Genomic DNA, 57,671 nt, shown 5'->3' with positions numbered 1-57,671 from the left:
CTAGGCTTACCCGCGAAATCTCTAAAAATCGGTATTATGGATGAAGAACGCCGTACATCTGTAAACTTGAAAAACTGTATTGCTGCAGCAAAAGACCGTACTATCTTTATTAACACTGGTTTCATGGACCGTACGGGTGATGAAATCCATACTTCTATGGAAGCTGCACCAGTTGTTCGTAAAGAAGCGGTTAAAACACAAAAATGGATTGCCGCTTATGAAAACCGTAACGTTGCAATTGGCTTGAAATGTGGTTTACAAGGTAAAGCTCAAATTGGTAAAGGCATGTGGCCAAAACCAGATAGCATGAAAGATATGTTAGCAACTAAAGCTGCTCATCCAAATGCTGGTGCTTCATGTGCTTGGGTTCCATCACCAACTGGTGCTGTACTTCATGCGATGCATTACCATCAAGTAAATGTAAAAGCGCGTCAAGATCAGTTAAAAGCTGAAGAAATGTTGTCATTAGATGACTTGTTAACTCCTCCATTTGCACCAGAAACAAACTGGTCAGCAGAAGAGATCAACAATGAACTTGAAAATAACTGCCAAGGTATTTTAGGTTACGTTGTTCGTTGGGTTGACTTAGGCGTGGGTTGTTCTAAAGTTCCTGATATCAACAACGTAGGTTTAATGGAAGACCGTGCAACATTACGTATTTCTTCTCAACACGTTGCGAACTGGTTACGTCACGGTATTGTAACTCGTGAACAAGTTGAAGAAGTGCTTAAACGCATGGCAAAAATTGTTGATGAGCAAAATGCGAATGACCCATTGTATAAACCAATGGCAGCTAACTTTGAAACGAATATTGCTTTCCAAGCGGCTTCTGAGCTTATCTTTAAAGGTTGTGAACAGCCTTCTGGTTATACCGAGCCTTTACTTCATGCTGCTCGCTTAAAATTAAAAGGTTATACAGGTGACTAATTTTAACCTGTTTTGAAAAAAGCCTCTTCGGGGGCTTTTTTATTTTCGGTATATTTTGTGCTTATAGAAAGGGAATTTATAGCTAAAAGGTTTTGAGATTGATTAATTTAAAAGATATTAATCGTGAAAATTGGATTTTATGTGCAAAGTTGTCATTGCATGAATCTCAAAAAGATTATGTTGCATCAAATGTATATTCTATTGCTGAGTCTAAAGTAGAAGAACACTATTGCCCAAGAGTGATCTGTTTTAATGATGAGGTGGTTGGGTTCTTAATGTATTGTGTGGAAATTGATCCCCCTGATGAGACATTATTTTGGTTGTTTCGATTTATGATTAGCAAAGATCATCAAGCTAAAGGTTATGGTACCACAGCGTTGCAAATGGCAATTGATGAAATATTTACTAAAGGGGCGAAACGTATACGAACGATGTATAAGTCATCCAATTATGTAGCTGGAAAACTTTATAAAAAAATGGGTTTTATAGAAACTGGAGAATATGATGAATGTGACGATATTATTTTAGAGTTGAATATTTCGCTTCAAAAAAAACGCTAACTGAAAATTCAAGTTAGCGCAGGAGTTAATAGAGTTAAATAGATTAAAAGTAATATTAGTTACTGCTTACAATTCCAATTTTAGTGACACCTAAACGCTGTGCTGTAGCCATCACCATCGCTACATTTTTATATTCAGCCATTTGGTCTGGTTTGAGTTTGATTTGGTCTTGATCTTTTTTGGCAACAACACCTTGAAATAAAGTCTCTAGTGCTTTGCGATCAGAAACTTGTTGGTTATTCCAAAATACTTTGCCTGTTGCATCAATTCTCACATCAATCACTTCGGGTGGCTTTTCATTTGTTGGTGGCGGTGTGCCATTTGGCAGATTAATATTAATCGCGTTGTTGGGTGCAGGTATGGTAATAATAAACATAATGATGAGTACCAACATGACATCAATAAGCGGTGTCATGTTAACTTCCAACATCACATCGTCATCATTATTTGAACCAACATTCATACCCATAAGATTCTCCTTAAAATAGTTATGGGGAGGCTGGAGGGGTAGTAACAAAGGCAATTTTGCCAATACCAGCTTGTTTGGTCGTACTAATGACCTGATCTATCGCTTCAAAATGGGTAAGCTGATCTCCTCGAATATGTACCTCTGGCTGTGGTCTTTTTTGCGCCACAGCCTGTAATTTCGCTAGTAAAATTTCTTTATTTGGTACATAACTTTCATTCCAGAAAATATCTCCTTTCTTATTGACTGAGAGTTGAATATTTTCAGGCGTAGTTGCGTACGGCGTATTCTTTTCTTCTGGTAGTTTCACAGGTACTGTATGTGTAACTACTGGAATGGTAATTAGGAAAATAATAAGTAAAACCAACATGACGTCCACCAGAGGAGTCGTGTTAATTGTTCCAATCATTTCGTCTTCATCTTCAGAACCAACACTCATACCCATAATGTTTGCTCCTGATTATTTAATGCTGCGGTTAACTGAATTATTAGTATTAATTTCTCCGCTTAATAAAACTGCATGTAAATCTGAACCAAATGAACGAACGTTTTCCATCACTGCTTTATTGCGACGAGTCAACCAGTTATAACCAAGCACCGCTGGTACTGCGACTGCTAGACCAATAGCTGTCATAATCAGTGCTTCACCAACTGGGCCTGCAACTTTATCAATAGATGCCTGTCCTGAAATCCCGATAGCTGTTAACGCGTGATAGATTCCCCATACTGTTCCGAATAGACCTACGAAAGGGGCTGTAGATCCAACCGTTGCTAAAAAGGCTAAACCTCCACTTAAGTGGTTTTGTACTTTTTCAATTGAACGTTGTATTGAAATGCTTACCCAAGTATTGAAGTCAATGCGTTCAAGTAACGAACCGCCGTGTGACTTAGTTGAGTTAATTCCTTTTTCTGCAATAAATCGATAAGCGCTACTTTGTTCTAAACCTTCAGCAGCATTATCAAGAGAAGTAGCTTCCCAGAAATGTCTTTCAGCTTCTTTCCCTTGTCGTTTGACTTTTCCTTGTTGTAATAGTTTAGAAACGATGATGTACCATGTACCGATAGACATAAGTACTAATATGAATAGGGTTGATTTTGCAACTAAATCACCTTCACGCCAAAGTGCTTCTAAACCATAAGGGTTTTTAATGGTTTCACTCGTTGCAGGCTTTGGCGGTGGAGTCGGTGTGCTTGAGTTTGAGGTTGCTTCAGTCGTTGCGGTTGCAACAGGAGTATTGCTCGTTTCTTCTGCAAAAGCTGTACTTAATGGGAGCAGTGAGCAAGCTGCGATTAGGCTTGCAGAAGCGAAACGTACTAGCGGTTGAGTTGATTTTTTCATCATATTTTCTCCAATATTTTTAATTTCTGATTAATTCAATTTGTTCATTCAATTAAGAAAGGATATTCAATTTCATACCAGTCCTGCTGAGGCACACCATCTTTCATTGCTGGTTTGAATGTGCATAGGCTGTAAGCTTTAGTTGCTGCCTTATCTAGAATCCTACTGCCACTCGATTTCTTTATCTTTGCTTCTATAACTTTGCCATTCGTATCAACTAAAACTCGAATGCGGACAGTGCCTTGTTCACCACTCATTTCTGCTTCACGTGGATACTCTGGTTTTTCACAACCTGCGGAACCCTCTGAAACACCACGAGTTACACCAGCTGGTTTAGGTGCTGGAGCAGCTGCAGTTGGAGCAGGTGCCGCAACTGGACTTGGTGATGGTGCACTAGGTGCAGCCGGTGCTGCTGGAGCAGGAGTCGCAACTTTAGTTGGTTGAGCTATTGGAGTGTTTTTTTGCACAGGAGTCACAACTTTCTCAACCTGTTTAGGAGGCTCTGGAACCTTGGCAACTTTTTCCACCATTTTTGGCGGTTCAGGTGGTTTTTCCTTAGGTTTCGGCTCCTCCGGTTTTGGTGGTGGAGGTGGTTTAATATCTTGAATAATTTGTAATTCCACAGGTTTTTCTGCTGGTTTTTGAATATTGTTTGCTAAACCTGACATCAGAATATAGGCAACAAGAAGATGCAGAAAAATTACTGCAGCAATACCAATAAGGCGTTTGGCAGATTTATTTTCTATGTCTGTAAAAGTCATGCCCATAGTTACTCCTGAAACTGTAGACAAACAATTTTTGAAATGACTGTTTGGCTAAGAATGAGTATTTGTTCTGCAAACTAACTTTTGAGTGTTATATTTGCAGAACAACCATTTAGAACTTATATGTACCTCGTACAAAGTAAGTGCGTCCTAAAGGATCTGCGTAACGTGGGTCATATCCCATTTGGAAGTTATCAATTACATTAGAAGCAGGTGGATCTTCATCAAAAATATTCTTAATACCTGCTGTTAACTCTAGGTTTTTAAAGCCTTTGTAAGTGCCAGAAATATTGTAAGTTGTGTAATCACTTACTCTATGGTTTTGATCATTTGAGTTTTGATCTTGATAACCGCGTGAGAAGTTTTGTTGTAGGTTTAAAGCCCAATTTTCGTAGTTCCAATTCACATTGGCGGTATGTTTCCAGCGAAGAATAATTGATTGATAATCTAAGCCAGTATATGAGCCTGCAACACCTATCCATTCACCATCTGGTTCTGCTTGATATTTGTAGTCTGTGATATATGTGCCATCAATATTGAAACCAAATCGACCTGTAGCTGTCATTGGGGAAACCCAACTTAAGCCCACATCAAAACCAGATGTTTTAATGCCACCTAAATTTTGTTGTGTAGTAATAATATAATTTAGTGAGCCATCAGCATTACGTACAAATTTGTCTGCATATTTCACAGGGTCATTAAAAATAGCAGCTTCAGATAGAGTAGCAATTTGCTTGTCCACTTCTATATTGAAGTAATCGAGAGTAAAGGCTAAATTTTTAACAGGTTCAAAGACTAAGCCTGCTGTAAAAGATTTAGACTCTTCAGGATCAAGACTCTTGTTTCCACCATTTTGGCGTTTAAACTGCATATTACAGTCGCGTTCTTTTTTACCTCCAGGTTGTATAACACCTCCAGGGCAAAGTGCTGGGTCATTATATGTTGCACCAGTATTCGTTACTGAGTTTGGCCCATTCACCTCCCAAAGTGTAGGTGCTCTGAAACCTGTACTATAAGTGGTACGGAACATCAGTTGTTTAATTGGTTCCCAACGAAGTGCGAATTTTGGATTAAAGGTATCACCAAAATCATTGTAGTCATCATAACGAGCAGCAATTTGAGCTTCTAAATTTTTGTGCAGTGGAATATGAAATTCGGTAAATACCGATTTGATATTACGATCACCCTTATTTTCTGGTTCATCTGGATCATTACCAGTACTAGGAGCAAGTCGAGCAACATCAGCAATTACTTTTGAAGTCCAATCTTCATAACGATAGCTCGCTCCAACTGCGAACCCAACATCACCCGCTGGCAATTTGAAAATAGGGCGACTAGCAGTGAAATCAACCGTGGTTGTATCTAAGTTGGCTTTTAAATATTTTCCTTCAACACCTAGTTGGTCCCATACACCTGCATCTTCAGCATTCTGAGGGCCGAATGGATTTAAGGAGCCATTGTTTAAAGCTTCTTGAGTTTTGTCATAGTTTAAATAGCCACTCAAGATAGCATCAGAAGCACTACTATGCGCATAAGTCACACCTGAATTGATATCCCAACCATGTGTTTCACCTTCAATGCCAGCAAATATTCGATGCGATTGGTTAATACTATTACTGATACGATTACCAGCTTGTGAGCGTAAGTAAAGATCGATAGGGCCCGATGTGCCAGCAAGAGCAGGAGTTATGCCATTTCCTGGATAGTATTTACTGCTAGGATCTAATGTTAAATCAAAAAATACATCTGGCGCGACCGAGGTGGTAACCTCATTTCTTGCATATAAATATTCTGCAATCGCATTAAAATCATCATTGAGTTTAAAAGTTGCTCGACCCATTACAGAGATATCTTCTGTTTTTGGAACAATTCCAATCACAGCTTGGCTGTTATATCTGCACGTTTCTCCATCAGTACTAGCGACTAAAGGATCATTACCACAACCAGTACTCGCATAGGGATTACCTAGACCAGGAACATTAGCAGGGAATGTACCACTACTGGTTCTATTGACACCTAATTCAGGTAATATGCCCCCGCGGCGACTGACCTTACGGTCTTGGGCCATAACATCATCACCTTTTCGATAATCTATAACCCCAAAAACGTTATAGCCATTTTCATCTAGGTCACCAAAACCACCGAAAATACTATAATCTTGTTGCTCACCACCTTTTTCTTCTGGTTTTTGATATCCAGCAGTTAAGTTGAGGCCAGTAAACTGTTTTTTAGTAATGAAGTTAATAACACCGCCAATTGCATCTGTGCCATAAATGGATGAAGCACCATCACGTAAAACTTCAATACGGTCTAACATAGCGAGTGGAATAATATTTAAATTGGTTACTCCGCTATCGTAAGCATTGGCAGCTAATCTACGCCCATTTAGTAAAATAAGTGTCTTGTTTGCCCCCAAGGCTCTCAAGTTTGCTGCCGAGCCAACAGTTTTACTTGTACCGACATTATTTGCAGTCACGAAGTTTGATTGGTTTGCACTAATCTTGGCTAAAGCTTCTTCAGTTGATGTTACGCCTTGTTTTAAAATTTCATCAACTTTCACAACTGTAATTGGAGAAGCACTTTGTGCTGCAACACCTTTGATTGAAGAACCTGTAACGGCAACTTTTACGACTTTTGCAGGTTTATCATCATTGCTTGATTGTTCTGTTTCTGCTGCTTGTGCCATGGTAAGACACATCATGCTTAAACTAAGGGTACTTAATTTAAGTATTGTCTTGCCGATCTTGGGGGTTACCTGAGATCGAACATTGTATTTTTTTTTCATCGTGGATTTGATCCCTTTTTGTTGTAGTTAGCGATATTGCTGGAAAGTTTTTAAGCAAAGCAAGTGCCAACTATATATTTTTCTTTTTTTAGTTTATGCAAAATATTGATAAATATTGATTTTATTATGGTTGCGAACAGTGCTTTTGTTTTTTTATAGGGATAAAAAGTTTTCCATTTGGTAATTTTTTCAATGGTGGCTAAAAGTTCCAAATAAATTTGTATAAAAAATATACATTGCTAGATTCTTCACATGCTTAATACAGAAAAATGTGCTGTTTTAGAACTTTCTTGTATGTAATGTTATACTATTTTTAATAATTATTTATTTCTAATATTTTTAATAATATTAGTATATTAAGTTGAAATTAGTAATTTTGTATGCATGCTTTTTTGTGATTCATAATGATACATTTGTGTGTTTTTATTGTGCATTTAAGGTGTTCAATGATTAACTTATGCAAATATAATATTTGGCAAAAAGTGACTTTTATTTATATAGTTCAAATGAATTTAAGTACCTAATAAAAATATGAATTTCTAATAATCTCAAATATTTTATGATGATTGCCAATAGATGGCATGAAATTCGCTTTATATTCAGTAGTTACAAACACTGGGTGCTTAAGTTTATTTTTTCCATTTGATCAAATAAAAATGATGATAAAGGAAAGTAAATTACAAATCCCAAATAGGCCTATCTGCTGAAAAAGAACTTTTCTTATGCAGATTTAGATGTTACTCAAAAGGTTAATGTCTTTTAAAAAAATTAGTTATGTGGATATGAACTTGAAATTAAAATTTTTTAAGCTCGCCGTTTTAAGTTTGGCTATTACATCAGTTCCATGTGCCTACGCAATTACGCCAGCACAACCCAACAAGATTTTGCATGTTGCCTATGAAGCACCAGATGATGGTTTTGACATGGTTAAAACCAACAATTTTTATAGCGCAAGTATTGCAGAAGCTATTTTTGAACCTCTACTCAAATACGATTATTTGGCACGTCCAGTACAACTGGTTCCTTATACGGCTGAAAGCATGCCTAAGGTTGAACAAGACGGTAAAGTTTATATATTTAAAATTAAGCCAGGTATTTATTTTACAGATGATCCCGCATTTAAAGGTAAACGCCGCGAGTTGGTAGCTGAAGACTATGTCTATGCAATTAAACGTATTTTAGACCCTAAAAACAGAGCGCCTTCCGTTTCTTTTCTGGATGGAAAATTGGTGGGTGCCGATGCAGTGATAGCTCAAGCAAAAAAAACAGGAAAATTTGATTATGCTGCGCCAATTGCAGGGCTTAAAGCACTAGATCGCTATACTCTACAATTTACTTTAACTCGCCAAGACTTTAATTTTCCTTATATCCTTGCCTATATTACATTTAGCGGCGTTGCCAAAGAGGTTGTTGATTATTATGGTGACCGTATTGGTATGCACCCTGTAGGTACCGGACCTTACATGCTAAGTAAATATGTTCCAAGAAGTAAGGTCGAGTTGGTTGCCAACCCTGATTATCGTGGTTTTGTCTGGAACTTTAAGTCCACAGGAACCCCTTGGGATAACCAACTTGTTAAGGAAATGTCTGGAAAGAAAATGCCACAAATTGGCAAGGTGGTGGTTAGTATTATTGAAGAGCAACAGTCACGATGGTTAGCTTTCCAGTCTGGTCAATTAGATTTTGATAGACTTACAGCAGATGCAGTTCCGCAAGCTTTAGATGGCAATCAACTTAAAGCTTCTTTTCAGAAAAGAGGCATTAAACATTTCCCATATAAAGAACCTGAAATTACTTATACCATGATGAATATGCGAGACCCTGTCATTGGTGGTTTTAGTCCTGAAAAAATAGCGCTTCGTCGAGCAATTACTTTAGCTTATGATCAAAAAGAAAGCATAAAACAGGCATATAAAGGTCAGGCTGTCAGAGCGGAAATGTTTATACCTGAAGGTGTAAATGGATATAACCCGAAATATAAAAGTAGTGTTGGGTACAATCCAGTTCTAGCAAATAAATTACTTGATTATTATGGTTATAAAAAAGGGGCTGATGGCTATAGGACCTTACCAAATGGCAAGCCTTTAGTTTTAAAAATTAACAATGAGAATAGCTCAGCATCCGTTATTCATGCTGAACTTTGGAAAAAAAATCTAGATGCGATAGGCATTCGTGCTGATTTTAAAGTAAGTAATTTTGCAGATAACTTAAAAGCCGCAACTCAATGTAAATATATGATGTGGAGTGGGGCATGGATTGCTGACTATCCCGAAGGAGATAATTTTGCACAATTACTATATGGACCAAATGCTGGGCAAGGGAACCATGCGTGTTATCAGTCTAAAACATATGATGTTCTTTACACTCAGGCCATTCATTTACCACCGCAACAACGTCTACCATATTATGAAAAGCTTAATCGCCAGATAGAAGCTGATAATCCTTGGATTATTCATGTAACTCGAATTCGTAATTGGTTGATACGCCCACAAGTTCAGGGTTTTAAACCTCACCCTATGATGAATACAAACTGGCAATATCTTGATATTACCCCTATTAAAAAATAATTTTAGATAAAGATCATCATGACTGAAAATTTAAAACAAAAGCTCAAGCACTGTAGTGTAGGTCTATTATTTGTCAGTATGGCATTAACGGGTAACACGACTATTTTTGCAAAAAGCCCAGCCGATCCAAATAAAGTTCTCCATTATACGTTTCCGACAGCTGAAACAGGTTTCGACCCAGCGTATATCCATGACTTATATTCGGCACATGTAACCACGTCGATATTTGAAACTTTATATACCTACGATTATTTAGCAAGGCCAGCAAAGCTTATTCCCCAAATTGCAACCGCTATGCCAGAAGTGAGTGCAGATGGCCTGACTTATACTATTCACATTAAAAAAGGTATTTATTTTACGCCAGACCCTGTTTTTAAAGGTAAACCTAGAGAGTTAACGGCTTACGATTATGCATACTCTTTTAAGCGTTTATTGGACCCAAATTTACGTTCGCCAAATAGCTGGTTGTTGGAGAACAAAATTGAAGGTATGGATGCTTTAGTACAATCAGCCAGTAAAACAGGAAAGTTTAACTACGATCAAAGTGTGAGCGGTTTACAAACACCTGATAAGTACACCTTGGTTATTCGGTTAGTGAAGCCTGATTATAACTTTCCTTTATTACTAGCACATGACCCTACAGGGGCTGTATCACGAGAAGTTATCGAAAAATATAAAGATAAATCTGGCTTTGTTATGGGGCATCCAGTAGGCACAGGACCTTATATGCTCAGTAAGTGGGTGCCTGCTTCGCGTATTGTTTTAAAAGCGAATCCTGATTATCGCGGTTTTACTTGGAACTTTGTAGCCAGTAGTGCTGAGGACCAAGCAATTGTAAAACGCCTCAAAGGTAAGCAAATGCCTCAAATCGGCACAATTGATATTCAGGTAATGGAAGAAAACCAGTCACGATGGTTGGCATTCCAGCGTGGTGAAGTTGATATTATTCAACTTGAAGGGCAATTAGTCTCGAAAGCGATTAAAGACGGTAAATTAAGTCCTGAGCTTGCAAAAGAGGGTGTGCATTTATCTCGTATTGTTGATCCGGAAATTAGTTATAACTATTGGAATCTTAAAAATCCCGTTGTTGGAGGGATGAGTAAAGAAAAAATTGCTTTACGCCGTGCAATTGCAATGTCGCGCTCAATAGATCAAGAAATTAAATTAGTACGTAATAGTGATGCTGAGCGTCTACATTTTCCAGTTCCACCAGGTGTAGTAGGGGCTGAACCTCAATATAGAAGCAGTACCCCATATTCGGTCAAAGCAGCAAATTTATTATTAGATAAATATAACTATAAAAAAGATGCATCAGGTTGGCGTACACAACCAAATGGTAAGCCCCTTGTTATTGAATATATGGCGCGCAATGACAGTATTGGTCAGCAAAGCGCTGAGCTTTGGAAAAAGAACTTTGACAGTTTGAATATTCGTATGGTTTACAAACCAATGCTCTTTTCAGATCTCATTCGGGCGCAAAAACAGTGTGATGGAATGTTTGGTTCCTCTGCATGGATTGCCGATTATCCAGATGGCGATAATTTTATGCAGAATTTTTATGGCCCGAACACTCATATGACCAACTGGTCTTGCGGTTCAATACCTGAGTTTGACCAGTTATATCGTCAGTCTCAACAGGTTAAGCCAGGCCCAGAACGAGACGTGATTTATCGAAAAATGACACGTTTGTTAGAAGTGTATATGCCAGTGCAAGTGTTGTATGCACGTTATAGAAATATGTTGGCTCAACCACGAATCATTGGATATAAGAAGCATCCGATTTTACATGCGGAATGGATGTACTTCGATATTGATACAAATACGAAATCTAATCATTAAATGAAAAAAATTGGAGATACGATGAAAAATAACACACTGAAAATAACTAGTTTATGTATGTTGACGATAGGTATAAGTCAGTTTGCATCGGCAGAGACGACACGTGCGACGTTACCATTACTTAAAGCAGAGCAACTTCCCACATGGTGCGATTCTAATTTAAAAAAAATCCAGCAAGAGATTTCAAATTTCGAAAAAACACCTGTTAAAATCGATGCTATCGCCGCTCCGATATTAGCAAAGTGGGACAAAATTTTTGCTCATCTTGAAGATTTTTCAGGACCTGTCGGTTTATATAGTAATGTAGACCCAGACGCAAAATTACGTAAAGCAGCAGAAGACTGCGAAATCAAAATTAATCAGTTACATACCGATATATTTCAAAACTCAAAATTATATAACGTAATTAAAAATACAAAAGCGACTGATCCTATTGATAAAAAATACCGTCAGGATATTTTGGATCAGTTTGAAGACACGGGGGTTCAATTAGAACCAGCAAAACGTGCAAGAATGAAAGCCATTCTGGATGAATTGACTAAACTCGAACAAGAATATAGCCGTAATATTCGTGATAACCCTGAAAAACTTGAATTTACGCCTGAAGAGATGAAAGGTCTGCCGGAAAGTTATATTTCAGGGTTAAAGAAAAATGGCAAAGGTAACTATCTATTAGGTTTTGAGTATCCTGAATATCGTCCATTTATGGAACTGGCAGATAATGATGATGCCCGAAAAAGATATCAAATCGCCTTTACACGACGTGGTACTGAACAAAACTTAAAATTACTCAAACAAGCAATAGATTTGCGTTATGAACTGGCGCAGTTATTTGGAAAAGCAAGTTATGCAGATTGGGCGTTAAAGGATCGTATGGCAAAAACGCCCGAAGCTGTAAATCAGTTTTTGGCAGAAGTACAAAAAACGGTGGCCCCACTTGAGCGCAAAGAAGTAGAAGAGCTCCGTGCATTTAAAGCACAAACTTTAAAAACACCATTAGATAAAACCGAGATAACACGTTGGAGTGAAGCTTACTGGAGTGAGAAACTGCGTAAGAGCAAATATCAAATTGATCAGGAAAAGCTTCGTGATTATTTCCCGACTTTAGCGGCACAAAAATGGTTATTTGCTATTTCATCTGACCTTTATGGCATTGATTTTAAACCTGTCAAAGTAAAAGCATGGCAGAGCGAAGTTGAATATTACGATGTAGTCGATAAAAAGACAGGAAAGCTTCTCGGTGCTCTATATATGGATAAATTTCCTCGCGAAGGGAAATATGGTCATGCCGCCGTTTGGGGAGTATATGGTGGCAGCACTTTAACCAACCGATTGCCAGTTTCAGTACTAGTCACGAACTTTAACCGTAAAGGTTTAAATAGTGACGAGCTAGAAACTTTTGTTCATGAATTTGGTCATGCCTTACATGGCATTTTATCTAATACCCGTTATGCAAGTCAGTCTGGAACTTCTGTAGAGCGTGATTTCGTAGAAGCACCATCTCAAATGTATGAAGAGTGGGCACGCCGTAAGGAAACTTTGTCTAAAGTAGCTGATTATTGCGATCCAGCATGTCCACGAGTTGATGATGAATTAATTGCCCGTTTAAAAGCAGTACATAACTATGGGCGCGGTTTACGTTATGCACGTCAGACACTTTATGCACAGTACGATATGGCACTTCATACGGCTGATGCCTTAAAAGTAAAACCTTTAGAAACTTGGCAAAAAATGGAAGCAGCTACGGCCTTGGGATATGTACCAACAACAGAATTTCCTGGACAGTTTGGACACTTAATGGGTGGTTATCAAGCAGGTTACTACGGTTATATGTGGTCTGAGGTTTTAGCTTTAGACATGCTTTCTGCTTATGGTGACAACCTTAATAACCCACAAGTCGGGCAACGTTACCGTCAGACGATTTTATCCCAAGGTAGCCAAAAACCGGCAGCTGAGTTGGTTAAAGATTTCCTTGGTCGTGATCCTGACAATAAAGCATTCTTTAATGAAATTACCGGACAACGGGTTAAATAAGGAATTATCACTATGCTGGCATATGTTATTCGGCGGTTATGGCAGATGATTCCAACCATGTTGGGAGTAGTACTGTTTATCTTTATTCTTTTTAACTGGGTAGGTGGAGATCCAGCCTATATTCTGGCAGGTAAGATGTCTAATCCTGAGCAGATTGAAAACATTCGTAAACAGCTAGGGGTAGACCAACCTTATTACGTTCAGCTCTGGATTTTTATTAAGCAGATTCTCACTTTTGACTATGGTGCAAGTTGGAGTACGGGGGAACCGGTTTCACAAATTATTTTAACCCGCTTGGGGCCTTCACTAACGCTTTTAATTCCACTCACTATTTTACAAACCGTTATCTCAATTGGCTTGGCATTGGCTGTATCGGCTGTACGTGGCTCTTTAACAGATCGTATGGTCATGATGTTATGTACCATTGGCATGTCGATTAGTATCTTGGTTTATATTATTGTTTTTCAATATGTTCTGGCTTATCAGTTAAGTTGGTTCCCAGTACAGGGCTGGAGCGATAATTTTACCGATAATTTATTTAAGTTCGCCTTACTTCCAATTTTAATTATGTTGGTGGTGAGTATTGCACCTACTTTACGTTTATACCGTAGTTTTGTGCTTGATGAGATTAACCAAGATTATGTTAGAACGGCACGGGCTAAAGGTGTAGGTGAAAGCCGAATTTTAGGTGTACATGTTTTACGGAATGCCTCAATTCCTATTATTACCGATGTGATGGCGACTTTGCCTGCGTTGCTTATAGGTGCATTTTTAATTGAACGTTTTTTTGGTATTCCTGGTATTGGTCGAGAAGTAATTATCGCAGTTGAGCGAAGTGATTTTCCTGTGATTAAAGCAATTACAGTCTACATTGCAGCTGCAACCATGATTTTTAATTTGATTGCCGATTTGGTCTACAAAGTGGTTGATCCACGTGTACAGTTGAAGTAGGTGGGTTATGCTAAGTGTTCTATCAAAAAGAAAATTACAAACCCAGACAGCGCCTGCTTCAGCGGGTTTATGGCGCCTTGCAATGCGCCGTCTTCGGGCTGACAAAATTGCAATCGCATCACTCATTGTTGTGCTGTTCTATCTGGTCGTATTACTACTATCATTTACGGGAGTGATTGCATCAGACTGGAATAAAGAAGTTGCTGTCAGTTATGCACCTCCTACATTTATAGGTGCAGATAAAACAAATGAAGCTTTGCAAAAGACAGCTACTGTAGATGAAGAGTTACCGGAAAATCCAGTCGATCCTTTAAAAGATGTCATTCACCAACTCAAGGCTGAAATTAAACAAGAAAAGAGCTCTGGAAGTGCAATTGATTATTATGGTGTAGTTGACCCGCTAGCTGATGATATGAAAGCAATTGATCAGCAATTAGGTGGACACTTACTCGATCAGCAAAGTGAACTAAAAAGTACTCTTATATTTGGGGCCGACAAATGGGGGCAAGATGTTCTTAAAAAAACCATTAAAGGTGCTGAAACTTCAATTATTGTAGGGCTAGTTTCTGCATTACTCGCAGTGACCTTAGGCACACTGCTAGGGGCGATTTCAGGGTACTTTGGTGGTTGGGTAGATGACATCCTTAACTGGTTCTATAACATTTTTACTTCCATTCCATATTTATTATTAGTACTTGCGATAGCTGCCGTACTGCAACAAAAGGGCATTTTATCTATTGTTCTAATTTTAGGTTTAACGGGTTGGACTGGTGTTTACCGTTTAATTCGTGCGGAGTATATGAAACATACCTCACGTGAATATGTTTTAGCGGCCAAGGCAATTGGTGTTGGACATTTTCGCCGTATGTTTATTCATATTTTTCCTAATGTCAGCCATATTGCTTTGGTTCAAATGTCAATTTTGGTGGTTTCTTTTATTAAATCTGAAGTTATTTTGAGTTTCTTAGGCTTCGGTGTGCCAGTAGGCGTAGTGTCTTGGGGCAGTATGTTAAATGAAGCACAAAGTGAACTTCTTTTAGGAAAATGGTGGCAGCTTGTCGCAGCCTCTGTCGCAATGGCTGTTTTGGTTACGGCATTTTCAATGTTTACTGATGCACTGCGTGATGCATTAGATCCAAAATTAAAATAAGAGGAAAACCTAATGTCAGAACAACAAAAAAATGTCCCATTACTCCACATTGAAAACTTACGTGTAAGCTTTAAAGGTGAAGACAAGCAGTATATCGAAACTGTTAAAGGAATCTCCTTTGATATTCCAGCAAATACCACTGTCGCTTTAGTTGGTGAGTCGGGTAGTGGCAAGTCAGTTACTTCTTTGGCAACTATGGGCTTACTACCTGTAGGCCAAAGTAAAATTGATGAAAAAAGTAAGATTGTTTTTGAAGGTCAAGACTTACTCAGCTTATCCCGTAAAGATATGCGAAAAATCTGTGGTAAAGATATTGCCATGATTTTTCAGGAACCGATGTCATCATTAAATCCCGTTTTTACGGTAGGTAATCAAATCGCAGAAGTGTTGTGTTTACACATGGGTATGAGTCGTAAACAGGCCCGTCAACGTGTTTTAGAGTTACTCAAAGAGGTCGGGATACCTTCACCAGAAATGAAAATTGATGCTTATCCTAACCAGCTGTCTGGTGGTCAACAACAACGTGTCATGATTGCAATGGCGATTGCTTGTGAACCTAAGTTACTGATAGCCGATGAACCGACTACGGCACTCGATGTCACCATTCAAAAACAAATTATTGATCTGCTTGAATCGTTGCGTCAGCGTCGTCAAATGTCGATGCTCTTTATTACGCATGATTTGGCCTTGGTGGGTGAAATTGCAGATCAAGTGATTGTCATGCGTCATGGTGAAATTAGAGAGCAGGGACTTGCAGAACAAGTTCTAGAGCAACCTAAAGATGTATATACCCGAGCATTGCTATATTGTCGTCCTCAAATGTCACAGCGACCTTATCGTTTGCCTGTGACCAGCGATTTTATGCGTCAAGAAGACAATATATTGGTAGAGCAAAGTTTTGATGTTTCAGAAATTCCACAGCGTAAACGTGGTTTAAATGGCGATGAGCAAATCGTCTTAGAAGTAAAGGATTTGAAAAAAAGCTTTTATAGCCGTAAAGGGTTATTTGGCAAGGAAGAATTTCAAGCAGTAAAAGGTGTTTCTTTCAAACTGGCAAAAGGGAAAACGCTTGGTTTAGTGGGAGAGTCTGGCTCAGGCAAAACTACTGTGGGCTTGTTACTTATGCGTTTACACGAAGCAACCGGTGGTGAAGCCTTAATTGAAGGTAAAGATATTCTTTCATTAACTGAAAAAGAGTTTGCTAAATATCAGCGGAAGATTCAGATCATCTTTCAGAACCCATATGCTTCGCTTAACCCACGCTTTACCATCGGGCAGATTTTATTAGAGCCTATGCAAATTCATAACATTGGTAAAGATGATGCGGAGCGTAAACAAATTGCACTTGGGTTACTTGAACGAGTTAATTTACCTGAACAAGCTTACTATCGTTATCCACATGAGTTCTCTGGTGGGCAACGCCAACGTATTGCTATTGCACGTTGTTTAACGCTAAAGCCTGAAATTTTAATTTGTGATGAGTCTGTTTCGGCACTTGATGTTTCAGTTCAGGCACAAGTACTTAACTTATTACAGGACTTACAAGATGAGTTTGGACTAAGTTATATCTTTATTTCACATGATTTATCGGTTGTGAAATATATCTCGGATCAAGTCATGGTCATGAATCATGGGGAGGTTGTTGAAATTGCCAATTCGGATGAGCTCTATGCACATCCTCAACATGACTACACTAAGCGATTATTGCAGGCGATTCCACAAGGCATTCAACACGTTTCATAAGCGTAAAGTTATGTCGTTAAGGGCACTTTCGAGTGCCTTTTCATTTGGTTTATGTGGTAAATGCTTATAAAATAAGAGAAGTAAAAGTATAGTGTTTTATTCTTGCTATGTGTGCCAACTTTAAACCTTTAACGCTTGCCCAATTACAGCAACTTCAGTTGCCTGTGGTCGGCTTTAGCTATGCCGATGAGGTTTATCCTGCTGGCACAACGCCGCTATTATTCAAATCACCGCAAGGTCTTGAATGGCGTGAAGTCATGTTTGGATTAGTTCCCAAATGGGCGGAAGATACAAACATAGCAAAACATACTTATAATGCGCGTCACGAAACAATTTTCCAAAAACCGAGTTTTCAAGAAGCAGCACGTAAATCTAAGTTCGGCGTAATTCCCGTGACGGAGTTTTATGAAAGTAAATATATAAATGATAAACCTGAGCGATGGGCTGTACGCCGTAAAGATGGAGAGGCATTTTTCATTGCAGCAATCTATGAAATTTGCAAAATGAATGAAACCATTGTTCGTTCTGCAAGTATGTTAACCATGGACGCGATTGACCATCCTATGATGAAAGACTTTCACGAACCGGGCGATGTCAAAAGATCAGTCATTGTGATTCCACATGACCGTTTAGATGAATGGTTAAGTTTAGAAACACCAGATATTTCGAGTTTTGTTGAAGGTTTTCCTGTTGAGGAGTTTGAATGTTTACATGTTCCCAAAGAGAAAATTATAAAACCAACACCTCAATTAAGTATATTTGAATAGCAATAGTGGGGCTAGGTTATTGGCTTAATTGTTAAGTCAACAACCCTTTATACTTAGTCAATATTCTTACTTAAAGTTTGTACCTGATCATCATGTGCTAGATAAGCCAATTCAATTGGTGAAATTACAAAAGTTGAGTTATCTGAGGTTTGTTTAAATACAAAGCCATATTCAAACGATTGAGTATTTTTACTTGGTAACCAAAATAAATAAGGGCAACCTGTATAGCTACCGTCCCAACCCATTTCTTTAGCCAAAGCTAAAGCGGTATCTGACTTAGCAATAATTTCTTTAAGTGATTCTTTGTCTCTTTGAGACACATCACCATCATCGTCTGCAAATGTTTGTAAAAACTCGTTTAATGGGGTTAAGTCTTCCCAGTTATTTTCAATTGTTGAGAAATGATATCCATATAGCATCATATTTTAGTCTTCCGTTTTGTTATTGTACTATTGAACATAACAAGAAATGCTTGAAAATGAAATGTTTGAATTTATGTTAAGTTGTTTATTTTTCATAAGTTAGAATAGAATTTATATACAAAAATTAATGTTATTTTCTTTTGAATATAAGTACTTTACTGATTCAAAATTTAAAGCAAAGCTTATGAAAAAATTGTAATGATTCAATTAAAAAGAATGTATTTTTAAGGATACTAGACTCTTGTTGAATACTGAATTTGTCATAATTCACTTATAATGAAAAGGAAAGTAAATAGAGCTTATTTATGTTTATAACAACAACTCGTCCCAATGATGCCTTAATTGAACAGCTGCTACCAATCTTGGAAGAGGCTAGTCAGATTTTATTACAAGAATATCAAAACTATTCAGCAGGATATGAGTTTAATATTCAAGAAAAACATGATGATTCACCTGTAACTCAGGCAGATTTAAAGGTAAATCAATTTTTATTAAAACATCTTGCAGAAATTACACCAGAGTTACCTGTCTTATCAGAAGAAAGTGACTATAGCGCTCGCCATGACTGGTTTTCTTGCTGGATGTTAGATCCGCTTGATGGTACCAAAGAGTTCATACATGAGCGGGATGAGTTCACGATAAACTTGAGTTTGATTGAAGGGCGTGAAACTATCTTCTCTGTAATCGTTGTACCTTGTGAACAGGTTGTTTATTTGGGTTATTTAAAAGAGTTGCCTTTTAAATATAGCTTTAGCCAACAACAATGGTACCAATATCAAAAAGAGCCGTATTCAACACAAGCACCTGTACAAATTGGTTTAAGCCACAGTAGTAAAAATCCGAAATATCATAAATTTATTGAACCGATTGAAAAAAACCGTACCGTGATTCGACGTGAAGCGGGTAGTGCTTATAAGTTTTGCATGATGTTAGAAGGTGAGATTGATATTTACCCTAGATTTCATCCTACCTCTGAATGGGATACCAGCTCAGGTCAGGGATTATTAGAGAGTATAGGTGGGGGGGTACTCACCTTAAAAGGTAAACCCTTTGAATATAACCAGCGTGATACTGTATTAAACGGGGGCTTTATCGCATTTCGTGATCAGGAAAGCAAAAAAATAGCATTTGAAGCTTTGGCTCAATCGGGTGTTTTGGATTGAGAGTTATGCCAGACATGTTATAGTGACAAAGTATTGAAAAAAGATGACACGATAAAATGGCACTCGATTTATTGCCTAAAAGCATGTTTGAAGCAATTGATTTATTGCCAGATGCTTCAACCCCTGTAACCCTTTTTACACGGCACTCGCTGAGAGAGTTGGTCGATGGGCAAGGCTTGGCAGGATACGATTTGCAACTTACTCCTCAAGGGCGTGAGCTAGCACAAGCATGGGGAAGCTATTTAATTAAAAATACGGACCGTGTGATTCAACACTGTATATCTAGTCCAATCCAACGTTGTGTAGATACTGCGGCGCTTATGATTGAAGGTGCAGATGGGGTAAGCCCTGAGCCGAATACACATACAATTGAAATTGTTGAACAAGGCTTACTAGTAGAACCTGGGAGCTTTGTACTCGATATTCAACAGGCTGCTCCTTATTTTCGTAAACAAGGGGCTTTGGGTTTTATTAATAGTTTTGTGAATAACGCATTACCTGGTATGAAACATCCCATTACGGGTGTTTTAGACGTGTTGGAGCTAATTTATCAGACTCATCCTAAAACGAAAAGTGGGTTAAGTTTAGCTGTTAGTCATGACACAATCATTGCTGCGATTGTTGCTGTAATTTCGGGTAATAATCAGATACAAAAGGCAGATTGGCCTGCAATGATGGAAGGTTTGTTTGTATGGTTTGAAGGGGATGAATTTCCCAACTGTAAATTAAAGTGGATTTGGAGAGGAAAGGCTTATGAGTTGGACGTATCAAAATTTCATAATGAACAGTAAAAGCAAAAAATATAGATAATAAAAAAAGCCCTATTGGGCTTTTTTTATATGCTTCAAATTAGTTAGCTAACGCTTTAACTTGAGCATTTAAACGGCTCTTATGACGAGCAGCTTTATTTTTGTGGATGATGCCTTTATCAGCCATGCGGTCGATTACAGGAACAGCTTTTTTGTAAGCTTCTGTAGCAACTGCATAATCACCACCAGCGATTGCACTTAAAGTACGTTTGATGTAAGTACGAACCATAGAACGCAAGCTTGCGTTGTGTTTACGCGCTGTAACGTTTTGACGCGCACGTTTTTTAGCTTGAGCAGAGTTTGCCACTCTTGCACTCCTTGAAAATAAGTTGGTCTGGGCGGGCTGTGGTCAATCCAGTAAACTGGTGTAACCATCACCAGCCCGTAAACAAGTGCCATATTGTGATGAATCAACACCGTGAAGTCAAGCCTTGCGAGCATTTTAAGCGGTTTTAGGGGCTGCTAAAAGCGTAAGAAAAGGTTAAATTTGAAACAAACTTAAAGAAGGTTGGATAAAAAATGACTATAAGCAAGAAAAAAGCAATTGTAGTAGGTGCTACAGGACTTGTTGGTTTAGCTCTTGTAGAACAGCTTGAGCAAACACCAGAATTTGAAGCAATTACGGTAGTAGTAAGAAAAGAATCGCAACTATTTAATACATATAAAAAAGTTACTCAACTAGTCATAGAGGATTTTTTATTACTTAATGACGAAGACGTAAATGATCATACTCATGCATTTAGCTGCTTAGGTACAACTCTAAAAATAGCAGGTTCAAAGCAAGCCTTTTATGCTGTTGACTATGAAATAAATGCTCATTTTGCCGACTTGATCCAAGATAAATATATTCATTTCTTAATTGTGAGTGCGCTTGGAGCAAATGCTAAGTCACCAGTTTTTTACAATAAAGTAAAAGGACAACTCGAAGACTATATTCAAAGTTTAGATATTGAAAAATTATCGATTTTCCAACCATCTTTATTAATTGGTAAACGTAGCGATGTGCGTTTTATTGAAGATTTAGGACAAAGCCTATTTAAATTCATTGAAAATAAATGGCATAAACCATTCAAATATAAACCCGTTACTGCTGAGCAATTGGCTCATACCATGGTCGTAGCGGCGCTAGCGCAAATTGAAGCATTTAAGCGATATGATAATCTGAGCATACAGCAAACTCGATAAGGGAGAATAAAAGTGTCTACAGTACCATTTGTGACATGTGATTTATTGGATGATAACCCAGAAAAAGATTTACAAGTGGTCATACCCTCAATGGATGGTAAGTTCTTTAAAAGTTATGGTGCGCGTCAAACCTTTGGTGGACAAGTTGTAACTGTAAAGTGCTTTGAAGATAACTCACGTGTAAAAGAGTTATTGGCAACGGATGGTACAGGGAAGGTGTTGGTTGTGGATGGTGGTGCTTCAATGCGCTGTGCACTTATGGGAGATATGATTGCTGAGTCGGCAGTTAAAAATAACTGGAATGGCGTGATTATTTACGGCTGTGTACGAGATGTTGATGCACTTGCAACTCTGGATTTAGGTGTACATGCATTGGCAGCAATTCCACAAAAAAGTAATCGTAAGGGCATTGGTGAAGTAGATCTTCCTTTGTATTTTGGTGGAGTCACAATTCAATCTGGAGATTTCATTTATGCAGATAACAATGGAATTGTGATTGCTAAGGAAAAATTAGTTTAGCTCCACAATATAAAGGAACATGACATGGTGAATCATCAAATTAAAGTGCTGCAAGCAGTAGCATCTGCAATTGCTGAGGGTGGTAGAGGGGTTACAGGTACAGCATTTCCTAATCAACCTGTTAAAGCATTAAAACTCTATGAATTTGAGGGTTCACCATTTTGTCGTCGTGTTCGTGAAGTGATTACACTTTTGAATTTGGATGTTGAAATTTATCCGTGCCCTAAAGGAGGAACAAAGTATCGTTCAGTTGTAAAACAAATAGGCGGTAAATTACAGTTTCCTTTTTTTATTGATGAAAATACAGGCGATAAGCTATACGAATCACAAGATATTATTCATCACTTATTTAAACATTATGGAAAGACAGGACAAACACCTCAGAAATTTTCAAATTATCCAAAAATGCCATATCTGGCATTTGCAGGAACGTTATTGAATGGTGCACGTGGAGTCTGGATTAATAAAAAAATAGTAAATAGAGTTGCACCTGAGCAAAAACTTGAACTATGGAGTTTTGAAGCAAGCCCATATTCGAGAGTAGTAAGAGGTTTGTTATGTGAACTTGAAATTCCTTATATTTTGCATAATGTTGCAAAAGAAAGATGGCAAGATATGGGACCTGCTATTCTTCGCTTAAAACCGGGTAAATATGTACCTTTAAAAGATGGGAAAAGAGAAAAGTTGTTGCCGATTATGCAAGGTAAAATGCAAGTACCTTATCTGGTTGACCCAAATACAGGGGTTAAAATGTTTGAATCTGCTCAAATTGTAAAATATTTAAAACAACAATATGGTAGTTAAGATAAATTAAAAAAACTTAAAAGAGATTGGAGAAATTCAGTCTCTTTCAAGACATAAAAAGAATAAGAAATCGTACGATAAAAAAATGAGTATGCTAAATTACTACCGTAAATTGTGAAAAATAAGGCCTGTTTTTATGGAATGTATGAGAATTCAGCCAGTAACAAGTCATCCTGGAGAAAATGCATTATTTATTGTATTGGGGTTAGCTCAAGGTGATTCTGTTGTAGAAAAAGTAAAAGATTTTGCTGCTAATTTTTCAGCGTTAACTCGAAGTTTGTCTAATCGTTATCCAGAAAGTAAATTTAATGCCACATTCGGTTTTAGCTCAAATGCATGGGATGTTTTATTTCCAGAGCAAGCAAAGCCTCAAGAATTAGAAACATTCCAAGAAATAAAAGGCCCAAAGTACACAGCTGTTTCAACACCTGGTGATTTATTCTTTCATATTCGTGCTGATCGACAAGCTCTCTGCTATGAATTGGGAAGCATAATCAATGAACAGTTGGGTAAAGTGACTTATCCAATCGATGAAGTACATGGTTTCCGTTATTTCGATGGTCGAGCGATTATTGGCTTTGTAGATGGGACAGAAAACCCTGAACCTGTCATTGCTGCGCAGTGGGCGCTAGTGGGTAGTGAAGATCCTGAGTTTATCGGGGGAAGTTATGCATTTATTCAAAAATATACTCATGACATGGAAAAATGGCGTGCTTTAAGCGATGCAGAACAAGAAAAAGTGATTGGACGCAAGAAGTTTAATGATGTTGAACTCGGTGATGATGAAAAGCCTTTAACCGCCCATAATGTGGTAAGTAAAGCGCATGATGCAGAGGGCAATGAACTAAAAATTATGCGTGCCAATATGCCTTTCTCGAATCCTTCAAAAAATGAATACGGTACTTTTTTTATTGGTTATTCTCGTAAATTTAGTACAACACGCCAAATGCTTGAAAATATGTTCCTAGGAAATGAACAAGGTCATCTTGACCGTTTACTTGACTTTAGTACTGCGCAAACAGGTACTTTATTTTTTGTACCGACTGTAGATTTCCTAGATGATTTGGGTGACGAATAGTCGCTAGAAATTAATTAAGCATAAGTGATGGAGGCGAATAAGTTGCCTCCATTATTTACATTGAAACTAATATGATGTGATGAAATGTTTAAAAAGTTAAACCAGCTTTTTCAAGGCTCGAAAGAGTCACCAGAGCAAATATATTTACAAGAGAATCAACTTAGTTTTGATTCTGAGCGTGGACCCGTAATTAAAAATATTGTCATTAACGAAAAATGGTCAGAGCATCTTGAATATTTTTCAAATCGTAAATTACAGAACTTTGATGATTTACGTAAGTTATTTCAAATTACGCCACAAATTAATGAAAAAATCGACTTAGAGATTGCAAATCAGCGCTATGTTGAAAGATTGGGTAATACTCAAGAAAAGTTACTTGAACTTAAAGCAATCATACAAATATTGAACCAATATTATGTGATGTTTCTACGTGATAAATAAGTTCAAACATTTGTTTAAGAACTATAAAAAAGTATCGTAAAGTAGTAGCTTGATTTCAGAAAAATAACTCAATTCAATAAAAACATCATGCTACTATTAACCTCATATCTTTTTAGCTCATAAAAGCCATATACATGTTTCAACAAGAAATCTCTCAATTGAATTTGCAACAGCTCAAGGCCGGTGAAAAGCGTTGGGTGGGGTCATTATTAGGTTCATCAGCCGCTTTATTGCTTAAAGAAATTGCGACTCAGCATTCTTCTTTATTAGTTTTAGTCGCTCGAAATAACCAGCATGTTGCACAATTAGAAAGTGAACTTGAGTTTTATGGAATAAAACCGACAATTTTCCCTGATTGGGAAATTTTGCCTTATGATCGGTTATCTCCGCATCAGGATATTGTCTCGGAGCGTCTTGCGATTTTATCGAATATGCCGCATCAAGGCGTATTACTCATCTCAGCAAGTACTTTGGCTCAACGCGTTGCACCTTATTCATGGGTTTTAGGTAAACACTTTGATATAAAAGTGGGACAAAAATTTGATTTAGAACAGCAAAAATTAAGATTGGTTCAGGCTGGCTACCACTTAGTAGATACAGTATATGATCATGGGGAATTTGCGGTACGTGGCAGTATTATGGATATTTTTGCATCTGGGCAAGAAGCTCCTATCCGTATAGACCTATTTGATGATGAAATTGATTCTTTAAAATTCTTTGATCCTGAAACCCAAAGAACAACTACAACGCTAAAAAGTTTTACAGTTTTACCTGCTAAGGAATTTCCATTAAAAGAAGCACGGTCAGTTTTTAGAGATCGTTATTCTGAGTTTTTCCCGACAGCAAACCCTAAGAAAAATCCAATTTATCAAGATGTTTTAGATGGTATAGCATCTCCAGGAATTGAGTTTTATTTACCTTTATTTTTTGATAAAGAACAAATGCAATCGCAAAGTATGTTTACAACGTACTTACCAAAGAATTGTATTGTAATTACAACTAATGATGTTGATATCGATTTAACAAACTTCTGGAAAGAAGTTATGCGTCGTTATGAAGATCGACGCCATAATATTGATCAACCTATTCTTGCTCCTGAAGAGTTATTTATTTCTCCAAATCATTTGTTGAGTGCTTTAAATCAGTTTCCACGAATGCTTGTGAGTGCGGAAACGGTTGAAGAAAAAGCTGGTGCACTTAACCTTAAAACTGAACAACCTCCTAAATTACCAGTCGATCCCAAAAAAGAAAAACCATTTACCGCTGTAAAAAAATATATTGATGATGCAAACCATCCTGTTCTATTAGTTGCGGAAAGTGCAGGACGTCGAGAAAGTTTAAAAGATGCATTGCGTTCAAGTTTGGGGGAAATTCCGAATGTAGAGAATTTTGAGCAATTCAAAACCAGTCAATTTGCAATTGCGATTACCAATGCACCTTTAGACCGTGGCTTACTTATAACTGATCAATTAACAGTTATTTCAGAAAATCAGCTTTATGAACACCGAGTTGTACAGCGTCGTCGTAAGCGACAACAGGAAGTTTCTGAAGAATTTCTGATTCGAAGCTTAACTGAGCTTAGTATTGGTGCTCCTGTTGTGCATATTGATCATGGCGTGGGGCGTTATGCTGGCTTAATTACACTTGCTATCGAAGGGCAAGACTATGAGTTCTTGCAACTCGATTATGCTGAAGATGCTAAAGTTTATGTCCCAGTAACAAACTTGCATCTGATTAGCCGTTATAGTGGTGGTGATCCAGATTTAGCACCATTACATAAAATTGGTACAGATGCTTGGAGTAAGGCAAAACGTAAGGCTTTAGAACAAATTCATGATGTTGCAGCCGAACTTTTACATATACAGGCACGTCGTCAATCAAAACCTGGCTTTGCTTTTGAATTAGATCAATCGCTTTATATGCAATTTGCAAGCGGCTTTGCGTACGAAGAAACGCTTGATCAGGCCAATGCAATTGAAGCCACACTGTACGATATGCAACAAGCAAAACCAATGGATAGATTGGTGTGTGGCGATGTAGGTTTTGGTAAAACTGAAGTTGCCATGCGTGCAGCGTTTGTTGCAGTACAAAATGGTAAACAAGTTGCAGTTTTAGTTCCTACTACATTGCTCGCTCAACAGCACTATGAGTCTTTTAAAGACCGTTTTGCTGATTGGCCTGTCCGTATAGAAGTATTATCACGATTTGGCTCAAACAAAACTCATGTGAAAAATATTGAAGACTTGGCTGATGGTAAAGTCGATATTGTGGTAGGTACACATAAGCTATTACAAGAAAATGTTCAGTTTAAAGATTTGGGTCTAATGGTTGTAGACGAAGAACATCGCTTTGGTGTACGCGATAAAGAGCGAATTAAAGCTTTACGTGCCGATGTTGATATGTTGACTCTTACAGCAACACCAATTCCTCGTACGCTTAATATGGCTTTCTCTGGTATGCGTGATTTGTCAATTATTGCAACTCCGCCTGCACGTCGTTTAGCAGTGAAAACCTTCGTACAAGAGCATACAGATGCCTCGATTAAAGAAGCAGTTTTGCGTGAGTTATTACGTGGTGGACAAGTTTACTTCTTGCATAATGAAGTAGATACCATTGAACGAGCTGCTGAAAATATCCGTGTTCTTGTACCTGAAGCACGCGTAGCTGTGGCACATGGACAAATGCGTGAACGTGAGCTTGAGCAAGTCATGCAGCAGTTCTATCACAAAGAATATAATGTACTGGTATGTTCAACTATTATTGAAACGGGTATTGATGTTCCAAATGCCAATACAATCATAATTGAACGTGCAGATAAGCTTGGTTTAGCGCAATTACACCAACTACGTGGCCGCGTAGGTCGTTCACATCATCAGGCTTATGCTTATTTATTGATACCTTCAATCAAACACTTGAAAGGTGATGCTGAAAAACGCCTTGATGCAATTCAACGAGCTTCTACATTGGGTGCAGGTTTCATGCTTGCTACTGAAGATTTAGAAATTCGTGGTGCTGGTGAGTTATTGGGTGAGCAACAAAGTGGTTCAATGCAAGCGATAGGATATAGCTTGTATATGGAAATGCTTGAGAAAGCGACCAAAGCAATTCAACAAGGTAAAACGCCGAATTTTGATGCACCATTGTCGTTAACTGCTGAAATTAATTTACATATTCCTGCGCTTATCCCGGATGATTACTTAGGCGATGTTCATCAAAGATTATTATTCTATAAGCGTATTAGTAGTACCGATACTCAGGAAAAATTAGATAATATTCGAATGGAACTGATAGACCGTTTTGGTGTTCCTCCACAGTCGGTTAAGCATTTGTTTAGTGTGCATCAGATTCGCTTAAAAGCAGAACATTTAGGTATTACAAAAATTGATATTAATACTCAGGGGGGACATGTTGAATTCTCACCAGATACCCCAGTTCAAGCCATTAGTATTATTCAATTGATGCAAAAGAATCCGACCTATTATCGTATGGAAGGTGGTCAACGTTTAAAGGTAATGGTTCAGCTCGAAGAGTATGAAAAACGGATTCAATTTATCAATGATCTACTACAAAAATTGATGAGTGAACTACATGTCTGAGATATGTTTTTTTATAAACGATAACTGAGTAAGACATTTGTATTGCTACAATTGAAAGTTATGCACTATTTATACCTTGAGATATGAATAAGTGCATAAAATCATTATTATTTGTAAGCAAACAGGCTACTAATAATATTCACATCAAAACTGATGTGATAGTATTAGCCATTATTGTTTATTGTCATTTATAAAAGATATGTTTAGTTTGCATCCACAACTTGCTCAAGATACTTTTTTTGTAGGCGATTTTCCGCTTTCAACATGTCGTTTAATGAATGATATGCAATTTCCTTGGTTGATTTTAGTACCACGTGTACCAGGAATCACGGAATTATACGAATTGAGCCAAGCTGACCAAGAACAGTTTTTACGTGAATCAAGCTGGTTATCTAGCCAGTTAGCTCGTGTTTTTCGTGCTGACAAAATGAATGTTGCAGCTCTAGGTAATATGGTACCTCAATTACATTTCCATCATGTTGTCCGCTATCAAAATGACGTAGCTTGGCCTAAACCAGTGTGGGGTACACCAGCAGTGCCATACACAAGTGATGTTTTAGCTCATATGCGTCAGACCCTTATGCTTGCTTTACGTGGTCAAGGTGATATGCCTTTTGATTGGCGCATGGATTAAATCAATGTAATGCCACATCTCAGTGTGGCTACATTGAAATGTGGAGGATAGGGTGCAATTAGAGAGGTTTATAGATCGAGAACCTAAACAGTTTGCATATTTTCATCGTTTGATGGGATATTCAATTCTGTCATTGATTTTAGTGATCTATGCTTTCACCTCACCAAATACTAATTATCAAATCTATATTCCTCCTTTTTTTCTTTTTTTACTTTTTATCAGTTCTAAATTAGAACATTGGTTACAGTATCAATTTGATAAGAAAACACAAAAAAGTGTTTTTTTTGCGATAGACACGATTGTGGTGGCAGTTACTCTTGCAGGAGTACACCTTAATCTTGTTCCAACATTTATTGCAGTTTTTGCTTTATTTTACTCAGCTATTAATAGTCGTATTTCGTTTGCAGTGATTTGCTTAACGAGCTTACTTGGTGCGATTATTTTTTATTTAAGTACTTTTTTCCTATTCGGTTTCCATCCATATTTTGAAGCTACGAGCCAAGAACTTACAGTAATTACTTTGCTTGGTCTGGTTATGTTTATAACCATTGGAAATTACTACCAACATCGCTGGGTCAAAAAAATTAGTCAGCAACGTCAGCATTATTATGACCAAATGACACGTTATATTGCTTTTGCTAATCAGTTAAGCCGCTATGCGCCATTACAGCTATGGCAATCTATTATGCGCGGTGAGGCTGAGGCAAAAATTGAATATAAACGTAAGAAAATGACAGTATTCTTTTCTGATATTCAGGGTTTTACGGAGTTATCCGAAACCTTAATTCCAGATGATTTGGCTTTTTTGCTTAATGACTATTTAAGTCATATGACTGAAATTGCGAAGCAATACGAGGCGACTGTTGATAAATTTATGGGAGATGCGATTCTCATATTTTTTGGAGATCCGAACTCACAAGGTGTTGAGCAAGATGCCAAATCATGTGTAGAAATGGCAATTGCTATGCGTCAGCAAATGAAGTTGTTGCGCGAACGCTGGAAGAAAATGGGATATTCAGCCTTACATATCCGTATGGGGATTAGTACGGGTTATTGCCACGTTGGGAACTACGGGGCAACACATCGTATGGCTTATACGATTGTGGGTCGTGATGTAAATTTGGCGGCACGTTTACAATATGCTGCTGAAATCGATGAGATACTCATTTCTGATGATACTTATCAACTTATTAAAAGTGATTTTCTATGTGCACCTAAAACACCTATTTATTTAAAAGGTATTCAAGGTGCAGTAAAAACATGGCAAGTCATGGAAAAATATACAGGTAACAAGTCAGATCATCAGCAATGGTTTGATTATGAGTATAAAGGTTTTCATTTAGTCCTGAACTTAGAAGAAGTACAGAACTACGAATATCCAGAGTTGGTTGAAGTGCTTGAAAAAATGATTCAACGCATTAAAGTTCAACAAACTTTGATTAATACTCAAGGTGTTGCTCAGCTTAAACTTGAAGACGAAGTTAAGCAGATAAATATCGATCAAAAGCAAAACCAAATATAAATTTTATTAATAAAAAAAGCTGCCGAAGCAGCTTTTTCACTATTATATTTTAATGATTTTCTGATGCATGATTAATTGTGTATTTCGGAATCTCGATTTCAAGATCTTCATCTACGATTTTAACTTGGCATGAAAGACGAGAGTCTGGCTCTAAGCCCCAAGCACGGTCTAAAAGATCGGCTTCAACATCATTCATTTCTTCTAAGCTATCAAAACCTTTGCGAACAATTACATGGCAAGTTGTACATGCGCATGACATGTCACAAGCGTGTTCGATTTTGATACCTTTGTTGAGCAGGCTCTGGCAAAGATTTGCATTTTGTTCAACCTCAAATTCTGCGCCTTCGGGACAAATCTGAGCATGAGGAAGTACTTTAATACGTGGCATATTGATCACCTATACCTTTTAGTTTGATTTTGACCAATCGTCGAGTTTTGTGCCTTTTAAGGCATGGTCAATATGTCGATTCATTCGTAGTGCTGCAAACGCATCACTATGTACTTTAAGCTGTTGAACTGCTTGCTCAATCGCTTGGATATCGCTGCCTTCAAGCTGAGCTTTCAAGGATTCTTTTGCAGAGTTAAGAGCTTCACGCTGGTTTTCATCAAGTAAATCTGCATCTACTTTTAATGCTTGCTCTAGAGCCTCAAGTTCACGTTCTGCTTCAACTTTGGTTTCCTTTAAGTGACGAAGATTTTTGTCTTCTTCGGCATGTTGAAAACCTTCAATTAATAAGCGTTCCGTATCTGCTTCAGATAAACCATAAGATGGTTTAATATCAATATAGGCTTGTACACCAGAAGTTGTTTCACGAGCAGAAACAGTGAGTAAACCATCTGCATCAACTTGGAAAGTGACTTCAATACGAGCTTGGCCTGCTGTCATTGGTGGAATACCATGAAGCACAAATCTGCCTAATGAGCGGCAATGTTCAACTAAATCACGCTCACCCTGAACTACATGAATTAACATGGCAGTTTGGCCGTCTTGATAAGTTGTAAACTCTTGACGACGGGCTACAGGAATAGCGGTATTACGAGAAATTAGGCGTTCAACTAAACCACCCATTGTTTCTAACCCAAGAGAAAGAGGCGTTACATCTAAAAGAAGTGAACCATCTTGACTATTGCCGATTAACTGATTTGCCGTAATCGAGGCACCAATAGCCACAACTTCATCCGGGTTGATTGTACAAAGAGGCTCTTGATTAAAAACGTCACGGACCGCTTTTTGAACCGCATAAGAGCGGGTAGAACCACCTACCAAAACAACATTTTGAATGTCAGTTAACTCAAGCTTGGCATCACGTAGTACACGCTTACAAACACTAATGGTTTTATCTAGAGCCACTTGAATAATGCTTTCAAATGTAGGGCGATCTAGTGTAAGAGTTGTATCAATCAGCTTTAATTCAACTGAATCTTGATTAGATAATTGTTCTTTAGCTTGACGCGCTGCGACTATAAATACGGCATAGTCTTCGTTACTTAATACATCAATATTAAGCTGTTTTTTTGCCCATTTCACAATTAGACGGTCTAAGTCATCACCACCTAGAGCTGTGTGACCACCAGTCGCTAGGACTTCAAATACGCCTTGTGAAAAACGCAAGATTGATACATCAAAAGTACCACCGCCTAAATCGTAAATTACATAGTTACGGTCGGTCTCTAAGTTACTTTCTTGATCCAATCCATAAGCAACTGCGGCAGCTGTAGGTTCATTTAATAAACGTAATACATTTAAACCAGCAAGTTGAGCAGCATCACGAGTTGCTTGGCGTTGAGCTTCATCAAAGTAAGCAGGAACTGTAATCACAGCACCATTAACAGGATTTTGTAGACTGTCTTCAGCACGATCTTTTAATTGTTTTAAAATTTCAGCTGAAATTTCTACAGGTGTTTTACGTCCAGCACGAGTTTCAAAAGCAGGCATCTCGTTTTCTGAGCCTACTAATTCATATGGATGCTGAAACTTAATATCTGCTTTTGAGCGACCCATAAATCGTTTAACAGATACAATCGTATTTTTTGGATCTGCAATGATAAATGGCTTAGCTTCTTCACCATAATGAGTTGTATTGTCCCCATAATGAACGATAGAAGGAAGTAATCTTCTATTTTGAACATCATTGAGTACTTTAGGTTTGCCTGATAACACTGTCGCAACTAGTGAGTGTGTTGTTCCTAGGTCAATACCAATCGCAATGCGATGTTGGTGTGGGGCACTGGATTGACCCGGTTCAGCAATTTGCAAAAGTGCCATGAGTTAAATCCCTTGAAAATAAAGTAGAAAAAGCAAAATTAAAAATCATCGTCTAAATCAAAGTTGTCTTCTTCATCTAACAGTTGATCTTCTGCTTTATCAATATCGTTCAAAACACGTTGAAAGAAACGTAACTTACGTACGGTATCACGTGCTTCAGCCCAATCTTCTTCACTGTAATCAATTTTGAATTCACGAACCAGGCCATCAATCCATTGTTGTACTTCTAGCTTTAAAGTACGTAAATGTTCAGTTGTTGTCGCTTCGTCAAGTTGTTCACGAAGTTCTAAAGCAGATTGTAGAAATTCAAAATCACTAATAGATTGATCAAGATGATGATCTTGCTTCTTAAGAGCTAAAAGATAAGCAGCACGACTATCTACTTGTGATAGTGTTTTAAAAGCTTGATTGATTTCACTTGATTTGATCAATGCTTGATCTTTATCTGAGGCTTTATCTGGATGATATTGTTGCTGCAAACTCAAGAAATTTGATTTTAAGCTTGCCAAATCGATATCGAGTGCCACAGGTAAATTGAACAACTCAAAATGATTCATTAGAAATGGGATCCGCGTTAATTAAATACATTAAAACAGTGCTTGATAGACACTGTTTTAATGAGAAAAAGGAAAGGAGAGGATTAAACAGTGAAAGATTCACCACAACCACATTCACCCTTTTTATTAGGATTGTTAAATTCGAACCCTTCATTAAGGCCATTTTTAACATAGTCCATTTCTAAGCCTTCTAAATAAACTAGGCTTTTCGGATCTACAAAAACCTTAACGCCGAACTGTTCGAAAGTTTGATCATGTTCATCGATTTCATCTACAAACTCGAGAACATAAGCCAACCCAGAACAACCAGAAGTTTTCACACCAACGCGAATGCCTTCACCCTTACCTCGGTTTTTAAGGTAATTGCTAATATGAGTCGCAGCATTTTCAGTTAAATGAATCATGAAAACTCCAACGTTTATAATGGTAACAAATTAAGCTTTTGACTTTTTACTACGATAATCTTCAATCGCAGCTTTAATCGCATCTTCAGCTAAAACAGAGCAGTGAACTTTTACTGGTGGAAGAGCTAACTCAGTCGCAATATCAATATTTTTGATTGCTTGAGCTTCATCAAGAGTTTTGCCTTTTAACCATTCAGTTACAAGAGAACTTGATGCAATTGCAGAACCACAACCGTAAGTTTTAAAGCGTGCTTCTTCGATTACGCCACTGTCATTTACTTGGATCTGTAAACGCATCACGTCGCCACATGCAGGTGCACCCACCATACCTGTACCAACATTTTCAGAGTTTTTGTCTAAAACACCAACATTACGTGGATTTTCGTAATGATCAATTACCTTTTCGCTATAAGCCATTTCGCTTCTCCAAACCTCGGGGTCAGCCTAATATTAATATGAGGGTTAAAACACTAATTTCAATAATTAGTGTTCTGCCCATTCAACTGTAGAAAGATCGATACCTTCTTTGTACATATCCCAAAGCGGAGAAAGTTCACGTAATTTCTCAACAGCGGCTTTGGTAATTGTAAGCACGTGGTCAATGTCTTCTTCAGTCGTGTATTTACCAAAACTAAAGCGAATTGAGCTGTGTGCAAGCTCATCAGATAAACCTAATGCGCGAAGAACATATGAAGGCTCTAAAGTTGCAGAAGTACAAGCTGAACCACTTGATACGGCAGCATCTTTAAGCGACATCATTAAAGATTCACCTTCAACAAAGTTAAAGCTGACATTTAAATAGTTTGCAACGTTTTGAGTTGGATGACCATTTAAGAACACTTGTTCAAGATCTTGTAAACCGTTCCAAAGTTTGTCACGAAGTTTACGAAGACGCTCTTGTTCAGCATGCATTGTTTTGCCTGCGATTTCAAAAGCCTCACCCATACCTACGATTTGGTGAGTAGCCAAAGTACCAGAACGCATACCGCGCTCATGACCACCACCATGAATTTGTGCTTTTAAGCGAACACGTGGGCTACGACGTACATATAATGCGCCAATACCTTTTGGACCATAAATTTTATGAGCAGAGAAACTCATAAGGTCAATTTTCATAGTAGATAAGTCGATATCAACTTTACCAGCTGCTTGTGCTGCATCTACATGGAAAAATGTTTTGTTGGCACGTGTTAATTCACCAATCGCCGCTACATCTGTAACTGTACCAATTTCATTGTTTACCATCATAAGAGAAACAAGAATAGTATCTGGGCGAAGGGCAGCCTTAACCATATCAGGAGTAATTAAACCTGTTTGTGGCTGTGGCTCTAGATAAGTAATTTCAAAACCTTGTTCTTCTAATTCACGACAAGGATCTAGAACAGCTTTGTGTTCAATTTTACTTGTAATGATATGTTTGCCTTTAGAAGCGTAGAATTGAGCTACACCTTTAAGAGCAAGGTTATCTGATTCGGTTGCACCAGAAGTCCAAACGATTTCACGTGGGTCAGCTTTAATTAAATTTGCGACTTGCTCACGTGCATATTCAACTTTTTCTTCTGCTTGCCAGCCATAAGCGTGGGAACGAGATGCAGCATTACCAAAGGTACCGTCGAAAGTTAAACACTCCATCATACGTTCTGCAACTTGCGGATCTACTGGAGTGGTTGCTGCGTAATCAAGATAAATTGGACGTTTCATATCAAATACCTGTACCCGATAAAAGAGCTGAATCTATGCCAGTCACATTTTGGCGTAGTGCAACAGTTTGAACGTTGTCTCGGCTAATGAGGTCGGCAAGAGTGATTTTGGCTAAATAGTCGGCAATATGATGAGAGAGTTCTTGCCATAAATCGTGAGTCAGACACATTGCACCATTTTGGCAGTTACCTTTATGGTCGCAACGCGTTGCATCAACAGTTTCATTTACGGCTTCAATGATTTCTAACACAGTAATTTCATCAGCGTTTCGAGCCAAATGGTAACCACCATTTGCACCGCGAACACTAGAAACTAACCCATGACGCTTAAGTTTAGCGAACAACTGCTCTAAGTAAGCAACTGAAATAGATTGACGTGCGGCAATTTCGGCGAGCGTGATCGTTTGTTCAGTTGGCTGCAAAGCTAAATCAAGTAGAGCAGTCACTGCGTAGCGACCGCGAGTTGTAAGGCGCATGATTCGATACACATGTTAAGACTAGATAATAGGATTTTATGAATCCCGACTAAAATAGTCAAGTTTTTTTATTTTTAATTCAAGTGTAGGATCAAGATAGAAAAAAATGAATTATGCTGCCCATAAATTATATATCAAATAAGCAAAAAATATTAGGCTAATTATACCAAAGCACAAGTTAATATTGCGTTGGCGTTGCTGTAAACGTGCAATTCGATTCTGATATTGTTTAATTTCTACATTTAATGAATTGATCTCTGAACGTTGTTGATCGATTTTTTCAAGTAATGGGGCAATTCTTTTGCGTGAAGCAAGTGTCTCAGCTTCGTCATCTGGCGTGTTGAACCATTGTTTCCAGTCTGCTAGAAGTTTAGGTAATGTGAGATGTGAAATTAAATCGATGAGTTCTTTTTTAGTTTCTGAATCTCCATCAATTCGCATGTTGTTTAAACTGCGTTGATTTGAGAAAGCGAAAATCTTGATAAGATCGATAAGTGTACTATTTATTTCTAAGTCAATACGACGGTCATATGAGTGAATATCAAATAGCAAGCCTTTTTCAGTAAATTGCACATAGAAGTCGAAAAATGGCAAATAGCTATTAATGCGGATTGTGATTTTATTAGCGATAAACTTTTTCGCTTGCAAGCGAAGAACACCATCGTGGGTGAGAATAAATGAGAAAAAAGTTTCTAAAATAATTAGAACAATATTCAGCAACAGACGTGGATGTTTTTGTCTTTGTTGCGTTTCACTCATAAAAGTTTATCCTTAAATATTAGAGATTAATTGAGGGAATGAGACATCCTATCTCAAACTTAGCATAATGTCCTGTTAAATATATTTACATGACATGATTGTTTTGTAGAACAGTTTCATAAATGTATCAAGTCTTGACTTTGATATTATAAGAATATTTTGTGGTTAAATAAGACTTCGTCTGTCTCATCCGATCAGGAGCTTAGATCAATGGATAATGCAAATATAGAAACACAAGTAGAAGAGCAAGGAGAAAAAAATAAATTAAAATCAAAAAGTTCTAGGAAGTCTGCATTAGATTTTAGAAAGTATACTAAACAGATCTGGTTAGCAGGTCTAGGTGCTTTTTCTCGTGCTGAAGAAGAAGGCAATAAACTATTTGACTCGCTAGTCAAAGTAGGTGAAGAGCTTGAGTCCAAAACAGGTGACTTAGCAGATACAACTGTTGGTAAAGTAACCGAAAAAGCCAAAGAGTCTGTTTCTGACACCAAAGACAAAGTTGAAAAAATCTTAGATACCAGTGTGAATCATTCTTTAAATAGAATTGGCTTAGTTACTCCTAAGGACTTACAGCACATAGAACAACTCTTGGTTCAACTGCATATAAAGGTTGATGCTTTAATTGAAGAAAATCAAAAATTGAAGGCAAAATTGAATGAAAAGTAAAAAAATGTAGGGATTTAGCAAATATATAACAGTTTTTTAGCATTTATTTTTGCTAAAAGCTCTGCTCTAGTATTGCGTTTTCCCCCAAAGCATTGCTATAAAGGCGTCATGGCCTTTTAAACTATAGCCTTGGACCTTAAACAAACGATATTAAGAGGATGTTTTATTCATGAATAAATCAGAATTAATCGATGCAATTGCTGAAAAAGGGGGAGTATCTAAGACTGATGCAGGCAAGGCACTCGATGCGACAATTGCGTCTATTACTGAAGCACTAAAAAAAGGTGACACAGTAACTTTAGTTGGTTTCGGTACTTTCAGTGTTAAAGAACGTGCTGCACGTACTGGCCGTAACCCTAAAACTGGTGAAGAGCTTCAAATTAAAGCAACAAAAGTACCTAGCTTTAAAGCTGGTAAAGGTCTTAAAGATTCAGTTGCTTAATCTTTTAAGATGATTAAACGCGCCAATATAGGCGCGTTTTTTATTAAAAATCTGAATTGACCAATATTGCTCATTCATTCATTGTGGTTTTTCAGTTAAAATTCTCCTCGAAATAAAATATTGGAATACTTATGGAATCTTTTCGTACAGTCATTAAGGGTTGGCTAGGCAAAGTCCTTTTAATTTTGTTTTTGACCCCTTTAGCGCTTGTAGGTATTAATGGATATTTTAATAGGGGAAACAAGGCAGATGTCGCAAAAACTGTCAATGGACAGGACATATCAAAAAAAGACCTTGAAACTTTAACGCAAAGGTATAAAGAACAATATTTAGCTGCTGTAAAGGGTGATGAAAGTTTACTTAATTTACCGGTAATTCAAGCGAAAGCACTTGATATATTGGTATCTCGTAATTTACTTATTCAGCAAGCTGAAAAACTCGGTATCTCTTTAAGTGATGCTCAAATCGAGCAAATGTTGGCTCAACAGCCAAGTTTGCAAGAAAATGGCCAGTTTTCACAAAAATTATATGAAAATTATTTGCGCTCGATTGGTATGACAAGCCAAGCTTTAATTGCGAGCTTGCGTCAAGATCACGCTTTAAAAATGTTGACTTCAACTTTCTCAGATTATTCTTTAGTAAGTAAAGTTGATTTAATGCAAATTGCGAATTTGCAAACAGAACAACGTACATTACATTTGGCTAGTATCAAGTTAGACAGTTATAAAACTGGCTTAACTGTATCGAATCAAGAAGCTACTGACTATTACAACAAACATCAGAATGAGTTTAAACAGCCTGCTTCAGTTGATGTGGATTATGTTGTTTTATCTCCATCTTTAATGGCGAAGCCTGCACCAGCAACAGATGCTGAGCTTAAGCAAGCCTATGCGAAGTTTGTAGAAACTCAGCAAAAAGATGCTAAACGTGTTGTTAAACATATTCTTATTACGACTGATGGTCGTGATGATGCAGCAGCCCAAAAGCTTGCTAAAGATGTATACGCAAAGATCCAAGGTGGTCTTTCATTTGCTCAAGCAGCAGCCCAGTTTTCAGAAGATCCAACTTCGAAAGCGAAAGGCGGCTTAGTTGAAGCATATGCACCTGGTATTTTCTCTGATGCATTTGATAAAACTGTTTTAAGTTTGAAAAATGGTCAAGTTTCACAGCCAGTAAAAACACAATATGGTTACCACATTATTGAAGCAGAAACCCCAGCGACTCAAATTCCTTCATTTGATGCTGAGAAGGCACGCTTAACTGCAGAAGTTGAAAAGAATAAAGTTGCTACTGTTTATTCAGATACCGTTAATAGTTTGAATGAAACGATTGTTGGTAATGATTCTTTAGATGCAGTTGTACAACAAGTAAAAGGTACAAAAATTGAATCTTTAAATGGTGTAACTTTAGCTACTCAAAACCCGCAGTTAAGTGATCCAAACGTAAAAATTAAGTTGTTTAACGATGATGTGAAAAATGGTGATCGTAATGCTTCATCAAATATTCAATTAGCGAATGGCGATACAGTTTGGATTAAAGTACGTGACTATCATGCTGCTGGTGTTAAACCAATTGCTCAAGCGATGAATGAAGCGAAAGCTAAAGTAATTGATGAAAAAGCACGTAAAGCGGCTCAAGCAAAAATTGCTACAATGTTGACTGAATTCAAAACTCAGCCAGCTGAACAGGTTGTTGCAAAAAATAAGGTACCTTTTGAATCTGCAGGTGTATTTGCTCGCTCACAAGGTTTGAAACGTGCAATTGAGCGTGCAGCATTTAGTGTTCCTACGCCAAAACCTGGTATGTGGTCTGTTACAACAGCAAACTTGCCAAATGAGTTAGTCGTTGTTGCTGTATCTAATGTAAATTCAGCTGCAGTAAATGCTATGCCAGCCGACCAGTTAAAGCAATTACAGCAGCTTTATCGCCAGTCTCGTGGGCAGCAAATCCTTGAAGATTACAGCGAATACTTAAAGTCACACGCTAAAATCAAATAAAACTTATGTAATAAAAAAAGCGCTTCGGCGCTTTTTTTATTACTGATCTAGACTACTCCCAATATAGTTTTGTCTATATTGTTTAGGCGATAAATCAAATACTCTTTTAAATGCCTGACTAAACGCTGTTTCTGAAGAATAACCGACTTTATTTGAAATTTGTTGAATTGATAAATTGCTTGTACGAAGATATTGGCTCGCTAAACGAAAGCGATAATGCTGTAAATATGTAAGAGGAGGTTCACCAATAATACTATTAAAAAGATTGGCAAACTTAGATCGTGACATGCAACATTGTTCAGCTAATGATTCGACAGTCCAGCTTGCTTCAGGTTGACTATGAATTGCTGATAGAGCATTACTCAACTCAGGGTGAGTTAAGGCACCTAACCAGTTTTGCTGATCTGACATTTGTTGAATATGATCACGAATACATTCAATTAAAAGAATACTCACTAAATGATCGATAATCTTGTCATGCCCAGGTTGAATTTTTTGTGTTTCGACTGCTAAAAAATAAAGTCCTATTTGCAACCATTCAGGAGGAGTGGTTTTGTTCTCTCGTTGAATATGCATGATAGGTGGTAATGTATTAATAAGTGGTCCTGCCATATGCGTATCAACTTGACAGCGTAAACAGAGCAGTAATGTATTTTCAGATGCTGCTGAACCGAGCTCAATCGGGTCTTGTCGATGTCCGTTAAATAACGGAGTAATATCGACAGGATCTACAAGTTTACTTGCAGTCGCTTTTGAGTCTGTAGCATGGTGAGCTTTTCCAGAGGGAATTAAAATAATATCTCCAGCCTTAGCTGTTATTTTTTCTGAAGCATTTATTTGAATATATACAGAACCGGTTAAAACGATATAAGCAAGTAAAGCAGATTGATCTTGTGTTTTAAAAGCCCATTCATTTTGTGCTTTGATATAGATATATTCTGACTTATTTAAGTGGATATCATCAAAAAATTTACTTAGTGCATCCATATTTACGCGATCAATCATTATTTTAATAAAATTATAGTGAGCTGTAAGAATAGATCAACATGTGTTTTTAGGACAAAAAAGTGGAAGAAAATGCCAAAGACTTTGAAATAGGTTTTTTGGACGGTTACAACTGTTAAGCAAATGGTATTTCTTTAACTATATAGATATATAGAAAAAGGAAATATGACTATGAATGCACCAGTAAATGTTCAGCAAGAACTTATGCCAGTGCCAGCGTCTATGCGTGAGATAGATCGTAAGCGCTATTTATGGATGATTAGTCCGGCTTTACCTGTAATTGGTTTAGGTATTTTAGCTGGTTACCATTTTGGTCCACGCCCATTAAAGAAAGTATTTGCTTTAGGTGGTCCACTTTTATTACATGTTGTGATTCCTGCAATTGATACGATTATTGGTAAAGATGCACGTAATCCAACTGATGAAGAAATTAAACTTCTAGAAAAAGATCCGTATTATTCACGTTTGGTGAAGAGCTTTATCCCATTACAATATGCAGCAAACGTTTATGCATGTTATTTAACAAGCCGTAAAACTACTTCTTTTATAGATAAAATTTTACTTGGTATTTCAATGGGTGCAATCAATGGTATTGCGATTAATACTGCTCATGAACTAAGCCATAAACATGATCGTATTGACCATATTTTATCTCATCTTGCTTTGGTGCCTACAGGTTACAACCATTTCCGTATTGAGCATCCATATGGCCATCATAAGCGTGCGGCAACGCCTGAAGACCCTGCATCTTCACGTATGGGTGAAACATTCTATGAATTCTGGCCGCGTACAGTTATTGGTTCTTTCAAGTCAGCAATTGAAATTGAGAAAAACCGATTAAAACGTAAAGGTAAAGAGTTTTGGTCACTCGATAATGAATTACTGCAAGGCTGGGGTATGACTGCTGCTTTTCATAGTTCGATGATTGGACTTTTTGGTAAAGGTACGATTCCGTATTTAGCGACGCAAGCATTTTACGGTATTAGCTTATTTGAAATTATTAACTATATTGAGCATTATGGTTTGCTACGCCAGAAAAAAGAAAATGGTCAGTATGAACGCACAATGCCAGAGCATAGCTGGAATAATAACAACGTAGTGACAAACTTGTTCTTATATCAGTTACAGCGTCACTCAGATCACCATGCTTATCCGACTCGTCCATTTCAAGCGCTTCGCCATTTTGATGAAGCACCTGAGTTACCAAGTGGTTATGCAAGTATGTTGCTACCAGCATTAATTCCTTCACTGTGGTTTAAAATGATGGACAAGCGTGTATTTGATCACTACAAAGGTGATTTAAATAAAGCAAATATTTCACCAAAACGTCGTGCAAAAATCTTTAAAAAATTCGGTGTAGTTGATAAGTCATTAGAAGTTACGCCAGTTAAATAAATAAATAAATAAAAATATATTCCTGAAATACCAAACCCTCTAATCATGTGATTAGAGGGTTTTTATTTTGTAGATAGAGTAGTACTAAGCAGCAAGGAAGTTAAAACTCCCTTACAACGTTCTTATTTTAATTCGCTTGACGATTTACCAAGCTCACGTCGAGCAATAATAAGCTGTTGAATTTGTTGAGTTCCTTCAAAAATATCAAGAATTTTTGAATCACGTGCCCATTTCTCAAGTAATTCATCTTCGTTATAGCCAACACTTGCTGCTAACTCGACACACTTCAAAGTAATTTCATTACCTACACGGCCTGCTTTTGCCTTGGCGATGGAAGCTTCTTTTGAGTTTGGTTTCTTGTTGTCAGCCATCCATGTTGCTTTCAACATGAGTAACCGTGCTGCTTCCCATTCGGCCTCCATACGGTAAATTTGTGCCGCAAGATTGGATGTTTGCAAATATGGCGTTGAGTAATTTGGGTCCAACTGATCTTTAAAAATTTCTTTAATACGTTCTAATGAAGCTTTAGCACAGCCAATGGCCATAGCAGCGACTAACGGGCGTGTATTATCAAAAGTTTCCATTACACCTGCGAAACCTTTAGCCACATCGACTTCGGCATTACCTAAAAGATTTTCGGCTGGCACACGGCAGTCAGTAAAACTAATAACTGCCGTATCAGAAGCTTTAATTCCCAATTTATGTTCAAGGCGCTCCACCTTCATTCCAGGCGTGCCTTTAGGCACTACAAATGATTTGATGGCTGCACGTCCAAGTTTTCGGTCGAGTGTAGCCCAGACAACCACAGAGTCTGCACGTTCACCAGAGGTTACGAAAATCTTTTCACCATTTAAAATGTAGTCATTACCATCTTTAGTTGCTGTAGTACGGATAGCAGCAGAGTCTGAACCACAGCCGGGTTCAGTAATCGCCATTGCAGCCCAAGTACCTTTAAAACGTTCTAATTGCTCATCATTTGCAACCGCTGCGATGGCAGAATTTCCTAAACCTTGGCGTGGCATACTGAGTAATAGCCCAGTATCGCCATAACACATTTCAATGATACCTAGTGCTGTCGACATGTTGGTGCCGTTACGGACACCTTCATTATTTGTTTCACCTCGTTTGCTTGCACCAGCTGCACCTGCATTAATTCCTTCGCCACCTTCGTTCATACCGTCGATGAGTGAGGCAAGCATATCAAGCTCTTTGGGATAAGCATGTTCTGCTTTATCGTATTTACGGGAAATAGGGCGTAATACATTGATCGCAACATCATGTGCTTGATCAATCATCATTTTGAATTTTTTTGGATTTTGTAAATTCATGGAAATGTCCTCAGATTGATCTTAAGCATGTAAGCCAGAATGTAAAATTGCGGTCGCACGTAAATCACGGTACCAACGTTCAACTGGGTGTTCTTTTGTGAAGCCATGACCACCCAAAATTTGTACGCCATCTGTTCCTATTTTCATGGATTTTTCTGCGCAAAGAAGACGAGCTAAATATGCTTCACGATGGAAAGATTTACCTGCTTCAGCAAGACTTGCTGCATTTAAAATCAGCATACGCATAGCATCAATCTCAATTGCCATGTCTGCAATCATGAATGCGACACTTTGACGATGTGAAATTGGTTCTCCGAAAGCAGTTCGCTCATTGGCATATTTAATACAACAGGCTTTTACAGCTTCACATGTACCTACAGCCATTGCACACCACATCAAGTTGCCCAAATCTACAAAGGCTGTGTAATCAAAATCTGTTGTGCCTAGTCGTAGAGCAGGTGTGTGGCTAAATTTTAAAGTAGCTGTCTCTGTTGCTTTGAGGCCCATTGCCGGAGTGTTCTTAATAGAAATAGTGTCACCCACTTGCACTACAAATACATCTGGCTTGCCATTAAAGTCAGCACTCACCAATAACACATCAGCCAAATCACCTAAAATGACTAAGGTTTTTTCACCATCAATGTAAAATTGATCATTTTCAAGAGAAGCTTTTGTTTTTAAAACATAAGGGTTGAATGCTGGAGTTGCTTCTTGTACTGCAAAGGTTGCTGTAATGTCTGAGTCTTCAGCAAAACATGGCAGATACATTGACTGAACCTCGGCAGATCCCCAACGTGTGATTGCATTAATAACGCTAAAGGTACTGAGTAATCCTGCTGTAAGACTAAAATCACCTTCAGCTAGTTTTTCAGCGATGAGTAAGTTGCTTACAATATTTTGTTCAGCAGCAACGCCACCTAGTGCTTCTGGTAGGGCGTAATAATTTAGCCCTAAATCTTCAACATATTGCCAAAGGTTTTCTGGAAATTGTGCTGCTTGATCGGCATCATGAGCTAATGCTAGTAAAACTTCTTTAGCAAATTGAGACATTGCTTCAGAAGTCATTTGTTGTTCTTCAGTTAGGCTTAAATCAAATAGGTTTTTCTTTTGCTGAGGTAGTCGTTGTTGTGGAATTTGTTTAGGTTTAAATGCTTTTTGAGTTTGGCTTAATGCTCTAAAGCCAGCTTTTGAACCTTGATAAAGAGACTTTTCAAGAAATTTACGTAGTTTGAGTTGATCAAGTACATCGCTTCCAGCTAATTTTGTGATCAGCGATAAACCCAACCCTTGGGCTTTATTGATCATATTTGTCATGATTATGGTGTCCTAACACATTGTTATTGGTTTATGCTGACACGCAGTATAAGAAAAAACTATGTCGTTACTGACATTCAAAAAAAGAGTAGATAAATGGTAAAAATAAAATAGACTTGATTTTATGTTTTTGATTTTATAAATAAAAATTAGTTCTTAAAAATAATAATTTTGTTTGCATTGACTAGAATGACATTGAGCCATTCTAGTCGTGATCAAATTAAGCAAAGTTACGAATCATACGACGTACATTTGTTTTGGCATCAATTACAGTCATGAATGTATATGCACCAATAAACTTACGGCTAATAAACATAAACTCTTTTGGAGGGACAGAGAAATATCGGGATGCCATTGATTTACTTGCCTGCTGCATAACACGACTATGTAACTGGCTTTTTTTCCAGTCATAACGTTCATGTTCATCCATCAGGCCGGCTGGCATATCTGGATTATTTGCAGGTGTGCTGAATGCTTCTGTCGCAAGTAAAAATACATCTGCCATGCCAGGTTTAATACTTTCAGGCATTGCATCGAAAAACTCATATCCAGTCATTGCTTGGACCATCGCATGTTTATCATGCTGATAACCCGCTTGTATGAGATTACGTGCAACTGAGAGTAAGTGTTCATCGAACTGACGAATCGCGCCGAAGTCTAATAGTACGATTTTGTCCTGAACATCTTGGCCATTACCTAAACGAACTAGGTAGTTACCAAAGTTAGGGTCAGTTTGCATTTCACCCCACTCAAAAATCTCACGAACTGCAATCTCTAATGACGCTTCACCAAGTTGATTACGGCGTTCTTGTGGAAGAGAAAGCATAACAGGACTATTAATAGGTACGCCGCGTTCAAACGTCATACATAAGACTTGATCTGTGCAGTAATCATCTACAATTGTAGGGACAATATAGCGCTCATCATCTTTTAAGCGCTCACCAAAGCGGCGAGTGGTTGCTGCTTCTACATCATAATTGACTTCACGATGCATCATTTCACGTACTTCATCAAACCACTGATCAAACTCACGTGTCTGAGGAACCATACGTGTAAGCTTAAGCATGTTTTTAAATAGACTCATGTCTGAGTCAATTGCACTCGCTACACCAGGGTATTGAATTTTTAAAACTAACTCTAATCCATCTGATTTGCGGATTGCGCGATGAACTTGTGCAAGAGACGCTGTACCAATAGGTTCATGATCAATGGTTAAATCGTTTAACTTAGAACCAAGTTGTTCTTGTAAATGTGGCTTAATCGCAGGCCAGTCTAAAGCAACCGTTTGGTTGTTTAAGGTATTTAACGCCTGAGTAATTTCTTCTGGTAAAAAATGTTCACCATAAAGAGCCATCATTTGGCCAATCTTAACAATAGAACCTTTAAGTTTGCCAATTTCAGAAACAAGATAATTAGCTTGTTCGCTCATTGCCTTTTTACGCTTCTTCTCTTTTTCTTCTTCACTAGAAAAAAGGGTAGAGGCACTTGCAGTAGCCCAACGTGTTCCTGCCAGTAAAGAAGCTTTCGCGATTGATAAGCGTCGATCCATGGAAGAAGTTTTTAAACTCTTAAGCTTATCGTTCTGATTTGACATGAAAATAGAATCCTATGCGCATCATGCAGCCAAACGCTGGTGATCTAAAATTGTAACGAATATTACATGTTTTGAACGTATTAAAATAGTTCCCTCAGACTGAATGGTGAGTTGAAAGTATCATTTTATATCTTAATTTTCTAAAATAGCCTAAGCAATATAATAAAAATTAAAATACAATTTCTCCAGAAAGAGGAACTAGATTAAAAAGCCATTAAATATTAATCATTAACTTACATTTTAAACTGAATTTTTAATTCAGCTTTTTGCATTAAGTGGATACGATTAGCTTGAATATGTTGAATAACCATTTGCTTGACAGAATCATGCATAAAACCAAGAGCATGGGCCTTTACAATAACGATGCTCGGTAGTGTATAGAAAAAATACTTAACATCCTCAAAAGTGGCATTATTAAAAATACCTTGTTCGATTAAGGTCTGCTGTAAAAATTGCTTTTCATTTAATACATGATCTGAAGATTCATCCCAAAAACGGTGACGCATTGCCATCAGATTATTGTGTTTGTAACTCATAAATTTGCCAGTTCAGACTTTAAATCTCAATTAAATATATTGGAGTCATCTACTCAATATCAAGTTCAGATTGTTTTTTGTTCAGTGTCTGTTTGATTTTTCATGTAAATGACGTAAATAGCCTAAGCAAATTTTAAACTTTTCTCTAAAATAAATATAATCAATCCCATTTCATTAAAATCTAAAATCCTATGACACCTGCATGTAGACTGTTAAAAAGTAATAAAATCGAATTTTCTATTCATGAATATGAACATGATGCAAATGCTAAAAGTTTCGGTTTAGAAGCTGCCGAAAAATTAAATCTTGATGTAAATGAAGTTTTTAAAACGCTACTTGTAACTGATGAAAAAAATTATTTTGTCGCAATTATACCTGTTAATCATCAACTCAATTTAAAAAAGGTGGCTACGGCGGTTGGCTGTAAAAAACTACAAATGGCAAATCCAAAAGATGCAGAACGTTTAACAGGGTACTTAGTGGGTGGAATTAGTCCATTAGGACAAAAGAAACGTTTGAAAACTGTGATAGATGCTTCTGCACAAGAACTTGGCAAAATTTATGTAAGTGGGGGAAAAAGAGGATTAGATATTGGTCTAAATCCGAATGATCTGGCGCAAATATTGACGGCGCAATTTGCAGATATCCTTGATTGATTAAAATAAGGGCAATATCAAATTGACTTATTAAATGAAAATGATTATCATTATTATATGGAGTTTGGTTCTACCAGAAGATAACAAGAGTTAGATAAATTTCTGGTATTGGTAGACCTGCAAGACATAATAAAAACAATGCAGGTTTGTTTAGCAGTAAATGGACCTAAGAAAAATAAACATGATCAGCGCAATAAAAAGAACAAGTAAAGATAGCAAGCAAGGATAGCTTGCTATCTTTGCATTAGAACTCGGTTTCAGAATTATTTTCATTATTCAACCTTTTAGAGTTTTTAAGTTCTCTCAGTAACAGATTACTTATATTTTTGATTAAAAAATAACCAGTAATGTTTCATTTATTATCATCCTGCCTTTTTAATCAATTTTTTGTATACCCTGAATAAAACATGATCAAAAAAAGAGGTAAAAACGTGCTTATTTTTCATGGAAAACCTGTTCATGGAGCTATCTTTGATATGGATGGGACAATGTTTGACACTGAGCGCTTACGGTTTCAAACATTGCAACAAGCATCTCAAGAGCTGATTGGGCAGGAGTTTTCACACGAATATTTAATGCAATGTTTGGGTTTAAGTGCGACAACAGCAGAAAAACTAGCACAACGTTTATATGGGGTAGATGTTCCGTATAAAGAAATAAGAAAAAGAGCTGATGAGATGGAGCTTGAGCATATTCGTAAACACGGCGTGCCTATTAAAAAGGGATTAGTTCAAGTTCTTGAACGTTTAAGAAAATCTGGTTTAAGAATGGCTGTAGCCACTTCAAGTCGTAGAGCAATTGCCGAAGAATATTTAATAAATGCCAATGTTTATAAGTTCTTTGATGTGATTACTTGTGGTGATGAAGTAGAACAGGGAAAACCTCATCCTGAAATATTTTTAAAAGCAGCAAGCCAACTTAATTTAAACACTAAGCAATGTTTAATGTTTGAAGATTCTGAAAATGGTTTAACCTCAGCTTACACATCTGAGGGTCTAACGATTTTATTAAAGGATATTAAAGAGCCAAATGATGAAATGCTCGAAAAAGCAGATTTTTATTACGATCAGATGTATGACTTTTTAAGCGATCTTGACCAGTTCATTCCTATTATGGATATGCCGGAAATACAAGAACCTTTTCCACAGAGCCTGAATCAACTTACGGTTGGTATACATGGCTTCGGTGCTATTGGTGGGGGATATATAGCTCAAATATTGTCACATTGGGATGGATATACAAAACCAAGAAAAATAATTGCTTCAACTCGTAATAGTCTTTTTCGCGAGGCCGTAAATGCGTTTGGAACCTATAGTATTCGCTATGGACAATTTTCTTATGATGAACGTATTGAGAATATGACGATTGTCGACTCTGACAATGAGCAACAAATGTTAGAGATGTATACTCATTCAAGTTTGATTGCACTTTGTTTGCCAGAGCAAGCGATTGAAGCTGAATCAAAAATGATAGCCAAAGGACTATACGCCCGTTTTAACTCGCCACTTGAAACATGTATAGAACCGCTAACTTTTTTAATTATTTTAAATAAAGTGGGTGCTAAATATTTAGTGATGAAGCATCTTCGTGAAGCTCTATTAGAGTTAACGAATGATGAGGATGTGACTGAGCATATTTTAAAAGAGCATTACTTTTGTGACACTGTAGTAAACCGAATGGTTTCAAAACTTTCTAATCAGAATTTATATCGTCAACTTCGTATTAAGCATAATTTCCTTGAACAGCATTTAGAAGATTTTGAACAAGAAGATCAAATTGAAATTGAAGACTGCAATAAACTGACTACAGATCAGCAAAACAACGCCTCGGTTTATGTTGAAAATATGCGTCGTAATTTCCAACCTGGTCATATCTTACAAAGTATGGATTTAATCTTATTCCACAGTGAAACGGATATGCCAATTTATGTTGAAAAAGGCAGTCCTTTACTTGAAAAGCTACGTCAGGTTGTATTGGTTGAACAAATTACAGATATTCAACTTATTAAAAACCGCCTATGGAACGGCGTGCATGCGATGCTTGCTTGGTATGCATCTTTAATGGGTTATGAATCTATTGGGATTGCTATGGGTGATCATTCAGTAAAAGCATTTGCAGAAAACTTAATTACAGAAGTAAAACAGGGGCTTGCAATTGTATTACCTAACTATGCAAAAGATCTGAACCGAATGGCTCAAAGTTTTCTAGACTCTTGTGAATACGCATTTAAAGATCCGTGTCAACGAGTAGCTCGAGATCCATTACGCAAACTCAACTATAATGAACGTGTCATGGCATCAATTGAAATGAACATAGGTCATGATTTACCTTATAAAAATTTATTAAAAGGTACTGCTCTAGGTTATGCGTATGCGATTCAATTTTTAGAAATTGATGATAATGCTGCTATTCAGCATCTACAGCAACAAATTCTAAAATTAGATCTGAATATGACTCAGAAAAGACAGCTTGAAGTTGATTTGGTCCAACACATTCAATATTTGTTTTCTGAACAAGACCAACAGCTTTTGGATATGAAAACTAACAAAGCCAGAACGACAGCTACCCAATATGTTTGAAGGCATTTAATGATTTAACACTCTACAATTGAAAGGCAAACATGTTTTAATACAAAACTTAAGTGACTTTGAATTAAAACTGTGCTGCTAAAACCTACGACGTTCATGGTGCCAACGACTATACGGGATTATCAGGAATGGCACCTAGGACGTCAAAATTATGCTTTGTGGTATCTAGAGATTAATGATCAGAAATTAGTTGATTATCTAGATGTCTTACGTACACATTTTTCAGAATTTTTATTAGAACCGAATAACCGTCAATATCATGTCACATTATTTATATGTGGATTTTTAACCCATGAACCTCGTGTTTATAGTGATGACTTTAGTTTCCATGATTTCTCAAAACAAAGAGAAATTTTAAAAAAAGAAAATATTTCACCATTTCGATTAAAAATTGGTTCAGTTGATAGTTTTAGTAGTGCTTTATTTGTAGAAATCCAAGATAACGATAATGTTTTATCTCACATACGCCAAAAATTAGGCATAGTTTCTAATGAAATTGCTACTTTAGATTACTATCCCCATATCACCTTAGGCTTATATAAAAACATCTGTAGTAGTGATTTGATTTTGCAAAAAATTTCTCAATTACCTGTACAATACAAAAACGCTGAATTTGAACTGAAAGTTGAGCATTTAACGTTTGGTTTTTATGAAGCTCAAACTTTACAAGGTAAGCTGTTTTCGTATCAGCATTTGTTTTTAGGTGATTCATGTTGCAATTGATTTTAGGTGGTGCTCGCTCTGGCAAAAGTCGACTCGCTGAACAAACGGCAATATCTACACAATTACCTGTGACTTATGTGGCGACGGCGCAAGCACTTGATCCAGAAATGCAAAGTCGAATTGCACATCATCAAAATCAGCGACCTGTTCACTGGGCATTGGTTGAGGAACCATTATTTTTAGGAAATGCTCTGAAAAAAATTGATCAACCTAATCAAATTATTTTGGTAGATTGTTTAACGCTTTGGTTAACCAATTTGTTACTGTTAGATGATCAAAATATTCAACAATTTGAATGTGAGCAACTATTAAAAGTTTTACCTACACTTGAGTCAGAAATTATTTTAGTAAGTAATGAAACAGGGCTTGGGGTTGTACCACTCGGCGAGATTAGTCGCCGTTTTGTCGATGAAGCAGGAAGATTACATCAAGCTTTAGGGCAAATTGCAGATAAAGTTGTGTTTTGTGTGGCTGGTTTTCCAATGATTTTAAAAGGTGAGAAGTAAAATGAACTGGTGGTTAGAATCTGTAAAGCAACCTAATCTAGACGCAAAGCAACAAGCTGAACAACATCAACTCCAGCTCACCAAACCTACAGGTGCTTTAGGTGATTTAGAGCAGATTGCAATTACACTTGCTAGTTTACAATCAAATGCACATCCTCATGTTAACCATCCATGGATTACAATTTTTGCCGGTGATCATGGCGTAGTTGAAGAAAATATCTCTGCATATCCTCAAGCTGTTACCCGTCAAATGTTGCAAAACTTCACGACGGGTGGCGCAGCAATTAGTGTACTTGCTAAATATCATGAAGCTCATTTACAAGTGATTGACTGTGGCACAGTGGGCGAAGCATATGAATACGCAGGTGTTGAACGTCACTGTATTCGTGCTGGGACTGCAAATTTTGCTAAACAAGCCGCAATGAGTGCTGATGAATGTCGTGCTGCTTTAGAGTTGGGAAAAAAGAGTGTAGATACAGCTAAAGCCGACGGCGCAGATATTTATATTGCAGGTGAAATGGGAATCGGGAATACCTGTTCTACTTCTGCCTTAGCTTGTCTTTTACTAAATGATACTGCCGAGCAATTGACTGGAGTAGGGACAGGAATAGGTGCCGATCAGTTAAGACATAAAATTGAAGTAATTGAGAAAGCAATAGAACTTCATCATAAACATGTCGTTGGTGATGTCTTCAAAACATTATGCGCCGTCGGTGGTTTGGAAATTGCCGCAATTACCGGTGCTTATATTCGATGCGCACAAGTAGGTTTACCTATTATTGTGGATGGTTTTATTAGTTCTGTAGCCGCTTTATGCGCCGTGCGGATGAACCCTAAAGTACGTGACTGGATGTTGTTCGGTCATCAATCGGCTGAATACGGCCACCAACGTATTTTACAGGAACTCAATGCTGACCCGATTTTAAAAATGAACTTGCGTTTAGGTGAAGGTAGTGGTGCTGGTGCTGCATTGGCATTAGTTAAAATGGCATGTGTATTACATAATCAAATGGCTACCTTTGCCCAAGCTGCTGTAAGCGGGGATAAAATTGGGTAAGTTTAGAATCGATTTACTCAGACATGGCGAAAGTCAGTATAGCCATACTCTACGTGGGCATTTGGATGATGAGTTAACAGCAAAAGGTTGGCAGCAAATGCAGTCAACCATTGAACAAGTTAGAGACCAGACATGGGATGTCATTGTAAGTTCTGCATTAAAACGATGTGCTTGTTTTGCTGAGCAACTTGCCAAAACAGCAGAACTCCCTTTGCTTTTAAACCATGACTTAAAGGAAATGTATTTTGGTGAGTGGGAGGGTGTATCAACTCAGCAAATTTATGAAACTTCACCAGAATTACTGGCAAACTTTTGGCAAAAACCGAGTCAATATTGTCCACCACAGGCAGAAACCTTAATACAATTTCAAACGAGGATTTTGAAAGGCTTTCAAGATTTACTCTTAGAGATGCGAAAACAAAACTGGCAACGTGCATTGGTTGTTACGCATGGAGGCGTGATTAAGTTATTGTCTTGCTTAGCACGGCAACAGCCTTTAGATGACTTGCTAAAAATGCAGGCAGAACTTGGAAAATTATACTCATTCGAATTTTTTGAAGAAGAAGAACAATTAACTTTTATCTTGAAATAGTGGTTTTATATTTTTATACAATTGTAAGTTATTATTTTTATAAAGATATTTAAGTCCGTTTAATAGAACTGTAATTGCTAAAAACTAAGCTAGGGGCATTTCGTATTAATAGCCTATCTAACTTATGAATATTTTATTTAAAACGACTGTACTTACCGCCTCATTATTGCTTGCGGCTTGCAATAACAATGATGATCAAGAAGTTCAAACTACACCATCTACAAACTCATCGAAATATTATCAAACCAAAACACCTTATCAACCGCAACAAGATCTAAAAAGCTATGAACAAGCACCCAATGGGTTCCAACCAGTTTTTACAGAGCTAGTGGCACGTCATGGTTCACGAGGACTCTCAAGTCTTAAATATGATTTAGCACTTTATAACTTATGGAAACAGGCAAAAGCAGAAAATGCTTTAACGCCGTTAGGTGAGCAGTTAGGTACTGACTTAGAAGCAATGATGAAAGCCAATATCCTGTTAGGTTATGGTGTTGAAGGTATTCGCCAATATGGTTACGGAAATGAAACCATGACTGGTATTTTAGAACACCGTGGCATTGCCGATCGCCTATTACAACGTTTACCAACACTTGTAAACTCTCAAGCATCTATATTGGTACAAAGTTCTGGGGTAGATCGTGCGGTGGATAGTGCTAAATTCTTCACTGCTGAACTTATTAAACAACAACCCCTCTTGAAAGATAAGATTGTACCAACGTCTTATACCAGTTTATCGAGTACAAGTGTTCCAAGTATTTTAGATGATGGTGTTGATCGTTTTAAACTTTACTTTCATAGCTTAAATGCGACTGAAGACTTAACTCAACCACTAAGTGCTACCCAACAGAAAATTTATGATGCAAGCCAGACCTATCAATATTTTGAAGCAAACAATAAAGATTTAGCTCAAAAGTTAAGTGATTTATCAAAAAATCCTCAGGCAGAAAAAACTGCTCAGACCGTACTCACTCCAATTTTTAAAGCAGACTTTATTAAAAAACTTGGTACAACAGGTTATAGTTTTAGCAATAATGGGGCTTTTACAGTAACTTCACCTAAAGGCGAACAAATTACAGAAAAGGGTAAGGGTAAAAATACCATTGCTAGTGCAGTAGATGCTGCGGCTTATATTTATGAACTTTATTCTATTTCTGGTGGCATGAAAGATGAGTTAAAAGGTGTTGATTTTGATAAATATATGCCTTTAGACGCCGCAAAATTTTATGCTGAATTTAATGATTCCAATGATTTTTATGAAAAAGGTCCAAGTTTCACAGAGTCAAACCAAGTTACCAGTGAAATTGCACAAGGACTCAAACAAGATTTATTTCAACAAGTTGATGCAGTTGTAAATAAAGCCCAACCATATAAAGTAGTTTTACGTTTTGCTCATGCTGAAATTATTATTCCTCTAGCGACCAGTTTAGATCTGCATAATATGATGCAGCCTTTACCACTACGCCAAACTTATACCTATTCAACAAGTACATGGCGTGGTGAAGTAGTTTCACCTATGGCAGCCAATGTACAGTGGGATATTTACCAAAATAAACAAGGTAATACTTTAGTGAAGATGCTTTATAACGAAAAAGAGACGTTATTTAAGTCTGCATGTAATTATGCACGTTACACACCAACAAGTTTTTACTACGACTACATCAAATTGAAACAGTGCTATCAAATGCAATAGATTTTCAGTTTTTAAAGTCTTTCATGGGAATAGGGATTGCTATTCCCATTTTTATTTCTTCATAATTCAGTTTATTTTAAAATATAGTTCAGTTAGAGAGTTGGATATGACACCTTTTTGGATTGCATTGCAATTTTTAACTGTCCTGCCTATTGAGTTAAAAACAATACCAACGGCGCAACAAAATGGTCGAGCTATTTTGTTTTATCCACTGGTTGGGCTGATTATCGGTGGCATACTTTTTATTTTCACCTGTCTTTTGGCTAAACTCCCTATTGTTCTACTTGCCTCAATCATACTTACTTTATGGATTTGGTTGACTGGTGGATTGCATCTAGATGGATTAGCTGATACTGCCGATGCGTGGGTAGGTGGTTTTGGTGATAAACAACGTACTTTGCAAATCATGAAGGACCCAAGTTGCGGTCCAATTGGAGTACTGAGCTTAGTTATCATATGTTTGCTCAAATTTGTACTGATCTATGTGTTGATTGAACAACATCAAACACTATTTTTAATACTTGTACCTATAGTTGGACGCGTTGTACCGTCTATTTTGTTTTTAACTACATCATATGTTCGTGAAAAAGGTTTAGGGCGTTCTTTGACAGATCATTTACCTAAAATTGCTTCATGGATAATAACTGGCTTTGTTCTGCTATTGCCATTGTATTGGGAATTGCAAGGGCTTATCGCGATTATTGGCTTTTTAAGCAGTCTTGTTTATTTAAGACATTTATTTATAAAACGAATAGGCGGTATTACAGGTGATACAGTAGGGGCAGCAATTGAGCTTAGCGAAACCGTGCTACTTTTTGCTTTTGTGGTGAGTCATTTTTATTTAGTTTGATGTTGAATTCCGACAAAGAAAAATAAAAAAGCCCTCAAAAATGAGGGCTTAATTGATCTTCTTAAAAAGATGAATTAACGATTTGGTAAAACGTCTTTTAAAGCTTCATGCATTTCAAGTAATGTTTTTTCAGTAGTTTCCCAGTCAATACAGCCATCAGTTACCGATTTACCATATTCAAGGTCACAAAGATTTTCAGGAATATCTTGGCGGCCACCTTTTAGGTGACTTTCAACCATAATCCCTACAATTGACTTATTGCCATCTAAAATTTGTTCAGTAATGTTTTTAAGCACAAGTGGTTGTAAGTACGGGTCTTTATTTGAGTTAGCATGACTCGCATCGATCATGATTTTATTGCTAACTTTTGCTTTTGCTAAAGCATTTTCTGCTTCTGCAACAGAGCCTGCGTCATAGTTCGGTTTACCATTACCACCACGTAATACAACGTGTGCATAAGGGTTACCATTTGTATTAATGATTGAAACCTGACCGTCTTCGTTCAAGCCTAAAAAGCTATGACCATATTTAACAGACTGCATGGCATTGGTCGCAACAGTTAAACCGCCATCTGTACCATTTTTAAAACCTACTGGAGATGATAGACCAGAAGACATTTCACGGTGAGTTTGGCTCTCGGTTGTACGCGCACCAATAGCAGACCATGAAATTAAGTCTTGGTAGTATTGTGGCGAGTTAGGATCAAGTGCTTCAGTTGCACAAGGTAAACCTTTTTCATTTAACTCAAGCAAAAGCTTACGACCAATACGTAAACCTTTTTCGATGTTAAATGAGTCATTCATATCTGGATCATTGATTAGACCTTTCCAACCAATTGTCGTACGTGGTTTTTCAAAATAAACACGCATAACCAAATAGAGAGTATCTTTAACCTTTTCGCTTAGCGCTTTTAAGCGATCGGCATATTCGTGAGCAGCTTTAGGATCATGAATAGAGCAAGGACCAATAACGACAAACAAACGCTTATCAGAACCGTCCAAAATATCGCGAATAGTTTCACGGCCTTTTAGAACAGTTTGTGAAGCAACATCAGATAAAGGAAGTTCTGACTTAAGTTCAGCTGGTGTTACAAGAGTTTGGATGCTTTTAATATTAACGTCGTCGATATCTGGCTTTGAAACGGAATTTAAATGTGTAGTCATTGCTGTCACTGGTTCGATCATACTAAAGGTTGTTTTGTGTACTGAATATACCATGAAATAATTATGAAAATACTACATCGCATGGTATTTCAGTTTGGAAAAATCCTATTGATTTTACTATCTTTCAGTCGAGTTGCCTGTTTTTTCAGCAACTTGAGCTTGTTGTTGTACCACAGGTGCTTTCGGTTTTGCTTTGACTGGGTGAACCATAAAGTTAACACCAAGGGCAAATAGAGTGATACCTAAAATTTTACGGATTAAACGTTCAGGCATGCGAGAGCTAATTAATGTTCCTACAATAATTGCAGGAATTGAACCTACCAATAACCATGTAAGCAACATAAAGTCGACATTACCTGCACTCATATGCCCAAGACCAGCAACTAGAGTAAGTAATACGGCATGTACAACATCTGATCCAATAATTCGAATCATTGGCAAGTTCGGGAACATAATCACGAGTGCCATAATTCCAAAGGCACCAGCACCAACAGATGATAGTGTTACGAATACACCTAAAATGATGCCCATAATCACAATGTAGGTACGCTTATTTTGTATAGCTAATTGTTCATTTTCACTATGAGTAGTTTCTTTGTTACGGAATTTACTAAAAAACTTCTCAATACGAGAGCGGAAAATAATAGAAACACCCGTCAAAGTCAGCATAAAGCCTAACACCATTGTTAATACGGCTTTATAGTGCGTAGATTGACTTAAATAATGTTCGAGTACCCAAGTGGTAACGAAAGAAGCAGGAATACTACCGACTGCGAGCCATAAAACAATAGGCCACACGATATTCAATTTCTTTGCGTGAACCATTGATCCACAGAACTTTGAAATTGCGGCATAAAGTAAATCGGTACCAATTGCGATATGAGGTTCAATTCTAAAAAGGCCAATTAAAATTGGTGTCATTAATGACCCACCACCAACTCCTGTAATCCCTACACAGAAACCAACTAACATACCCGCTAAGATAAATTCAAAAGCACCAGACATCTTTATCGCCACTTATCACGAAACGCAGATATCTTATTCCTTTTAGAGATAAACTTTTGTCATGAATAATGATTTACTTATGCAAAAAAAAGCTAAGCAATGCAAATATTACTTGGTTTGTTTTATTTTTAATCATTATTTTTAATAAAGAGATTACTTTGATGGCTTGAGTGGATTAATTAAAAGTATCAGAGCAAAAGTTAAAGGTGTTGCAAATATCCACCAGCTAACAAAACCAATAGATAAGCCATTTTTTTTGATAAGAATAAATCCGCTCAAAACAAACAACAGATAAGCGGATATTCTTAACAATGAGTGAGATTTCTGAGCTAAG

54 protein-coding genes (2 of these 54 running past the window's edge) are annotated in these 57,671 nt (G+C 37.3%); 31 read left to right on the top strand and 23 right to left on the bottom strand.

The window, feature by feature from the left end:
• Together I8T81_RS10635 and I8T81_RS10630 are read left to right on the top strand one after the other, a co-directional pair.
• Positions 1–927, top strand: the 3' portion of a protein-coding gene (locus tag I8T81_RS10635; protein ID WP_198071112.1) for a malate synthase G. 1,239 nt of this gene lie to the left of the window's left edge; the window shows 927 of its 2,166 coding nt (coding positions 1,240–2,166); the start codon falls outside the window, past its left edge; it ends in the stop codon at positions 925–927.
• Positions 928–1,025: 98 nt separating this feature from the next.
• Positions 1,026–1,487, top strand: coding sequence for a GNAT family N-acetyltransferase (locus I8T81_RS10630; RefSeq protein ID WP_191106479.1), 462 nt, complete (start codon positions 1,026–1,028; stop codon positions 1,485–1,487).
• Positions 1,488–1,542: 55 nt separating this feature from the next.
• Here the strand turns inward: I8T81_RS10630 and I8T81_RS10625 are convergent, their stop codons facing one another.
• The 5 genes from I8T81_RS10625 to I8T81_RS10605 form a co-directional block, all read right to left on the bottom strand.
• The gene (locus I8T81_RS10625) at positions 1,543–1,956 is read right to left on the bottom strand and encodes an ExbD/TolR family protein (RefSeq protein WP_039251386.1); all 414 of its coding nucleotides are present in this window, start codon (positions 1,954–1,956) and stop codon (positions 1,543–1,545) included.
• Positions 1,957–1,975: 19 nt separating this feature from the next.
• A complete protein-coding gene (locus tag I8T81_RS10620; protein WP_004701951.1) occupies positions 1,976–2,398 on the bottom strand; it encodes an ExbD/TolR family protein in 423 nt (140 codons plus the stop codon).
• A 15-nt stretch (positions 2,399–2,413) separates the two neighbouring features.
• A complete protein-coding gene (locus tag I8T81_RS10615) occupies positions 2,414–3,295 on the bottom strand; it encodes a MotA/TolQ/ExbB proton channel family protein (protein ID WP_077164008.1) in 882 nt (293 codons plus the stop codon).
• Between the two features lie 41 nt (positions 3,296–3,336).
• Positions 3,337–4,059 carry an energy transducer TonB gene (locus tag I8T81_RS10610; protein WP_198071110.1) on the bottom strand — a complete coding sequence of 241 codons (723 nt, stop codon included), beginning with the start codon at positions 4,057–4,059 and terminating at the stop codon, positions 3,337–3,339.
• A gap of 109 nt (positions 4,060–4,168) precedes the next feature.
• Positions 4,169–6,841 (bottom strand): TonB-dependent receptor, encoded by a 2,673-nt coding sequence (locus tag I8T81_RS10605; protein WP_198071109.1) that lies wholly within the window; start codon positions 6,839–6,841, stop codon positions 4,169–4,171.
• A gap of 776 nt (positions 6,842–7,617) precedes the next feature.
• On the opposite strand from I8T81_RS10605, the gene I8T81_RS10595 reads away from it, so the two are divergent.
• The 7 genes from I8T81_RS10595 (at position 7,618) to I8T81_RS10565 (ending at position 17,892) form a co-directional block, all read left to right on the top strand.
• A complete protein-coding gene (locus tag I8T81_RS10595) occupies positions 7,618–9,408 on the top strand; it encodes an ABC transporter substrate-binding protein (RefSeq protein ID WP_198072768.1) in 1,791 nt (596 codons plus the stop codon).
• 15 nt (positions 9,409–9,423) lie between these two features.
• Positions 9,424–11,247, top strand: a complete 1,824-nt coding sequence (locus tag I8T81_RS10590; protein ID WP_198072767.1) for an ABC transporter substrate-binding protein — start codon at positions 9,424–9,426, stop codon at positions 11,245–11,247.
• Positions 11,248–13,281, top strand: a complete 2,034-nt coding sequence (locus tag I8T81_RS10585) for a M3 family metallopeptidase (protein WP_198071107.1) — start codon at positions 11,248–11,250, stop codon at positions 13,279–13,281.
• 12 nt (positions 13,282–13,293) lie between these two features.
• Entirely contained in the window at positions 13,294–14,232 is a 939-nt protein-coding gene (locus tag I8T81_RS10580; RefSeq protein ID WP_004709076.1) for an ABC transporter permease, read from the top strand.
• A 7-nt stretch (positions 14,233–14,239) separates the two neighbouring features.
• On the top strand, positions 14,240–15,382 hold the full coding sequence (locus tag I8T81_RS10575; RefSeq protein ID WP_191028369.1) for an ABC transporter permease: 1,143 nt from the start codon (positions 14,240–14,242) through the stop codon (positions 15,380–15,382).
• A gap of 12 nt (positions 15,383–15,394) precedes the next feature.
• The gene (locus tag I8T81_RS10570; protein ID WP_198071105.1) at positions 15,395–17,125 is read left to right on the top strand and encodes an ABC transporter ATP-binding protein; all 1,731 of its coding nucleotides are present in this window, start codon (positions 15,395–15,397) and stop codon (positions 17,123–17,125) included.
• A 107-nt stretch (positions 17,126–17,232) separates the two neighbouring features.
• Positions 17,233–17,892, top strand: coding sequence for an SOS response-associated peptidase family protein (locus tag I8T81_RS10565; protein ID WP_198071103.1), 660 nt, complete (start codon positions 17,233–17,235; stop codon positions 17,890–17,892).
• 53 nt (positions 17,893–17,945) lie between these two features.
• Here the strand turns inward: I8T81_RS10565 and I8T81_RS10560 are convergent, their stop codons facing one another.
• Complete coding sequence (locus I8T81_RS10560) at positions 17,946–18,314, bottom strand: hypothetical protein (protein WP_039251368.1); 369 nt, start codon at positions 18,312–18,314, stop codon at positions 17,946–17,948.
• Between the two features lie 305 nt (positions 18,315–18,619).
• On the opposite strand from I8T81_RS10560, the gene I8T81_RS10555 reads away from it, so the two are divergent.
• Positions 18,620–19,477, top strand: coding sequence for a 3'(2'),5'-bisphosphate nucleotidase CysQ family protein (locus I8T81_RS10555; protein WP_198071101.1), 858 nt, complete (start codon positions 18,620–18,622; stop codon positions 19,475–19,477).
• 56 nt (positions 19,478–19,533) lie between these two features.
• Positions 19,534–20,268 (top strand): histidine phosphatase family protein, encoded by a 735-nt coding sequence (locus I8T81_RS10550; RefSeq protein ID WP_049065819.1) that lies wholly within the window; start codon positions 19,534–19,536, stop codon positions 20,266–20,268.
• Between the two features lie 58 nt (positions 20,269–20,326).
• Here I8T81_RS10550 and rpsT read toward each other — a convergent pair whose 3' ends face one another.
• Positions 20,327–20,593: a 30S ribosomal protein S20 gene (gene rpsT, locus I8T81_RS10545; protein WP_002117906.1), complete on the bottom strand. Its 267-nt coding sequence runs from the start codon at positions 20,591–20,593 to the stop codon at positions 20,327–20,329.
• 212 nt (positions 20,594–20,805) lie between these two features.
• Here rpsT and I8T81_RS10540 point away from each other — a divergent pair, with 212 nt between their 5' ends.
• The 8 genes from I8T81_RS10540 (at position 20,806) to I8T81_RS10505 (ending at position 30,065) form a co-directional block, all read left to right on the top strand.
• Positions 20,806–21,471: a Rossmann-fold NAD(P)-binding domain-containing protein gene (locus I8T81_RS10540; protein ID WP_191106473.1), complete on the top strand. Its 666-nt coding sequence runs from the start codon at positions 20,806–20,808 to the stop codon at positions 21,469–21,471.
• A 12-nt stretch (positions 21,472–21,483) separates the two neighbouring features.
• A complete protein-coding gene (gene rraA / locus I8T81_RS10535; RefSeq protein WP_198071100.1) occupies positions 21,484–21,990 on the top strand; it encodes a ribonuclease E activity regulator RraA in 507 nt (168 codons plus the stop codon).
• A gap of 24 nt (positions 21,991–22,014) precedes the next feature.
• The gene (locus tag I8T81_RS10530; protein WP_086497279.1) at positions 22,015–22,794 is read left to right on the top strand and encodes a glutathione S-transferase N-terminal domain-containing protein; all 780 of its coding nucleotides are present in this window, start codon (positions 22,015–22,017) and stop codon (positions 22,792–22,794) included.
• A gap of 145 nt (positions 22,795–22,939) precedes the next feature.
• Positions 22,940–23,872, top strand: a complete 933-nt coding sequence (locus I8T81_RS10525) for a Dyp-type peroxidase (RefSeq protein WP_086497280.1) — start codon at positions 22,940–22,942, stop codon at positions 23,870–23,872.
• 84 nt (positions 23,873–23,956) lie between these two features.
• A complete protein-coding gene (locus I8T81_RS10520) occupies positions 23,957–24,313 on the top strand; it encodes a hypothetical protein (protein WP_198071098.1) in 357 nt (118 codons plus the stop codon).
• Positions 24,314–24,447: 134 nt separating this feature from the next.
• The gene (gene mfd, locus I8T81_RS10515; protein ID WP_198071097.1) at positions 24,448–27,909 is read left to right on the top strand and encodes a transcription-repair coupling factor; all 3,462 of its coding nucleotides are present in this window, start codon (positions 24,448–24,450) and stop codon (positions 27,907–27,909) included.
• 199 nt (positions 27,910–28,108) lie between these two features.
• Positions 28,109–28,543 (top strand): HIT domain-containing protein, encoded by a 435-nt coding sequence (locus tag I8T81_RS10510; RefSeq protein WP_004701924.1) that lies wholly within the window; start codon positions 28,109–28,111, stop codon positions 28,541–28,543.
• A gap of 52 nt (positions 28,544–28,595) precedes the next feature.
• Entirely contained in the window at positions 28,596–30,065 is a 1,470-nt protein-coding gene (locus I8T81_RS10505; RefSeq protein ID WP_019459027.1) for an adenylate/guanylate cyclase domain-containing protein, read from the top strand.
• A gap of 49 nt (positions 30,066–30,114) precedes the next feature.
• Here the strand turns inward: I8T81_RS10505 and fdx are convergent, their stop codons facing one another.
• The 8 genes from fdx to I8T81_RS10465 all read right to left on the bottom strand — a co-directional run bounded on the left by fdx (position 30,115) and on the right by I8T81_RS10465 (position 36,227).
• Positions 30,115–30,453 (bottom strand): ISC system 2Fe-2S type ferredoxin, encoded by a 339-nt coding sequence (gene fdx / locus I8T81_RS10500; RefSeq protein WP_002049779.1) that lies wholly within the window; start codon positions 30,451–30,453, stop codon positions 30,115–30,117.
• 18 nt (positions 30,454–30,471) lie between these two features.
• Positions 30,472–32,331, bottom strand: coding sequence for a Fe-S protein assembly chaperone HscA (gene hscA, locus I8T81_RS10495; RefSeq protein ID WP_086497283.1), 1,860 nt, complete (start codon positions 32,329–32,331; stop codon positions 30,472–30,474).
• Between the two features lie 38 nt (positions 32,332–32,369).
• On the bottom strand, positions 32,370–32,888 hold the full coding sequence (hscB, locus tag I8T81_RS10490; RefSeq protein ID WP_198071095.1) for a Fe-S protein assembly co-chaperone HscB: 519 nt from the start codon (positions 32,886–32,888) through the stop codon (positions 32,370–32,372).
• Positions 32,889–32,971: 83 nt separating this feature from the next.
• Positions 32,972–33,292 carry an iron-sulfur cluster assembly protein IscA gene (gene iscA, locus I8T81_RS10485; protein WP_004701917.1) on the bottom strand — a complete coding sequence of 107 codons (321 nt, stop codon included), beginning with the start codon at positions 33,290–33,292 and terminating at the stop codon, positions 32,972–32,974.
• Between the two features lie 30 nt (positions 33,293–33,322).
• Positions 33,323–33,709: a Fe-S cluster assembly scaffold IscU gene (gene iscU, locus I8T81_RS10480; RefSeq protein WP_002049835.1), complete on the bottom strand. Its 387-nt coding sequence runs from the start codon at positions 33,707–33,709 to the stop codon at positions 33,323–33,325.
• A gap of 66 nt (positions 33,710–33,775) precedes the next feature.
• Positions 33,776–34,993: an IscS subfamily cysteine desulfurase gene (locus tag I8T81_RS10475; protein WP_077168537.1), complete on the bottom strand. Its 1,218-nt coding sequence runs from the start codon at positions 34,991–34,993 to the stop codon at positions 33,776–33,778.
• Between the two features lies 1 nt (position 34,994).
• Entirely contained in the window at positions 34,995–35,468 is a 474-nt protein-coding gene (locus tag I8T81_RS10470; protein WP_004701912.1) for an Rrf2 family transcriptional regulator, read from the bottom strand.
• A gap of 111 nt (positions 35,469–35,579) precedes the next feature.
• Positions 35,580–36,227: a hypothetical protein gene (locus tag I8T81_RS10465; protein WP_004701910.1), complete on the bottom strand. Its 648-nt coding sequence runs from the start codon at positions 36,225–36,227 to the stop codon at positions 35,580–35,582.
• Between the two features lie 210 nt (positions 36,228–36,437).
• On the opposite strand from I8T81_RS10465, the gene I8T81_RS10460 reads away from it, so the two are divergent.
• The 3 genes from I8T81_RS10460 (at position 36,438) to I8T81_RS10450 (ending at position 39,332) form a co-directional block, all read left to right on the top strand.
• Entirely contained in the window at positions 36,438–36,893 is a 456-nt protein-coding gene (locus I8T81_RS10460; RefSeq protein WP_004701909.1) for a phasin family protein, read from the top strand.
• Between the two features lie 169 nt (positions 36,894–37,062).
• A complete protein-coding gene (locus tag I8T81_RS10455; RefSeq protein ID WP_001043034.1) occupies positions 37,063–37,335 on the top strand; it encodes an HU family DNA-binding protein in 273 nt (90 codons plus the stop codon).
• A 131-nt stretch (positions 37,336–37,466) separates the two neighbouring features.
• On the top strand, positions 37,467–39,332 hold the full coding sequence (locus tag I8T81_RS10450) for a SurA N-terminal domain-containing protein (protein ID WP_198071094.1): 1,866 nt from the start codon (positions 37,467–37,469) through the stop codon (positions 39,330–39,332).
• Between the two features lie 39 nt (positions 39,333–39,371).
• On the opposite strand, the gene I8T81_RS10445 is transcribed toward I8T81_RS10450, so the two are convergent.
• Positions 39,372–40,319, bottom strand: a complete 948-nt coding sequence (locus I8T81_RS10445) for an AraC family transcriptional regulator (protein ID WP_429764839.1) — start codon at positions 40,317–40,319, stop codon at positions 39,372–39,374.
• 189 nt (positions 40,320–40,508) lie between these two features.
• Between I8T81_RS10445 and I8T81_RS10440 the strand changes: the two genes are divergently transcribed.
• Positions 40,509–41,732, top strand: coding sequence for an alkane 1-monooxygenase (locus tag I8T81_RS10440; RefSeq protein ID WP_019459032.1), 1,224 nt, complete (start codon positions 40,509–40,511; stop codon positions 41,730–41,732).
• A 122-nt stretch (positions 41,733–41,854) separates the two neighbouring features.
• Here the strand turns inward: I8T81_RS10440 and I8T81_RS10435 are convergent, their stop codons facing one another.
• From I8T81_RS10435 to I8T81_RS10420, 4 genes are all read right to left on the bottom strand, one after another.
• Complete coding sequence (locus tag I8T81_RS10435) at positions 41,855–43,060, bottom strand: acyl-CoA dehydrogenase family protein (protein WP_198071090.1); 1,206 nt, start codon at positions 43,058–43,060, stop codon at positions 41,855–41,857.
• Positions 43,061–43,081: 21 nt separating this feature from the next.
• The gene (locus I8T81_RS10430) at positions 43,082–44,365 is read right to left on the bottom strand and encodes an acyl-CoA dehydrogenase family protein (protein ID WP_198072766.1); all 1,284 of its coding nucleotides are present in this window, start codon (positions 44,363–44,365) and stop codon (positions 43,082–43,084) included.
• Between the two features lie 229 nt (positions 44,366–44,594).
• Entirely contained in the window at positions 44,595–45,968 is a 1,374-nt protein-coding gene (locus I8T81_RS10425; RefSeq protein WP_077163992.1) for an ABC1 kinase family protein, read from the bottom strand.
• A gap of 233 nt (positions 45,969–46,201) precedes the next feature.
• On the bottom strand, positions 46,202–46,504 hold the full coding sequence (locus I8T81_RS10420; protein ID WP_004701894.1) for a hypothetical protein: 303 nt from the start codon (positions 46,502–46,504) through the stop codon (positions 46,202–46,204).
• Positions 46,505–46,695: 191 nt separating this feature from the next.
• Here I8T81_RS10420 and ybaK point away from each other — a divergent pair, with 191 nt between their 5' ends.
• From ybaK to I8T81_RS10380, 8 genes are all read left to right on the top strand, one after another.
• Positions 46,696–47,160, top strand: coding sequence for a Cys-tRNA(Pro) deacylase (gene ybaK, locus I8T81_RS10415; protein WP_019459037.1), 465 nt, complete (start codon positions 46,696–46,698; stop codon positions 47,158–47,160).
• A 431-nt stretch (positions 47,161–47,591) separates the two neighbouring features.
• Positions 47,592–49,739 (top strand): bifunctional mannitol-1-phosphate dehydrogenase/phosphatase, encoded by a 2,148-nt coding sequence (gene mtlD / locus I8T81_RS10410; RefSeq protein ID WP_198071088.1) that lies wholly within the window; start codon positions 47,592–47,594, stop codon positions 49,737–49,739.
• 105 nt (positions 49,740–49,844) lie between these two features.
• Positions 49,845–50,471, top strand: a complete 627-nt coding sequence (locus tag I8T81_RS10405; protein ID WP_198072765.1) for a 2'-5' RNA ligase family protein — start codon at positions 49,845–49,847, stop codon at positions 50,469–50,471.
• On the top strand, positions 50,459–50,977 hold the full coding sequence (cobU, locus tag I8T81_RS10400; protein ID WP_198071087.1) for a bifunctional adenosylcobinamide kinase/adenosylcobinamide-phosphate guanylyltransferase: 519 nt from the start codon (positions 50,459–50,461) through the stop codon (positions 50,975–50,977). The genes I8T81_RS10405 and cobU overlap by 13 nt, the downstream gene beginning before the upstream one ends.
• 1 nt (position 50,978) lies before the next feature.
• Complete coding sequence (gene cobT / locus I8T81_RS10395; RefSeq protein WP_198071085.1) at positions 50,979–52,034, top strand: nicotinate-nucleotide--dimethylbenzimidazole phosphoribosyltransferase; 1,056 nt, start codon at positions 50,979–50,981, stop codon at positions 52,032–52,034.
• The gene (locus tag I8T81_RS10390) at positions 52,027–52,626 is read left to right on the top strand and encodes a histidine phosphatase family protein (RefSeq protein ID WP_198071084.1); all 600 of its coding nucleotides are present in this window, start codon (positions 52,027–52,029) and stop codon (positions 52,624–52,626) included. Before cobT ends, I8T81_RS10390 begins: the two co-directional genes overlap by 8 nt.
• A 124-nt stretch (positions 52,627–52,750) precedes the next feature.
• Entirely contained in the window at positions 52,751–54,319 is a 1,569-nt protein-coding gene (locus I8T81_RS10385; RefSeq protein WP_198071082.1) for a histidine-type phosphatase, read from the top strand.
• Between the two features lie 106 nt (positions 54,320–54,425).
• Positions 54,426–55,169, top strand: a complete 744-nt coding sequence (locus tag I8T81_RS10380; RefSeq protein WP_198071081.1) for an adenosylcobinamide-GDP ribazoletransferase — start codon at positions 54,426–54,428, stop codon at positions 55,167–55,169.
• A 74-nt stretch (positions 55,170–55,243) separates the two neighbouring features.
• Here I8T81_RS10380 and I8T81_RS10375 read toward each other — a convergent pair whose 3' ends face one another.
• The 3 genes from I8T81_RS10375 to I8T81_RS10365 all read right to left on the bottom strand — a co-directional run.
• A complete protein-coding gene (locus I8T81_RS10375; RefSeq protein WP_081409905.1) occupies positions 55,244–56,353 on the bottom strand; it encodes a 3-deoxy-7-phosphoheptulonate synthase in 1,110 nt (369 codons plus the stop codon).
• 96 nt (positions 56,354–56,449) lie between these two features.
• Positions 56,450–57,337, bottom strand: coding sequence for a sulfite exporter TauE/SafE family protein (locus tag I8T81_RS10370; protein WP_004701873.1), 888 nt, complete (start codon positions 57,335–57,337; stop codon positions 56,450–56,452).
• A gap of 153 nt (positions 57,338–57,490) precedes the next feature.
• Positions 57,491–57,671 carry the 3' portion of a DUF1634 domain-containing protein gene (locus tag I8T81_RS10365; RefSeq protein WP_134261654.1) on the bottom strand. The gene runs 101 nt beyond the window's last position, so 181 of the gene's 282 nt are visible here — the last part of the coding sequence; the start codon falls outside the window, past its right edge; its stop codon occupies positions 57,491–57,493.

The organism is Acinetobacter seifertii (assembly GCF_016064815.1).
GTDB classification, from domain to species: Bacteria; Pseudomonadota; Gammaproteobacteria; order Pseudomonadales; family Moraxellaceae; genus Acinetobacter; species Acinetobacter seifertii.
Note: the sequence above shows the minus strand (reverse complement) of the source record. Positions and strands in the feature narration are given on the sequence as shown.

Coding starts and splice junctions, on each gene's coding strand:
- I8T81_RS10625 (WP_039251386.1), bottom strand. CDS start 1,956: ATGGGTATGAATGTTGGTTCAAATAATGATGACGATGTGATGTTGGAA.
- I8T81_RS10620 (WP_004701951.1), bottom strand. CDS start 2,398: ATGGGTATGAGTGTTGGTTCTGAAGATGAAGACGAAATGATTGGAACA.
- I8T81_RS10615 (WP_077164008.1), bottom strand. CDS start 3,295: ATGATGAAAAAATCAACTCAACCGCTAGTACGTTTCGCTTCTGCAAGC.
- I8T81_RS10610 (WP_198071110.1), bottom strand. CDS start 4,059: ATGGGCATGACTTTTACAGACATAGAAAATAAATCTGCCAAACGCCTT.
- I8T81_RS10605 (WP_198071109.1), bottom strand. CDS start 6,841: ATGAAAAAAAAATACAATGTTCGATCTCAGGTAACCCCCAAGATCGGC.
- I8T81_RS10585 (WP_198071107.1), top strand. CDS start 11,248: ATGAAAAAAATTGGAGATACGATGAAAAATAACACACTGAAAATAACT.
- I8T81_RS10580 (WP_004709076.1), top strand. CDS start 13,294: ATGCTGGCATATGTTATTCGGCGGTTATGGCAGATGATTCCAACCATG.
- I8T81_RS10575 (WP_191028369.1), top strand. CDS start 14,240: ATGCTAAGTGTTCTATCAAAAAGAAAATTACAAACCCAGACAGCGCCT.
- I8T81_RS10570 (WP_198071105.1), top strand. CDS start 15,395: ATGTCAGAACAACAAAAAAATGTCCCATTACTCCACATTGAAAACTTA.
- I8T81_RS10565 (WP_198071103.1), top strand. CDS start 17,233: ATGTGTGCCAACTTTAAACCTTTAACGCTTGCCCAATTACAGCAACTT.
- I8T81_RS10560 (WP_039251368.1), bottom strand. CDS start 18,314: ATGATGCTATATGGATATCATTTCTCAACAATTGAAAATAACTGGGAA.
- I8T81_RS10555 (WP_198071101.1), top strand. CDS start 18,620: ATGTTTATAACAACAACTCGTCCCAATGATGCCTTAATTGAACAGCTG.
- I8T81_RS10550 (WP_049065819.1), top strand. CDS start 19,534: ATGGCACTCGATTTATTGCCTAAAAGCATGTTTGAAGCAATTGATTTA.
- I8T81_RS10540 (WP_191106473.1), top strand. CDS start 20,806: ATGACTATAAGCAAGAAAAAAGCAATTGTAGTAGGTGCTACAGGACTT.
- I8T81_RS10530 (WP_086497279.1), top strand. CDS start 22,015: ATGGTGAATCATCAAATTAAAGTGCTGCAAGCAGTAGCATCTGCAATT.
- I8T81_RS10525 (WP_086497280.1), top strand. CDS start 22,940: ATGAGAATTCAGCCAGTAACAAGTCATCCTGGAGAAAATGCATTATTT.
- I8T81_RS10520 (WP_198071098.1), top strand. CDS start 23,957: ATGTTTAAAAAGTTAAACCAGCTTTTTCAAGGCTCGAAAGAGTCACCA.
- mfd (WP_198071097.1), top strand. CDS start 24,448: ATGTTTCAACAAGAAATCTCTCAATTGAATTTGCAACAGCTCAAGGCC.
- I8T81_RS10510 (WP_004701924.1), top strand. CDS start 28,109: ATGTTTAGTTTGCATCCACAACTTGCTCAAGATACTTTTTTTGTAGGC.
- fdx (WP_002049779.1), bottom strand. CDS start 30,453: ATGCCACGTATTAAAGTACTTCCTCATGCTCAGATTTGTCCCGAAGGC.
- hscA (WP_086497283.1), bottom strand. CDS start 32,331: ATGGCACTTTTGCAAATTGCTGAACCGGGTCAATCCAGTGCCCCACAC.
- hscB (WP_198071095.1), bottom strand. CDS start 32,888: ATGAATCATTTTGAGTTGTTCAATTTACCTGTGGCACTCGATATCGAT.
- iscA (WP_004701917.1), bottom strand. CDS start 33,292: ATGATTCATTTAACTGAAAATGCTGCGACTCATATTAGCAATTACCTT.
- iscU (WP_002049835.1), bottom strand. CDS start 33,709: ATGGCTTATAGCGAAAAGGTAATTGATCATTACGAAAATCCACGTAAT.
- I8T81_RS10475 (WP_077168537.1), bottom strand. CDS start 34,993: ATGAAACGTCCAATTTATCTTGATTACGCAGCAACCACTCCAGTAGAT.
- I8T81_RS10470 (WP_004701912.1), bottom strand. CDS start 35,468: ATGCGCCTTACAACTCGCGGTCGCTACGCAGTGACTGCTCTACTTGAT.
- I8T81_RS10465 (WP_004701910.1), bottom strand. CDS start 36,227: ATGAGTGAAACGCAACAAAGACAAAAACATCCACGTCTGTTGCTGAAT.
- I8T81_RS10460 (WP_004701909.1), top strand. CDS start 36,438: ATGGATAATGCAAATATAGAAACACAAGTAGAAGAGCAAGGAGAAAAA.
- I8T81_RS10455 (WP_001043034.1), top strand. CDS start 37,063: ATGAATAAATCAGAATTAATCGATGCAATTGCTGAAAAAGGGGGAGTA.
- I8T81_RS10450 (WP_198071094.1), top strand. CDS start 37,467: ATGGAATCTTTTCGTACAGTCATTAAGGGTTGGCTAGGCAAAGTCCTT.
- I8T81_RS10445 (WP_429764839.1), bottom strand. CDS start 40,319: ATGGATGCACTAAGTAAATTTTTTGATGATATCCACTTAAATAAGTCA.
- I8T81_RS10440 (WP_019459032.1), top strand. CDS start 40,509: ATGAATGCACCAGTAAATGTTCAGCAAGAACTTATGCCAGTGCCAGCG.
- I8T81_RS10435 (WP_198071090.1), bottom strand. CDS start 43,060: ATGAATTTACAAAATCCAAAAAAATTCAAAATGATGATTGATCAAGCA.
- I8T81_RS10430 (WP_198072766.1), bottom strand. CDS start 44,365: ATGATCAATAAAGCCCAAGGGTTGGGTTTATCGCTGATCACAAAATTA.
- I8T81_RS10425 (WP_077163992.1), bottom strand. CDS start 45,968: ATGTCAAATCAGAACGATAAGCTTAAGAGTTTAAAAACTTCTTCCATG.
- I8T81_RS10420 (WP_004701894.1), bottom strand. CDS start 46,504: ATGAGTTACAAACACAATAATCTGATGGCAATGCGTCACCGTTTTTGG.
- ybaK (WP_019459037.1), top strand. CDS start 46,696: ATGACACCTGCATGTAGACTGTTAAAAAGTAATAAAATCGAATTTTCT.
- I8T81_RS10405 (WP_198072765.1), top strand. CDS start 49,845: ATGGTGCCAACGACTATACGGGATTATCAGGAATGGCACCTAGGACGT.
- cobU (WP_198071087.1), top strand. CDS start 50,459: ATGTTGCAATTGATTTTAGGTGGTGCTCGCTCTGGCAAAAGTCGACTC.
- cobT (WP_198071085.1), top strand. CDS start 50,979: ATGAACTGGTGGTTAGAATCTGTAAAGCAACCTAATCTAGACGCAAAG.
- I8T81_RS10385 (WP_198071082.1), top strand. CDS start 52,751: ATGAATATTTTATTTAAAACGACTGTACTTACCGCCTCATTATTGCTT.
- I8T81_RS10380 (WP_198071081.1), top strand. CDS start 54,426: ATGACACCTTTTTGGATTGCATTGCAATTTTTAACTGTCCTGCCTATT.
- I8T81_RS10375 (WP_081409905.1), bottom strand. CDS start 56,353: ATGATCGAACCAGTGACAGCAATGACTACACATTTAAATTCCGTTTCA.
- I8T81_RS10370 (WP_004701873.1), bottom strand. CDS start 57,337: ATGTCTGGTGCTTTTGAATTTATCTTAGCGGGTATGTTAGTTGGTTTC.